Genomic DNA, 51,988 nt, shown 5'->3' on the forward strand with positions numbered 1-51,988 from the left:
GATGGGGGTGCCATCGGCGATCATGCCCAGACCCAGTTTGGCGAAGCTGTCACCAATCAGGTAAGCGAAGGTGCCCTTGACGCCATCGGCCACGCTGATGCCCTGCTTGGGGACGAAGCCCACGGCGGCGACGCCGATCAGCAGTTGCGGACCAAACACCAGGAAGCCCAGGGTGAACAGGGAGCCCAGGAACATAAACTGGGTAGTCGCATGCTGGTAGAGACCCAGGGTGGCGATGATCAGCGCCAGCGCCACGCAAGCCACCAGACCACGACGGCCATTGGCCAGATCGGAGAGGTAACCCCACATCAGGGTGCCGACCAGAGCGCCCACTTCGAAGAAGGTAAAGCCCTGAATAGCCACGTCTTTGGAGAAGCCCAGCTCCTGGTGGGCATAGACGGTAGACCATTGGTCGATACCGATACGCACTACGTAGAGGAAGATGTTGGCAAAGCAGAGCAGCCAGATCACCTTGTTGAGCAGCACGTACTTCACGAAGATCTGCCACTTGGTCAGCTGCTGCTCCTCGGTAGCGATATCCTCTTCGCTCGCCACTTCGTCAAACAGCTCTTCCACCTTGCCCAGGCCATAGGCTTCCGGCGAATCGCTACCAAAGCGCAGGCCGATAAAACCGACGATCAGCGCGATGATGGAGGGGAAGATAAACATGCCGAGCACGTTGCCATCGAACAGGTAGTTGGCACCGAACAGCGCCACACCGGCCGCACCAGCACCGCCCACGTTGTGGGAGAGGTTCCACATGCCCAGATAGGTGCCGCGCTTGTTGCGAGGGGTCCACTTGGTGATGGTGGAGTAGCTGCACGAGCCACCACAGCTCTGGAAGAAACCGCTCAGGGCATAGAAGAAGATCATGAAGTAGAGGCTGAAACCGGTGCCGCCCATGCTGGCACTGAAGCCCAGCATGCAGAGCGCGGAGAGGATCAGCATCAGCGGCAGGAACTGCTTGGTGTTCTTGCCGTCGGCATAGTAGGAGACGATGGTCTTGCCCACCCCGTAGGTGATGGAGAAGCCAAGGCCGATCATGCCAAGCTCGGTCATGGAGAGACCGTACTCCTGGATCATGTCATTCTGCGCAATGTTGAAGTTCTTGCGGATCAGATACATGGTCAAATAGCCAATAAATACAACCAGATAAGATTGCATAAACGGCTTGAACCAGAGCTTGCGCCGGGCTTCGACCGGCAGGTCCAGGGTGGGGACCCGGACCTGTTGGAGCAATTTCAACATCTTCGTTCATCCTCTGCGAGATAGACGGTATTTCCGCCGCGCCCCTCATTTGTAGATAGGTTGTTCGAGGTCACGCCACGGAAGGGGGAACGGAACATCGGGGCTGTCAGCCGTTGCAGCGCTCGACGCTCCATCCATATAAACCCGGGCCCGGCACGGGATGACGGGGCACATTGCCCGTCGCGGTGCGGGTCACGACATCAGGTGAGGTGACTCTAATAAGAGGGGCAAAAAATGGCTTGAGAGCCATCCCTAGTGGGGCTAGGAAATTTTCCTAGTTTTTGCGCTTTCGCGGACAAAGCGTGAGAAACATCACACCGCTGATGCCGGATTGCTGCCATTTCAGCCAGTTTGGCGCTTTGTGCGAGTGCTGGGCTGGGCTGGGCTGGGCTGGGCTGGGCTGGGCTTGGCTTGGCTGGGATGGGGAGGTGGGATGGATTGGCCAGAAGGTAGCCAGGGAAAGGTAAGGGGAGAAGTTAAGGGAAAAGTGAAGGGAGAGGGCTGATTGACCACCAATTCTCAGGTGGCGATATTGGGGAAAGGCCCGTCAGCCATCCCAAAAACAAGAGGCCACCCCGTGGGGTGGCCTCTTGTCATGTTTTACGAGCCGCGATGGCGAGGGGGCACTCAGGCCGCCTTGGCCAGAGTTACCTCATCACTCTTTTTGACCCGCAGTTTTTTCAGGGCAACCGCCACCACGCCGGTGACGATGGCACCGCAGATCATGCAGAGCAGGGCCAGCAGCGGCTTGTTGACGGCACCCAGCAGGGCCACGATGGGGCCACCGTGGGCAACGCTGTTGGTGATGCCAAACAGGAAGGCCATCACAGCGGCGGTCATGCTGCCCAGAATGTTGGCCGGGATAACGGCCAGCGGGTCACGGGCGGCGAACGGAATCGCCCCTTCGGAGATACCCACCAGACCCATGGCGCCGGCAGCTTTGCCCGCTTCGATTTCAGAAGCATCGAAGATACCGAGCTTGCGACCGAGCACGGTCGCCAGCGACATGCCAAGGGGCGCAGCCGGGATGGCGCAAGCCATGGCGCCCATAAACTGGGTCTGGCCGGAGGCGATCATGCCGACGGAGAAGAGGAACGCCACCTTGTTGACCGGGCCACCCATATCAAAACCAGCCATACCACCGAGCACGATACCCAGCAGCACCAGACTGCCACCGCTCATGGAGAGCAGCATGGCGTTGAGGCCGGTCATCATGTCGGCAATCGGGGCGCCGATGATGAAGATGAATACCGCAGCGATAAACAGGGAGCCGACGATGGGAGCGATCAGGATCGGCACCAGCGGTTGCACCATCTTGTGGTACTGGCGAGTGGCAATCCAGCGCACCAGATAACCGACCAGGAGGCCCGCAATGATGGCACCGATAAAGCCGGTACCGGCATCCGCGCCGTAGAAGCTGCCGTTGTTGGCGATCCAGCCGCCGATAAAGCCCGGTGCCAGCGCCGGACGATCACCGATGGCGTAGGCGATATAGCCCGCCAGAATGGGGATCATCAGGGTGAAGGCGGCCACGCCCACGTTGAGGATCTGGTTCCACATGCTCCCTTCCGGGATCTGCATGCCGCTCGGGGTCGGGTTGCCGCCGATGGCCAGTGCCAGCGCAATCAACAGACCGCCGGTCACCACGAACGGGATCATGTGCGATACGCCGTTCATCAGGTAGCGATAGAGATCAGAACTGCCACCCGCGCTCTTCTCTTCACCTTTTGTATCTTCTTTGCCAGCCACATAGGCGGGGGCTTTCAGGGCTTGCTCGATCAGACCCTTGCCATCCTTGATGGGGGCTTTCACGCCGGTCTTGATGAGCGGCTTGCCAGCGAAGCGGGCCATGTCCACCTGCTTGTCACAGGCCACCACGATGGCGGTGGCGCGGGCAATCTCGTCTGCGGTCGGGCTGTTCTTGACGCCGATGGAGCCGTTGGTCTCCACCTTCACCTCATAACCCAGCTCCTTGGCGGCGCGCTCCAGCGACTCGGCCGCCAGATAGGTGTGGGCGATACCAGCCGGGCAGCCGGTGACACCGATGATAAAGCCCTTGCTGGTGGTCGGGGCCGCGCTCTGCTCCTCTTTCTTGGTCAGCAGCAGCGCCAGCGCATCGGCCGGGGTTTTTGCCGCCAGCAGTTTGGCGATAAAGCCCTCTTCGATCAGCTTGCCGGAGAGCTCGGCCAGCACTTCGATATGGTGGTTGGCGCCGCCATCGGGGGAGGCGATCATAAAGAAAATGTGGGACGGCTTGCCATCTTCGGCGCCGTACTCGATGCCGTTGCGACTGATGCCGATGGCGACCGCCGGATTGCACACCGCCGCACTCTTGGCGTGGGGCAGGGCCACGCCCTCTTCAAAGCCGGTGTTACCCAGATCTTCGCGGGCCCACAGATCCTTGATAAAGGCCTGCTCGTTGCTGACCTTGCCTTGCGACGCCAGCAGGCGGGCCATCTCGGTGAAGACCTCTTCCTTACGCGTCGCTTTCAAATCGAGGTTGATCAGATGTTCATTGATCAAGGTGGTGATCATGGCGCTCTCCCCGCTTCCGGTGACGGAAGCTATGCGTGAGTACGTATCGACGTACTGGATAAAAATGACCTGATCATTATCGCGGCTCACCCGCACCCTCCCTATCGGACAAATGTGCTAATCACTGGATTTTTGTGCGCAGCAAAACGCGATGTGATGAAGATCCCGTTTTCAGGCAGGACTCACCATTTTCAGGTTATTGCTAATTTTGTCTTTAAAAACAAATAAATGGATTTTGACTGGTCTCGTAACCAGGTTTGTAATGCATCATGTCAATAAATTAATCACCAGCGGGGTCTGGATTTATATGTGGTTTTAAGGCGTTATAAGATGTGACCTTTCTCACAAAAAGTCGCAGTTTCGTCGGGCGGATTAGGATTTTTATGCGCCTGATGGCGGAGGCCAATCGCATTGGCTGGGCGAGCGCAGAGGGGCGTTGTTTGGGAAGAAAGTGTGGTGGCAAGAGAGGGATGGCTGAAAAGAGATAGGTTATAACGCGAACGTCCGAATACGCTCCGCTATTCGAACCTACGGACTACACAATATGCGCCACCGACTCCAGCCAGTTGGGAACTTGTTGCCGATACCACTCCAGATATTGCTGTGCCTGCGGCTTCTCCCTTCTGGTCAGCAGATTGGTGACTTCAATAATCAGCCAGCACTTGGCCATGACGAGATGGCGCAGCAACCGGTCGCCAGAGAGCAGCGAACTGTGGCACAGATAGCGTTCAATGATGGTTTCATATTCAGCCAGCGAACCCATCCGCGGCACCAGCGGGGCCAGATCGATGGCCGGACTGCCATAACCAAATCGCTCCCAGTCAAACAACACCAGCTCACCATTGTTGCGGGTGCCCCAGTTGCCCTCATTGCTATCTCCCGAAATCAGGCATGACTCCTCGAATAGTTCGTGACCAAGTTGCTGGATATGGCGGATCTTCTCGTTTACCGCTTCCGGCAGGCAGAGTACAGAGAGCGCCTCGTTGGTGTCGGCGAGCGACCAGCCGTGAGTTTTAACCGCAAAGTCGGGCTGATAGTTGGCGCTATGCAGGCTGGCCAGCTGAGCAAAGGTCTGTTCGTTGCGGTGCAGTTGCGTGAGTGTGACCGGATGAGGGATCTGCTCAAGGAACAGGATCTCTCCTTCGGCCCTGAGCAGGGCAGGTGTGTTGAGCCCGCTCAAATGCGGGGCTGCACGTTGGTAGAAATGGCGCTCGACCGGTGATGCGCCGCTTTTTCTGATACAGGGCTTGCCATCCAGCAGCTGGATATTGACCGAAGCGCCCCCCATTTTCGCCAGCTCCTGTTGCGTCATCCTCTACCCCGTTAGCAATGAGTTGTCAGGTGCGTGAGATAGCTATTTACTTCTGCCCGAGTCGTGAAACGGTGCTTGTCGTTTGGGAATCGATCAAACAGCTCGTGATGGAATTGGCGGGAGCTTTTACTGGCTCGCTGCCCATATTCCGATGCCCACATCAGCAGTTGTTGAAAGCTCTCTTCGGCTGCCACTGCATCCCGTTGCCTGGCACTTTGTGATCCACGCGATAGCAGTGAATCACGGCATACTGACCAGTCGAGATCCAGAAAGAGCAGGGTATCAGCGGCATCAAGCAGTTGCTCGGCCAGGGCGCCAAATATCCCTTCGACCACCCATGATGGCTCTTGAGCAAGTGTTTGAATGGCATGATCAATCTCATGCTGGGGCCGTTTTTGGTTAAAGCCGCCCGGTTGCCAGACGATGGTATCGAGATTGACCTCGCGGATAGTTAACTGTTCAGCCAATCGAGCCGCCAACCAGCTCTTGCCCGATCCCGAGTTGCCAATAATCAGAATTCGTTGCATCTATGAGCTCTCTTTTTTGGAACAGATATCTGGAGGCTGGAAAGTAGAGATGATGACGTGAATGTCCGAATACGCTTCGCTATTCGAACCTACGGGCCATCAGGATTTATGGTCAAATTAGGTATCACCGCACATCTGCGTTATAGATAATTTTATTTTACTCATCAGCCATTAGATGGATTTCTATTTCGCCGATTAGATTTGATTTTTTGCGTCTGTACTCGTCGATAGCATAAATTTTATTTTCTTTATCTTTGGGTGGTACAGGTGTTTCTGGTAGCTCCTTAACCAAAGCAATGCATTCTTTTGCGACTAAATCCTTATCAGCTAAATCACAGATATTATCCATTAACTTTAGTATTTCATTTTGCGCATCATCAATTTTATCCACAATATCAGTGGCGAGCATAGCTCCTTTTGCTCCACGTTTAATGTTTTCCAATTTATTAAAAACTTTATGAATGGAGCCAATGATTCCAGTTCTAGCCTCCACTCTGATTACATCATGATGTTTTGCCTTAGTTTGATATAAAGATTCCGATATGATGGCATCCGATAGCCATTTTGCATCAGAGTACAGAAGTTGAAGGCCCTCTCTGAAGTCTTTATAAGAACTAATACCTTGAAGTAGAAGCATTAGTGTGCCAATTACAGTTACACGAGCTTTTATTGAACCATCTTCAAACTCAACATTGATCTCAAGACCTTCAGATAAAAAGAACTCAGTACGAGTCAAGGAAAACATTCTTAAATTTTCCTTGAATGACTCTAACTGTTCATCGGTTTCCATACCTCTCGGCTCAACATGAATATAAGCCTGACTAAGGATGTTTTTGTTTATATAATCTGCCACTATGTGATCTCAATTTCTGTTGATGGTTTAATTTAAAAAATCTATATATAGATTTTTACATCGACTTCAATCGCCCTTGGAAATGGCGGTAAACATCATCGTTATTAAAGCCATCCACATTCTGGCTGGAGAAAATAAGCGGGGTGACGCCTTGTGCCAGTGCCAGTTTCTGCGCTTCGACTACCAGCGTATTGATCAGAACCATGCCGGAGATGGAGGAGAAGGCGCCGGTGACCCGATCATTGACTTCGCACAGGCCATCGCCCGGCGGCACGCAGTTATCCAGTACCAGATCGGCCAGCTCCATCAGTTTTTGGCCAGAAGGGTGACGACTCGGGTTTTGCGCCGATTGCGCCACTGAGGTAATAGCGATCACCTTGTGGCCGCGCGCTCTGGCAAGCTGGGCCCACTCGATGGGCAGGGCGTTGCGACCCGAATTGGAGATGACCACCATCAGGTTCCCCGGTGCAATCGGCTGCTCCTCCCACAGGATGGCGGCAAGCCCCGGCAGCTTCTCCAGCGCCGAGCTGCGCAGGGCTCCATCGGCGGTGGTGACGGTTGAGTCGAGCACGGCGTTGATATTGCCAAGGCCACCGGCACGGATAAACCCCTCCAGCCCGACCATATGGGAGTGCCCGGTGCCTAGCATATGGATCATCTTGTTGTGTACGATGGCCTCGCTAAACCAGTGGGCCGCCTGCCGGATCCCGGCTTCGTTCTGGCTGACCATGGTAGCGATGCGCGCTTGCAGTTTTTCGACGTACTCAAACATAACGGCGGGATCCTTGTCTATTATCGTTATGGTCAGCTGGTTCTCTTAAATTAATATTTCAGTGAGACGATTTAAGCCTGATGGGAGAGAATCATATTTTATGTACCCATTTTTACTCATTTCTCTGACTAAATTCATGAATACTTTATATTCTGTTTTAGAAATATCGAAACTTGGATCTATAGTTTTCATACTAGAATTTGCGATGGAAACATTTGTAGGTAATTTATCTCTATTAATGTTTTTGATCGCAGCGACAAACAATCGCTCAATTTTATTTTCAATCTTAATAGTGTTTTTAGTTGAAAAATCCTCTAGAAAAATTAGGTTGTCAAAAGATTTAGCAAGAATTGCTCTATCTTTATCCTTACGCTTGCAAATTAACCAAACCTCTTTTCCAAATTTCCTTAGCCTATCACCAATGACAGTGAAATCAGAATCGCTAGTAAGAAAACAATAGCGATCAATTTGTGGGTTTCCTAAATATAATGTTTCAAAAGCATCTAAGCTGATAAAAAGGTCAGCTCTATTTTTCTCTGTTCCTATTTTTGGTGTATCCAAAATCGTAAAGTTATGGTTTATGATTTGTTCTTTTAGCGTCTTTTTTGACGTAGACTGGTTACCATATGCTGATTTTATTGCAAAAATACTATTTAATCCTTCATCTGAACTTAATAAAGAATTCATTAAATCTTCAAGGATAAAGTCGAGAGATGAGACATTTTCCATGTCTATATATACGGCGATATTAAAGTTCTGTTTTTTCACAAAAACGGCCCTGTCTTTAATGAAAAGGAAGAATTAATTTAAACTTATTTAAAATATGTAAAAATGTTCATTGCGAACTAAGGTTTATATTCCATGAAGCTCAATAAAACCTTTTTCAATGTCATATTTTAAGTGTTTGGTTAAAGAGTATTGAGGATCACTCTTAGAGAAGTTTTCAATAATCATATTTTGATACTCGTCAACAGACATCCCATTGAATATATGTTTGTTGATGTTATAGCCAGAGCAATTATTTCTCCCACTACCTTTTCTATTTGAAGTCCCAACAATGACGATTTTAAAATGAAGATGATTTTTTAAATCAACATCTTTAATGTTGTTGGTATCTATTTTCATTATGAGCTACCCACCTTTTAATGAAGGTTATATCACTGCTAATTATTTAAATAATTATTTGGTATTTAGGTTTGAATTCATATTGTTTGCTGGAAGCAAAGCCCACGCTACCGCCCGTGGATTACAGCCTCCAGCCTGCTGCTGTTTTCCGGCGATGTGGTGGATGGCGAAACGGCTGCACAGGGTTATCTCTGCAAGAGTGGTTGCCAAGTGGAGCATATTAGTCGAGAGAGGAGCAGGGTAAAACCGCAGTCGGGCAAAAACCTGCCAAAGATCAACAAATTACTTATTAAGCGACTGCTATCTGACCGCTTGGCACAGCAGCCGCAGACAGAGCTTCATCTCTTGCCGGGTGCTACCGCCACTCAATACTCCAGAAACTTCTCCCCGCAGCGTTCGCAGATCAGATGTTTTACATGGGTGGCCTGATAGGCGAGGGTCTGGCCGAATACCGCATTGCTCAGGCTGCTGGAGCGAAAGGCTTGCCAGAAGGCTTTGCGCGAATCCTTGGGCATGATGTCTTGAGTGTGATCGCGGGCGACCAGCACCACGATATGGCGGGTACGTTCGCCGCATTTGTCACAGCGATGGATTTCAGTTGGCGGATTCTGGTCGTGCGGGTTGCTCATAAAGGGGCTCGTGAAGAGAGGCTGGCGCCCATCATATTCCTCTCCACTTGACTCTCAATCTCTCCTTGCCAGCGCAGTGAGCAGGTTCACATTTTGCGCCCCCTCTTTGTTATTTGCCCGCGCGCCGCAGCCGTGTGCCTCTGGTCGATGCCCGCTTCTGCGGTTTGCAGGTGAGCGGTGATGATATGGCGGGTTGGGACGAGATCGGGCTGTCCAGCCAGTTCAGGCCGACTCCCGCTTTTGTAGATTGGGGGTGATGATATGGCGATTGGGAGCGAGCTCGGGTTGCTGCATCCGGGTCAGCAGTCGTTTTGCCGCCTGACGGCCGATTTCGCGGGCCGGTGAGCTGACGAAAGTGAGGGCGGGGGAGGTGAGTTCGGCCTCCGCCACGTCATCAAAACCGAGCAGGGCCACCTGCTGGCCGATGTAGTTATCCTTGCCCACGGTGCGGCCGCTCGCCTCGACGCCATAGATGGCGCCGAGCGCCACCTCGGGGTAGTGGCAGAGCACGGCGGTCACCTTGGGGTGCTGGTGCAGCAGCTGGGCGATGGTGTCGGCGGCGCTGCGCTGGGTGCGCTCGCACTCCAGTACCCACTCCGGTTTGAAGGGCAGGCCATATTGCAGCAGGCTGGCGCAGTAGCCGCCGATGCGCTCGGCGCGGGTGAGGGAGTCGGCCCGCCCGCCGACATAGGCGATATGGCGGTGGCCCTGCTCGATAAGGTAGGTGGTGGCCTGCTTGGCGGCGTGGGTGTTGTCGGGGCCGATAAAGTCCACGTCATCCCGATAGTAGGAGCGGGCGGCGCACACCACCGGCAGCTCGGAGTCGATCAGGGTCTCCAGGGTTTTGGCCGCCGCGCCGCGCACCGGATTGAAGATGATGCCCGCCACCCCTTGGCGTGACAGGGAGTGGATGCTCTGCTGCAGCCGCTCCGGGCTGTGGCCGCACTGGGTCAGAAACAGCAGATAGCCCTGCTGCTCCAGCACCTCGCTCACCCCGGCGGTCACCTCGGTATAGAAGGGGTCGGTGATGTCGCGCAGGATCAGCCCCACCAGATTGGATTGCTGGCTGCGCAGATTGGCGGCGGCGCTGTTGGGCACGTAGTCGAGCTCTTTTATCGCCTGTTGCACCCGCTCGGCGGTGGCCGGGGAGATGCGCCCCTTGCCGTTGAGCACCATGGAGACGGTGGTGACCGACACTCCCGCCCGCTGGGCGACATCGGTGATCTTGGTGGCTTTGGCAGAGAGGGATTTGGGCGACATAGGGCGAACGGACGACGGACAGTTGAGAGCGAGGCCCCAGCATACCTGCTCAGATGCTCAAGTGAAACGTTACATCACCATTGGGCCGATCCGGCTCACAAATTTGGATCCTGCCGTCAGCCAGCCCCCTTATTCTGTGATCCTGTCGGCACTTGTAAATTGATAAAACGTTTTATCATCCAGCAAAACCTGATGCTGACCCGCGCCTTTTGCTTCGAGATTGCTTCGAGATTGCCTCGAGCGGGGGAGGGCAGCCGCAGACATTGCTGTCTATTCACAAGGAGCCGTTTCATGGCCAAGCCTCAAGCCAAATCCACCATCTGGGAGTTCCTGCAGAGCCTCGGCAAGACCTTTATGTTGCCGGTCGCCCTGCTTGCCTTCTCGGGCATCCTGCTCGGTGTCGGCAGCTCGCTCACCAGCGATGCGGTCAAGCAGAGCATGCCTTTCCTCGACAATACCGTGCTGCAACTGCTGTTCCTCTGGATGACCAAGGTGGGGCTGGTGGCCTTTATCTATCTGCCGGTGATGTTTGCGGTGGCCATTCCGCTCGGGCTGGCGCGGGAAGAGAAGGGGGTCGCGGCCTTTGCCGGTTTCGTCGGCTATGCGGCGCTCAACCTCTCCATCAACTTCTACCTCACCGTGGCCAACGTCATCGGTGACGCGGCCGCGGAGAAGGCCTACGGGGTGAAATCCATCCTCGGCATCAGCTCCATCGATACCGGGATTCTGGGGGCCATCATCGTCGGGGTGATCGTCGCGAAGCTCCACGCCCGTTTCTACACCTACAAGATGCCCGATGCGCTCGCCTTCTTCGGCGGAGCCCGCTTCGTGCCCATCATCACCGCGCTGGTGCTGGGTGTGGTCGGCTTGGTCGTGCCGTTCGTCTGGCCCTGGTTTGCCGCTGGCATTAACGGTATCGGGGCGCTCATCTCCCACGCCGGTCCCTTCGGTCCCTTCCTGTTCGGTACCGGTGAGCGGCTGCTGCTGCCGCTCGGCCTGCACCACATTCTGGTGGCGCTGATCCGCTTTACCGAGGCGGGCGGCACCCAGCTGGTATGCGGTCACGAGGTGAGCGGCGCCCTCAATATCTTCTACGCCGAGCTCTCCTGCGCCGATACCACCGGCTTCTCTGTTTCTGCCACCTCCTTCCTCTCTCAGGGCAAGATGCCTGCCTTCCTCGGCGGCCTGCCGGGCGCGGCGCTCGCCATGTATCACTGCGCTCGCCCGGAAAATCGCGGCAAGATCAAGGCGCTGCTGGTCTCCGGCGTGGTGGCCTGCGTCATCGGCGGCATCACAGAGCCGCTCGAGTTCCTGTTCCTGTTCGTGGCGCCGGTGCTCTACGTTATTCACGCCATCCTGACCGGTCTGGGCTTTATGACCATGGGGCTGCTCGGCGTCACCATCGGCAACACCGATGGCAACCTCATCGATTTTCTGGTGTTCGGCGTGCTGCAAGGCACCGCCACCAAGTGGTATCTGGTGCCGGTCGCGGCCGCCATCTGGTTTGCCATCTACTACAGCGTGTTCCGATTCGCCATCGTGCGCTTTAACCTCAAAACCCCTGGCCGTGAAATCGAGACCAGCGAGGCTGCCCAGCCCGCAGGCAAGAAGGCCGGCAACAGCGGTTACAACGGTGAAATCATCCTCAACGCGCTGGGCGGCGCCGATAACATTCTGGCGCTCGATAACTGCATCACCCGCCTGCGGATGTCGGTGCAGGACATGAGCCGGGTCGATGACAAGGTATTGAAGGCAAACGGCGCCATCGGGGTGATCAAGCTCGACGAGCACAACCTGCAGGTGGTGATCGGCCCGCAGGTGCATCTGGTGAAAAACCAGCTGCAGAGCCTGATGGGGGCCTGAACCGGCCAATAAGAACCGAACGGGGGGCGCAAGCCCCCCTTGTTTGCCTCTCCCAATATGTCTCCTGTTTATGGAGGGAGAAACTTCATGCACGATATTTATGACTTCGACCGCGTGGTCGACCGCCACGGCACCTACTGCACCCAGTGGGACTATGTGGCCGACCGTTTTGGCCATGCCGATCTGCTCCCCTTTACCATCTCCGACATGGATTTCGAGACCGCCCCCTGCATTCGCCAGGCCCTGACAACCCGCCTTGAGCACGGGGTATTTGGCTACAGCCGCTGGAATCACGACGACTTCAAGGGGGCGGTGAGCCACTGGTTTGCCCACCGCTACGGGGCGAGCCTCGACCCCGAGACGCTGGTTTACGGCCCCTCGGTCATCTATGTGATTGCCCAGCTGGTGAGCCTCTGGTCGGCGCCGGGGGAGGGGGTGCTGGTGCATACCCCCGCCTACGATGCCTTCGGCAATATGCTGGCTGCCAACGATCGGGTGCTGCTGCCTTGCCCGCTCAAAAAATCAGAGGGGAGTTACCAGATCGACTGGGCCTGCTTCGAGCAGCAAGCCGCTCGTCCCGATTGCCGGATTTTGCTGCTCTGCAGCCCCCACAACCCCACCGGCCGGGTCTGGACGCGGGATGAACTCGGCCGGATGGCCGCCATCTGCCAGCGCCACGGGGTCAAGGTCATCTCGGACGACATCCATATGGATGTGAGCTTTGCTCGCTACCTGCCGTGGAGCGAGGTGGCGCCGGACGATGGCTGGGCGCTGGTGAGTTCGGGCTCCAAATCCTTCAATATCCCCGCCCTTGGCGGCGCCTATGCCTTTATCGCCAACGCCGAGGCGCGGGCCGCCTATCTGCAGCGACTCAAAGCGGCCCACGGCCTCTCATCGCCGCCCATTCTCGGCGTGCTGGCTCATATCAGCGCCTATCGGGACGGCGCTGCTTGGCTCGATGCGCTCAAATCTTATCTGCACGGCAACCTCGCCCATGTAGCGGCGCGGCTCAATGCCGCCTTCCCCGCCATTGACTATCGGGCGCCCGAAGGGACCTACCTTGCCTGGATTGATCTGCGCGGCCTCGGCATCGACTCCACCGAACGGATGGATGCGCTGCAAACCTTGTTGGTGGAGAAATACCGGGTCGCCATCATGCGCGGCGACACCTACGGCCCGGAAGGCACAGGCTATATCCGCCTCAACGTCGGCTGTCCGCGCTCGAAGGTTGACCAAGGGCTCGACGCCCTGATCGGTGCGCTGGGGGAGGTGGTGTAGGGCAAATCCATTCAACGTGAAAAACAAAACGGTGCCATCAGTGATGGCACCGTTATGTGGGGAAATATAAAAAACCGCCCCGGAGATCCGGGGCGGTTTTTTATTTAGTGATACCGAGATGAGTCGTGGACGACACAAGGGCTCAGCGATAGCGGCCACGTACCGAGCTGCTGGCGCGGCCGGCCATCTTGATCAGGCTCTGGCGGGTGTGCAGGTGGCAGAGCGCGACGCCGAGGGCATCTGCTGCATCCGCCTGCGGGGTGGCGGAGAGTTTCAGCAGATGGGTCACCATATGCTGCACCTGCTCCTTGGCGGCACCGCCGGTGCCGACTACCGCCTGCTTGATCTGGGTGGCGGAGTATTCGCTCACCGGCAGGTAGGCATTGACTGCTGCGACGATGGCGCTGCCCCGGGCCTGCCCCAGTTTCAGGGCCGAGTCGGCGTTGCGGGCCATAAAGACCCGCTCGATGGCAAACTCGGTGGGCTTGAACTGGGTGATGATCTCGCATACCCCGTCATAGACCTGCTTGAGGCGCTCCGGCAGCTCGCCGCAATCGGTGCGGATGCAGCCAGAGCCCAAGTATTCGGCCTTGCCGCCCACGACCCGGATAACCCCGTATCCGGTGATCCGCGATCCCGGATCGATGCCCAAAATAATGCTCATGGGTGTTGATTGCTCTAAACGCGAGTGATGGCCGCCAAGATAGCAAACTGTGGCCCGTTTGGCTGTATGTCCCGGGCCAAGCGGGTAAAGATTGGCCAGCCTGCGTCGGGCGTGGTTAGCCCTTGAACAGCGCTATGGTGTCGCCATCCTGCAGGCTGCCGGCACCGCGTACCACCACCCGGTCCCCCTGCTTGAGGGCGCCGCTCACCGCCACCTGCTGGCTGTCGCCAAACAGCACGGTGACCGGCACCCGATTCACCTTGAGCGCCTTGCCGCTCTGCGCCACTTGATAGACCACACTGCCATCGGTGCCGAGCACCAGGGCGTCCCGGGGCAGCAGCATGCTCTGCTGATCCCCCAGTGGCAGGGCAACCCGCACCGGCGAGCCGATGATGAAGGTGCCCGCTTCCGGTTTGAGGCGCAGCTCGATGAGGCGCGACTTGGGATCGGCGCTGGCGGCTCGCTGGTAATAGACGCCGTGACCGCTCAGCTGCTCCCCCTCCACCCGCAGCCGGGTTTGCGGCGCCAGCTGTTGGGCCCAGAGGATGGGGGCCTGCAGGCGGATATCCGGCTGATCCGGGTTGACCAGCTCCAGCGCCTGCTCGCCCGCGTCCACATGCTCGCCGGGCTGGATGAAGTGGTTGTTCACCACCCCATCGAACGGGGCATAGATGTGGCTGCGGCGCAGCTGTTCTTCAATCTGGTTCACCTGTATGGCGGCCAGCCGCTCGGCCAGCGCGGCCTGCTCCACATCGTAGCTGGCCTTGTCGTACTGGCTTTGGGAGGCGCTCTTTTGCTGGTGCAGCCGGGTGATCCGCTGGGATTCGGCGCGGGCGAAGCGCAAGTTGCTCTGCCATTTCGCCTGCTCGGCGCGAGCCTGCTCCAGCGAGAGGCGCAGCGCCGTACTGTCGAGGCGCAGCAGCTCGTCCCCTTTTTTGACCCGGCTGCCAAATTCGGCGATCCATTCCACCCGGCCGCTCACTTCGGCGCTGAGCGCCGCTTGCTGGCGACTCGCCACCGTGCCGCTGACCCAGATATTGGCGGCCGCATCCCCTTGGGTCACATCCGCCAGGGTCACCATCTTGCCCTGATCGGCCAATACCGGTAGCGCGCTGCCTGCAATCAGCACAGCGCCAGCCAACATTCGGGTAATCATATGTGTCATTGATGAGCTCCTTGCTCAGGCCCGCTGGCGTAGGGGTTGTGGGATCGCCACCTGCTCCCCGAGACGCAGGAAGGCAGGCAACAGGATCAGGGTAAACAGGGTACTGCAACTCATGCCGCCGACAATGACGGTGGCGAGCCCGCGGTAAATTTCGCTCCCTTCGCTCGGGCTCAGCATCAGCGGCAGCATGCCGAAGATGCTGGTGAGACTGGTCATGGCGATGGGGCGCATCCGGCTTTGCAGGGCATCGGCCACCGCCAGCTGGCGGCTCATGCCGTCCCGCTCGGCGGTGCGGGTCTGATGCACCAACAGGATGGCGTTGTTGACCACCAGTCCCAGCAGGATGACAAAGCCGATGATGGTGAGCAGATCCATCGGCAGCGGCACCAGCAGCCCGCTCAGTTGCAGCGCCAGCACGCCGCCAACCGAGGCAAGGGGCAGGGTGAGCAACACCAGCAGGGCATCCTTGAGGGAGGCAAACACCCCCCACAGCAGCACCAGCAGGATTACCACGGCGAACAGGAAGATGGTTCCCAGATTGTCGAGCGCCTGTTGCAGGCTGTCGGCGTTGCCGGCGATCTGCAGCTCGCCACCTGCGGGCAGCAGGGGCCGGATGGCGGCAAAACTGCGGTTTTTCAGGGTGTCGATCACCTGCTCCATGGTCATGCCCGCCGGGGGGGCTATCTGCAGGATGATGCTGCGCCGCCCATCGGCCCGGAAGATGCTGGCCGGGCCCATGTCATGCTCTACCCGCAGCAGCTCGCCAAGGGGAACGATGCGCCCGGAGGGGGTGGCCAGCGGCACTGCCTTCAGTTCGTCCGGATTGGCGGAGCTCTGCCCCATCAGCATGATGTCGAGCCGCTCCTCGCCATCGAAATACTCGCCAACCCGCAAGCCGTCGCCAAAGGTCTGGATGATGGTGGGCAGGGGCGTGCGATCCCAACCCACTTCGGCGAGACGCCGATCTTGCGGCACCAGTTTGAGCTCGGGGGCGGTGAAGTCGAGACTCGGCTCGGGCCGGATCTGTGCTCCCGGCAGGTCCTTGCTGAGGATCCCCATGCTGGCTCGGGCCGCCTGATAGAGCTCGGGCAGGTTACCCCCCTGCAGCAGCAGGGAGACGCCGTTTTCGCTGTCAAAGCCGCCAAACAGCGACCCCTGACCGCCGAACACCCGGGTGTCGGGAATACCCACCAGCAGCTGTTTCATCAACAGGCTCTCCAGCTCCTTGATGCGGTTTTCGTCCTTGGGGCGCACGCCAATCTGGGCGCCCCCCGGGTAGCGCAAGATGTAGTAGTTCTTGAGGGCAGGCTCTTTCTCCCCCTTCATGTAGGGGGCGAGGCGGGTGATCAGGGTATCGATCACCTCTTCGCGCTGGGCCTTGAGATTGACCCCGGGGGTGAAGTTCATCCAGACATCCACCGCGTCCCGTTTCACGTCCGGCAGATAGTCCATCTTGGGCAGCAGCGCCCAGGTGGCCAGTGCCGGCAGGCTCATCATCAGGGTGATGACCGTCCAGCGCTGGCGTGAGGTCGAGGTCCAGCGGATCACATGACGAGTGGTGCGCTGCCACAGCGACTCATAGGGATCGGTCAGCGTTTCATGTCCCATCCAGCGCGCCGCCACCGCAGGCAGCACGGTGACGGCGACCAGCATGGAGACTGTCACGGCGCAGGCGATGGTGAGCGCCAGATCGGCAAACAGCTGACCCTCCACATCGTTGAGCAGCAGCACCGGCAGGAAGATGGCGACCGTGGTGAGGGTGGAGGCGACCAGCGCCGTCCACACCTGACGGGTGCCTTCAAGCGCTGCCTCCGCCTTGCTCAAATCCCCCCGCTCGTGGCGCCGGTAGATACTCTCCAGCACCACGATGGCGGCATCGAGCACCATGCCGACGGCAAAGGCGATGCCTGCCAGCGAGATGATGTTGAGGGTGCGATCCATCACCTTGAGCAGGCAGAAGGTGAGCATGATGCTGATGGGGATGGCGAGGGCAATCATCAGGGTCGCCTTGAGCTGGCGCAGGAAGAGCCAGAGGATGGCACAGGAGAGCAGCACCCCGAGCCCCAGGTTGGCGGTGACCATGCTGACGGCGCGATTGATGTAGAGGGAGGCATCGAATGACTGCTCCATGTGCAGCCCGACCGGCTCCAGCACCTCGCGGTTGAGCTCGTTCACCCGAGCCTTGATCGCCTCAAGGGATGCCAGGGCATTGGCACCGCTCTCCTTGAAGATCTGGGCGGCGATGGCGGTATTGCCGTTCTGGATCCGCAGCACCGGGTTCTCTTCCCTGGCCACCCTTACTTCTGCTACATCCCGCAGATAGATGGGCAAGCCATCGCGCCAGTCCACCACCTTGTCCCCCAGCGTCTCGACATCATAGCGACCGGCGAAGCGCAGCTTGTACTCCCAGCGCCCGATGTCGAGGGTACCGGCCGACACGTCCCAGCCGGTGGTGGCCCGGCTGGCCAGCACCGGGATCTCCACTCCCAGCTCGGCGGCGCGATAGGGGTCGAAACGGATCTGGATCTGGCGCTCGTTGATCCCCTCGATCGAGACTGTCGAGACCCCTTCGATGCGCTCCAGCTCGGGTTTGACCCGCGCCTCGATCAACGCCTGATGATCATCGATCACCCCTTTGGCGCCGGGCAGTTGCTGGATGAAGAAGAAGGTGAGGGTGTCGTTGCTGCTGTAGTTGTTGACGTAGGGGCCGCCGATCTTGTCCGGCAATCCCGAGACCCGGTTCAGTCGCGAAATCACATCGAGTTGGGCCCGCTGCATGTCGGTGCCGAGGGCAAACTCCATGTCGATTTCGGTAAAGCCGGGATAGCTGTTGCTGACAAGGCTCTTGAGCCCTTGCACCCCCTGCATCTCCTGCTCGATGGGATCGGTGATCTCCGACTCCATCTCCTGGGGAGAGGCTGAACGCCAGCTCACCGAGATGTTGAGGTGTGGACGGTCGATGTCGGGGAATAGCTGGATCGGCAGTCCCCGGATGCTGAGCAGGCCCAGCAGGAAAATCAGCACGATCGAGACCGCCACCCAGATGGGGCGTTCGATCGCCGTTTTGGCGAGGTTCATTCACTCTTCCTGAGTTGTTGTTATCGGCCATTCCGCTGGCCTTGCTTCCAAAGACCCTGCAACAGGGACTCAAGCATTTAACTGGAATTCTCCCGGCTTGTAAATGCATGGTTAACAAACAAAAAACCGGCCACGAGGGCCGGTTTGGTACTGGTTTGCCAAGGGATCAGGCGGCGTGCTCGACCTTGTTTGGCTGCTTGCTTGGTTGCTGGGAGAAGCCTTCCAGCTCGCCCGGGGCGAAGTTGTCTACCTGGATCGCTTCGTAGCGGAGGGCATCGGCGGCCAGCAGTTTGTCCGCTTCGTCCTTGCTCAGGATGGAAACGGCCAGTGCGGCGGCAACCAGCTCCGGCAGCGCCAGTTTGCGGGGCAGTTTGCCCTCTTTCTGGGCCTGCACCAGCTTCTTCTCGTAGGGCTGCACAGCGACCATGGCCTGGAAGGCGCGCTCCATCAGGCCGACCGGATCTGCCTCGTCTTTGCCCACATAGCAGAGGGCGGTCAGACGGTCGCGGAACTCGCCCGGCTTCATCATGGCCAGGCAGATGGCGTGGCAGCGATCGTCTGCCGGCATCTTGTAACCGACACCGAACGGGAATACCACCCGCTTGAGCACAGCACCCACCACCTTGTTCGGGAAGTTCTGGAAGAAGCCCTCGAACGCCTTGCCAATCAGGTAGAGGTTGCGCTCCACCGCGTACTGCACGAACGGCAGATCGGATACCATGCGGCCCTGATCCTCGTAGTGCTTGAGGGTGGCGGAGGCCAGGTAGAGGTGGCTCAGCACATCACCCAGACGGGCGGAGATCATCTCCTTGCGCTTGAGATCGCCACCCAGCATCAGCATGGAGACGTCGGCGCACAGCGCCAGCCCTTTACTCATGCGAGACAACTGCTTGTAGTAGCGGGCGGTTTCACCGGCTACCGGCGCGCTGTTGAACTGACCCAGAGTCAGCCCCTGGAACAGGGAACCGAAGAAGTTGCCGGCGCCGAAGGCGATGTGCTTCATCAGCAGGGCGTCAAACTTCTCGAGACCGCGTTCCACGTCGGTATCGGCCGCCGCTTCCAGCTCGGCAAAGACGTACGGGTGGCAGCGGGTGGCACCCTGCCCGAAGATCATCAAGTTGCGGGTCAGGATGTTGGCCCCTTCCACCGTGATGGCCACCGGAATCCCCATGTAGGCGTAGCCGGTGTAGTTTTTCGGGCCGAGCTGGATGGCACGACCGGCGTGGATGTCCATGGAGTCATCCATGATCTGACGCGCCATTTCGGTCATGTGGTACTTGGAAATCGCGGTGACGATGGCCGGTGCCTGACCCAAGTCCAGGGAACCGGCGGTCATGCGACGGGCCCCTTCCAGCTGATAGGTGAGGCCGCCGATGCGAGCCAGCGCCTCTTGCACCCCTTCAAACTTGCCGATGGACATGCCGAACTGCTTGCGCACATAGGAGTAGGCGCCCACGGTGCGGCTCGCCATGTGACCACAGGCGGTGCCAAGGGCTGGCAGTGAGATGCCTCGACCGGCGGAGAGGCATTCGACCAGCATGCGCCAGCCGCGACCGGCGTAATCCGGGCCGCCGATGATCCAGTCGAGCGGAATGAACACATCCTTGCCGAAAGTCGGGCCGTTCAGGAACGCCAGACCCATGGGGTAGTGGCGATCGCCGACGCGCACGCCGGGGTGGCTGGTGGGAATGAGGGCACAGGTGATGCCGAGCTCTTCCTTGTCACCCAGCAGTTTTTCCGGGTCATAGAGTTTGAATGCCAGCCCCAGCACGGTGGCGCGCGGCGCCAGGGTGATGTAGCGCTTGTTCCAGTTGAGGCGAATACCCAGCACCTCTTCACCCTTGTGCATCCCTTTGCAGACGATCCCCTTGTCAGGAATGGCACCTGCATCGGAGCCCGCTTCCGGCCCGGTCAGGGCGAAGCAGGGCACCTCTTTGCCATTGGCCAGCCCCGGCAGCCAGAAATCTTTCTGGGCCTGGGTGCCGTAGTGCATCAGCAGCTCGCCCGGGCCAAGGGAGTTTGGCACCATGACGGTGACCGCCACGCTCAGGCTCTTGGTGGCAATGCGGGTGACGATGGTGGAGTTGGCAATCGCCGAGAACTCGCGGCCGCCATAGGATTTCGGGATGATCAGGGAGAAGAAGCCTTCCTTCTTCAGATAGTCCCACACCGGTTCCGGCAGGTCTTTGGTTTCGTTAACGATCTTGAAGTCATCAACCATGGCGAGCAGGGTTTCGACCTGATTGTCGATAAAGGCCTGCTCCTCTGCGGTCAGCTCGGCCTTGCCGTAGCCGTGCAGTTTTTTCCAGTCGGGGTTGCCGCGAAACAACTCGCCATCCCACCAGACGGAGCCGGCTTCCATGGCCTCCCGCTCGGTAGCTGACAAGGGCGGCAATATCTTTTTGAAGATGCCGAACACCGGACGGGTTACCACCTTTTTACGGATGGAGGGTACGCCGAGCACAACGGCTATCGCCAGCACCAGCAGGACAAGCAATGTGATCATACCGAAGTTCCTTCTATTTCACTGTTTCCGTTGATTTATTGTTGGTTGTTACACGGCCAGGGAGAGCCTGGTCGACTCCACGGGCGCCCCGACTCCGGACGCCAGATAAGGAATAACGTTGCGCACCAGCCCTTCCACATCGAGCTGCTGGCCAAAGTCGGCCAGGGCGATGTCGCGCAGGGCATCGGCGGAGGCCATGGTGAATACGACGGTGCCCAGGGTGAAGTGCAGGCGCCAGAAGAGATCCGCGGGCGACAGGGCCGGATTGGCCTTGGAGATGGCCTGGGTGATCCGCTGCAAAATGGGGCCATAGTGGGCGGTGATAAAGCGGCGCAGGTGGCCCTGGCTGTCGATATAGCCGCGCCCCAGCAGCTGCATAAAGATGGCCGGGCCGTTGGCTCGCACCGCCGAGAGTTTCATCAGTGGCTCTACAAAACTTTCAAACAGTTGCAGCAGGGTCAGCTGCTCCTGCTCCATCAGTACCCGCAGGCGAGCATCAAGATCGGGCATAAACAGGCTCAGATAGCGGTCGAGCACCGCCTGGATCAGCTCCTTCTTGGAGCCGAAGTGATAGTTCACCGACGCCAGATTAACGTCGGCCTCGCTGGTGATCAGACGCAAAGAGGTATCGGCGAATCCCCGCTCGGCAAACAGCACTTCAGCGGCGTCGAGAATACGGTTTTTGGTATCGATTTTACTCACTGGACACCTCACTTAAACGAATGTTTAAAAAGTACGTTTCATAACGTGAAGTGTCAAGAGAATGTGAATGAGTGTTAGCGGAATGTTTTTCGATGAAAAAAGCAAAGTGGGCGGAACTTAGTCAAAAAGCAGGACTCTATATCTATGCCACTGCAATTAAACATTAAGTCTCGCCCAACCTGCACCATGCTAGTTGGGCCTTTTTTTGCGCGTCTGTTACCGGTTTGCGGTTTGCAGGCAAAAAAAACCGCCGCAGGGCGCGACGGTGGGGAAAGTGAGTTCGCGTCATCCTGACGGCAAACTGTCGATGCGAGTTCAGGCATGTATCGACGGGGGCAGTATGCCAGCCAGAGCCCCTCAGACTATGTCAGCTTCGCGGTATTTTGTGACAAAGTGTGGCAAGCACTGGCGTGGCCCAAGCTGCGGCTCTTTGCTATGCTGCCCTTTCAAAATATGAGGGGAGAGAAGATGAAGTACCCGGTCGATACCCACACTCACACCATTGCCAGCACCCATGCCTACAGCACCATCCACGACTATCTGCCCATCGCCAGAGCCAAAGGGATCAAGCTGTTCGCCACCACGGATCATGGCCCCGAGATGGCCGATGCCCCTCATGTCTGGCATTTTGCCAACTTGCCGACCTTGCCAAGAGTGGTGGAAGGGGTAGGGATCTTGCGGGGTATCGAGGCCAACATCAAAAACCTCGACGGGGAGATCGATTTCCCAGAGCGCTATGAGTCGCGTCTCGACATGATCATGGCGGGTTTTCATGAGCAGGTATTCCCTCCCTGCGATCAGGCAACCCACACCCAGGCGATGATCAACGCCATCAAGAGCGGCCGAGTCGATATGATCAGCCACCCGGGCAACCCCGCATTTCCCATCGACATTCAGGCGGTGGTCAAGGCGGCTGCGGACTATCGGGTGGCGCTGGAGATCAACAACTCCTCCTTCATTCACTCGCGCCCGGGGAGCGAAGGCAACTGCCGCGCAATCGTTGAAGCCGCGCGAGATCTGGGGGCCTACCTCACCTTCGGCTCCGATTCCCATGTCGCTTTCAGCCTCGGCGATTTTGACCATTGCCACCGTCTGGTGACCGAAGCGGGCTTCCCGCAAGAGCGGATCCTGGTGCGCTCCCCCCGCGCCCTGCTCGAATTTCTCGAAAGCCGCGGCCGTGCCCATATCCCCGAGTTTGCCGATCTGTAAATCGGGCTCTAACACCATGAGCCAACTCATAAAATCGAGTTGGCTCAATTGACTTGCCGGTCATTTTTTATGAATGTGGAGAGCAACAAGCCGGTATAGCTCAGTTGGTAGAGCAGCGCATTCGTAATGCGAAGGTCAGGAGTTCGATTCCCCTTATCGGCACCATATAAAACAAAGGGTTGGCTTCTTGGTAAAGCTAGCTCTTTAGCGCATTTGCCCAACACCATGCCCAACACTTCACAGTGTATAGGCTGCCCATGACGGGCGGCTAACTTGTCTTGTACGCAAGAGAGAACACCAGAGGAAAATAAAAGAATCGAGGGGGGATAGGATAGGTCTGTTCGATTATGGGGGAAAATTGCATGGAGGGGAGCAGGGGGTAAGGGAGGTCTTCTTATATATGCAATGAGGCTTGAAAAAATCTCACAGAAAATATGACAAATGGCCCCCTCTGCAAGAGTCAATACAACCCCATGAGCATACTGGCTATAGGGGATAGTAATCAGATGGGGGCTGCATGTCTTGAGAGGCGTGAGGGGTAAAGTACCTCTTCTCTATCACCGGATTACTTCATCTTTCACGGCTTCATAGTAGGAATAGTGGGAGTATCGAGCGCATAAGGGTGTAGTGGTCTAATCATCCCGGACACCATTTTAGGTGGTACAGTCGCCACCATGACCTGAGGTGTTCAATGACAAGATTACGTCGCTCATTTACTGCCGCATTCAAACTCGAAGCCGCATCCCTGGTGCTCGACCAGGAATATTCAGTCCCCGAAGCCAGCCGTTCACTGGACGTCGGTGAAACCGTGCTCCGTCGCTGGGTTCAGCAGCTTCAATCCGAACGCAGTGGCACAACCCCAATCAGCAAAGCGCTAACTCCTGAGCAGCAGAAAATCCAGGAGCTGGAAGCCCGTATCAACCGACTCGAACGTGAAAAGGTCATTCTAAAAAAGGCTACTGCTCTCTTGATGTCGGACGAGTTCACACGTACGCGCTGATAGACCGATTAAGGGAGCAAGCCCCCATCACCCTGGTCTGCTGCGCTTTCGATGTTCCAACATCCTGTTTTTACGACTATCTGGCTCGCAGGCGGACGATTAACCGTGAGCGCATGCAGCATCGCTGTGAGTTGCGCCGTTTGTTCAAAGTGAGCCGGAACTCGGCAGGCAGCCGTGCCTTGATGTCGATGATGCGGGAGTTGGGGTATCAGATTGGTCGATTCAAAGTACGTAACCTGATGAAGGAAGCCGGTCTGGTATCCAAGCAACCGGGCGCTCATCGCTATCAGGTCGCTCGGTCTGAACGACCGGGCATTCCCAATCTGCTGGCCCGCGAATTTGATGTCCAGCAACCCAATCAGGTGTGGTGATATCACCTACGTCTGGGCAGGTGGTCGTTGGTATTACCTGGCAGCGGTGCTTGACCTGTACACCCGGCGGGTCGTGGGCTGGGCGATGTCTGATAAACCTGATGCAGAATTGGCAATCAAAGCACTGGAGATGGCCTATCAGCAGCGGGGTTGCCCATCCGGTGTGCTATTTCACTCCGACCAGGGCAGCCAATATGGCAGCCGGGCATTTCGGCAACGACTGTGGCGTTATCGCATAACCCAGAGCATGAGTCGTCGTGGAAACTGCTGGGATAACGCCCCGATGGAGCGACTGTTCAGAAGCCTGAAGTCAGAGTGGCTCCCGGCTATGGGATATATGAGCTTGCGAGAGGCGAAACGAGATATCAGTTATTACCTGATGGATTACTACAACTGGCGGCGTCCACATCACCACAATGACGGGATACCGCCAGCAAAAGCCGAAGAATGGCCTAACCAAGTGTCCGGATTTAGTTGACCACTACATCCTGATGCTTTACCAGCCCGATGAGGGGAGTTGCTTCGTCTGTCTGAAGCCCCAGAGCCAAGTCGCAAATGGCCATCACCTAGCCGGCTATCCCGGTTTACGGTTACTCGCCAGAGGTGACCGTATGAGTATCGGTATGACCCTGACCGTGGTGTTTGGAGGCTAAAGTAATGCTGCTTTGATCAGTGGGGATCCGCCGGTACCAGCAGAACCTCGATCCCGGCATCATGCAAACCTGTTAGTAGTTCTGGTGGCAGGGCATCATCGGTGATTAGAGTATGAATTCGCTGAATATTAATGATCCTGTGTAGGCTGGAGCGGAAAAATTTGCTGGAGTCGGTGACTACAATGATTTTTTTTGCAACCTGGCACATGCAACGGTTAAGGCGCGCCTCATCCTCGTGATGGGTACTAACACCGCGTTCTAGGTCGATGCCATCCACCCCGAGAAACAGCAGGTCAAAATGATAGTTTTGCAGGGATTGCTCGGCCTGTGCCCCATAGAACGAGAGTGATTTGCGGCGCAGGTGGCCGCCGGTCATCAGCAGCTCGATCCCATCCGCCTCTAGCAGTTCATTGGCCACGTTCATGCCGTTGGTCATCACCAGGATCTCCTGATGTTCGCGCAGATGACGAGCTACCTCCAGTGTCGTAGTGCCTGAGTCGAGTATAAGGCGACTCCCGGGTTGCACCAGTGTGGCTGCCAGCGCGCCGATCCGCTGTTTGACTGGCGTATTGAGCACACTTTTGTCGGCAATGGTTCGCTCGGGTGCGGCCTGATTGGGTTCACACAACAGAGCGCCCCCATAGGCGCGTACAGCTATCCCTTGTTTTTCCAAGAATGCCAGATCGTTGCGAATGGTGACAGTAGACACCTGAAACTGTGCTGATAAGTCATTGACTTGTACGCTGCCATGGCTACGCAGTTGTTGGATGATACGCTCACGGCGTTCACTGGTGCCGATAGTACTTTTCTCGGTAATTTGCATTATTCCGCTCTGTCCGCATTGTTTGTCCGGTTTGCACATGGACTTTCACTTTATTGCATTTTGTGTATTAACGCTTAGAGGAGAATGCAAATCAAGCCTTCACCTTATGCTTTGTGACAGAAAAGTCACTTTAGCCAAATGCCTTTCCTTTCCTTTCCTTTTGTTTTTCGTGATCTATCTCATAAAACACATGGTCTTTCGTTTCGTTTTGCATTCAATGGGTTTACCTTTATGAAAAGAAATGAAATTTAGCTGCGGTTTTATTTGGTGGTATTGGAGGGTAAGTGAAAGGTATCGCTCAGATAATAGAAAGAAACAAGAATGGGGAAACAGCTGGCATCACCTCTGTGTGTTCTGCTCACCCGTTAGTGTTAGAAGCGGCACTAATGCTGGCCAAGAAAGAAGGAAGTGTCCTGCTTGTGGAGGCCACCTCTAATCAAGTGGATCAATTTGGTGGCTATACCGGTATGACACCTGCAGATTTTCGCGAACGTTTATACCAGTTGGCAGATCGCTGTGGTGTTGAGCGTGAGATGGTGATCCTTGGTGGCGATCACTTGGGTCCAAATCGATGGCAGGGACTTTCTGCTTCCGAAGCCATGGCACATGCAGAAACGCTTATTGCCACATATGTGGCGGCAGGTTTCAAAAAAATCCATCTTGACTGCAGTATGGCTTGTTCCGATGACCCTTTATCACTCAGTGATGAAGTGGTTGCCGAACGTGCAGCTAGGCTTGCGGTAGTTGCTGAGCGTACTTGTTACGAGAAGTTTGGGCGCTGCGACCTGATTTATGTAATTGGCACCGAAGTCCCCGTTCCTGGTGGGGCGCATGAAGATCTCTCAGAACTTGCGGTAACAACACCTCAGGCTGCGCGTTATACATTGGAAGCACATCGAGCGGCCTTTACTCGTCAAGGTTTGGGGGATGTATGGTCACGGGTCATTGCGTTGGTAGTACAGCCGGGCGTTGAATTTGATCATACGAGAGTGGTTGATTACCAAAGTGGCAAGGCTATTGGCTTGAGTCTGATGATCAAGGAATACCCCCACATGGTGTTTGAAGCCCACTCGACGGATTATCAAACACCGCAGGCTTACCAGCAGTTAGTACGTGATCACTTTGCGATTCTTAAAGTCGGCCCTGCGCTCACGTTTGCCCTGCGTGAAGCATTGTTCTCATTGGCTGCTATTGAATCTGAGTTGGTGACTGCCAGTGCCTGTTCCGGACTGCGCAATGTGCTCGAACAGACCATGTTGGAGCGGCCTGGATATTGGCAAAGCCACTATCAGGGAAGTCCTAATGACAGACGTTTGGCTCGAGGTTACAGCTATTCGGATCGGATCCGTTACTACTGGCCTGAGCAGCGGGTAGATGAAGCGTATGCATGTCTGTTGGCCAATCTGGAACAAGAGCAAATTCCGTTGCCACTGCTGAGCCAGTATCTACCAATCCAATATCAAAAAGTGCGTGAGGGGCTGCTTTCTGCAGATCCCCACAGTCTGATTCTTGATCAGGTTCAGGAAGTGCTGCGGCACTATTCTCGGGCTTGTTGTCCCCAGCCTGAAATGGCTATGTGAGGTATTACAGTCATGATTCTTGGTTATGAAAAAGAAACATTAATCGCAGCCAAAGGAATTGCTACTGCGAGTGAAATTCAACAACAGCCTGCGACATGGTTAGAAACATTAGGCATGGTCGATAAGGAAAGAAACGCCATAGATCAGTTTATTACTCCCTTACTAATGCAAGGTAATCTGCGAATTATTCTGACCGGCGCAGGGACATCTGCTTTTGCGGGGCGTGCGTTGGCCCCTTATTTATCGGCACGTCTTAACGGTAGAGTGGAGTCGATCCCCAGCACAGATATTGTTACTGATCCAAAAGAGTATCTGGACCAAGATACCCCGACGTTACTTGTTTCGTTTGCCCGTTCGGGAAACAGTCCTGAAAGTGTGGCAGCTGTTGATTTGGCTAGCAGTTTGGTAAGCAAATGTTACCACTTGGTTCTCACTTGCAATGCTGAAGGGAAACTATATCAGCGTTGTCAGAAGGAGGGTCGATCACTGGCACTGTTGATGCCGCCTCAGACCAATGATCGTAGTTTTGCCATGACAAGTAGTCTCACCAGCATGATGTTGACCTGCTTGACTGTATTTTTGCCGAAACGGTTCAACCAGCATGCTTGCACTTCACTGGCAGGCGTCAGTGAGGCCATCCTGAAACAGGTCGTTCAAACGGTGCCTGCATGGAATGAACCACTCCCACAACGAGTTATCTATCTTGGTAGTGGCAGTCTGCAGGGTGTTGCACAAGAAGCAGCGCTTAAGTTGCTGGAGCTGACCAGTGGGCGGTTAATTGCCATGTTCGATTCTCCTACCGGATTTCGTCACGGACCAAAATCAGTGGTCGATAGCAATACTTTAATCGTGCAGATGATCTCCAATGATCCCTATACACGACAATATGACCTTGATTTGTTAAATGAGCTGCGTCGTGATGGTGTTGCTGCACGAGTTGTTGCCCTGGCCGATATTCCTGACAATCGGATTGAGGCTGGTGAATATATTTACCTTCCACAGACTCAGCGCGGCGATGATGCAGAGCTGGCATTTTGTTACCTGCTTTATGCCCAGTTCTACGCATTCCATACATCCATGATGCTTGGTATCAATCCGGATAATCCATGTCCGAGCGGTCGTGTTAATCGAGTCGTGCAGGGGGTCACAATCTATCCGTATCCCGAGCAGAACTTGAGTAAACCGTCATGTGCAACAGTTTACTGAAGCAAAGTTATCCATCTGTGAACTGGTTCCAATTCACAGGAGCATGGACCCACTCTATGCGTTCAGAGTTGGGAAAGCTTTATTCAGGCGGTGTCAGGAATGATGGCATTAATTACCCGACAGGGGAGGATCTTTAATGGTCGAGCGGATCAGGGCGCGCCATCTGTTAACCGAAACAGGTTGGCGAGAGGCCTGCTGGCTAGAGCATGAGAATGGCTGGATAACGGCGATAGGCTCTCTCTCTCAAGAAAATATGGGGTTTGATGTCGAGCTGCTGGTGCCCGCGCTGATCGATGGTCATGTCCACGGCGGTGCCGGTGTCGATGTCATGGATAGCGATAGCAATGCCTTGGCTACCTTGTCGATGGCCAAGGCGGCAGAAGGGGTTGGCGCTTTTCTTGCCACCACGGTCACCGCACCACTCCCCGAGATAGAGCAAGCCCTTGATCGGATTGCCGATGGCGTTGCCCGCGGCATGCCGGGCGCCGAGCTGCTCGGCTGCTATCTGGAAGGCCCCTACTTCACGCCGGACAACAAGGGCGCCCACGATCAGGCGCTGTTTCGGGAGCTGGATATTGCCGAACTGACCCACCTGCAACAGCTGGCGCGCGGCAGCCTGAAGGTGGTCGCGCTGGCACCGGAAAAGCCCAACGCCATCGCGGCCATTCACCATCTTGCCGCAAACGGCGTGCGGGTGATGCTGGGCCACTCGGCGGCGGATCACGACACCACCATGGCGGCGCTGGCAGCGGGTGCCTCCGGGCTGGTGCACTGCTTCAACGGCATGCGCGGCCTGCACCACCGCGAACCCGGCATGGTCGGTGCAGGTCTTGTCCATCCCGCTGCCTGGCTGGAGCTGATCGCCGATGGCCATCATCTCCACCCGAGCGTGCTCAAGCTCTGTCACTGCTGCGCCGGTGAGCGCCTGCTCCTGGTCACGGATGCGATGCGTGCTGCAGGTATGCCCGACGGTCACTACCTGCTCGGCAACTATCGGGTCGAGATGAAAAACGGCGTGGTACGCACCGAAACCGGCGGTCTGGCGGGCAGCACCCTCACCCTGCTTGGCGCAGTACGCAACATGGTGCAGCTGGCGAACGTACCGCTCGATGAAGCCATCGCAATGGCCTCGCTGGCACCAGCAAAGATGCTCGGCATTGCCGATCGCCTCGGTTCACTGGCAGTTGGCAAACAGGCCAACCTGCTCGCTCTCACCACTGAACTCAATCAACAACACATCTGGGTGGCTGGCCGGGAGATAAACCCGACTCAGCTCTCCTCCCTTTTCTCAGGATCTCGCGTCAATCAGGACGCTCAGGAGTCACTATGTATCTGATCTCTTCCCATGAAATGCTCAAAGATGCCCAGCGCCGCGGCTACGCCGTACCGGCTTTCAACATCCACAACCTGGAAACTGTGCAGGTGGTGGCTCGCACCGCCGCTCGCATGCGCTCTCCGGTGATTTTGGCTGGCACCCCGGGCACCTATCGCCATGCCGGGGTCGAGTATCTGGTCTCCATCTGTCAGGCCGCGGCCCATGAGTACCGTATCCCGCTGGTGCTGCATCTGGATCACCACGAAGACGAGCAGGACATCCACAACAAGGTCGAAGCGGGTATTCGCTCCGCCATGATCGATGCCTCGCACTTTCCGTTTGAAGAGAACATCGAGAAGGTGCGCAGCGTGGTGACCTTCTGCCACCGCATGGGCGCCAGCGTCGAAGCGGAGCTTGGTCAGCTGGGCGGTCAGGAGGATGACCTCATCGTCGATGCCGCTCACGCCAAATTTACCGACCCGCTCAAGGCGGCAGAGTTTGTCCGCCGCACCGATATCGACTCGCTGGCCGTGGCCATCGGTACCGCTCACGGCCTCTACAAGGAGGAGCCCCGCCTCGACTTCGCCCGCCTCGCCGCCATTCGCGAGCAGGTGGATATTCCGCTGGTGCTGCACGGCGCCTCCGGCGTACCGGAGGCCGATGTGCGCCGCTGCATCGAACTCGGGATCTGCAAGGTCAACGTTGCGACCGAACTGAAGATCGCCTTCGCCGATGCGATGAAAGCCTTCCTTGGATCTCATCCGGATGCCAGCGACCCGCGCCAGTATCTGGTGCCCGCCATGGCCGCCATGGAGGAAGTTGTCGAGGCGAAAATCCGTATGTGTATGAGTGAGAACCGTATTTGATTTGGATAGGTTATCTATTGCCTGCGATGTATATCCGTTTGTTGACGTCTATTAACGTGCTGCAATGAGCTGGATTCATCTGTTTACTAGCCGCAAGTGAGATGCATTCTTATAGAAGAAATTAACCAGTTAGAAAAAGCATTGGGGAGGCTTCCTTCTTTCGATGTCTTTTTATTAACTTCGTGAAAGCGATCTCATTTTCGTTTTCTTTCAATTTATTAATGTCTGGACTGGCGTTAAGCTAAGTAAAACACAGTTAGTGCGGCGGGGACGAATAACGACATCAGGTATGTGCCTGCAAGCATAATGATGTTGCTAGTTAATTTAATCAGATGGCTTAGTGTGTTGCCTGCATATATGCCGGTATGCCTATAACATAGGAATGAAATATATGACAACTCCAAATATTGTATGGACTAGGATTGATGAACGTTTGTTACACGGACAAATTCGTATCACATGGGGTAAACACACAGAGGCGAATCTGATTCTTGTTGCTAATGATGATGCAGCAGAAGGCCCCAATGCTGCCTTTATGCAAGCTGGTATGAAAGCTTCCGCAGGTGGAGAATATGCAGTTAGATTTTTTACTATTAAAAAGACAATTGATGTGATTCATAATGCATCAGATAAACAGCGAATATTTATTCTTTGTAATAACCCGACAGATGTTGCTCGTTTGGTAGAGGGAGGGGTTCCGATCACCCACTGCAATATCGGGAATATGCATTATCATGAAGGCAAGAAGCAAATCGCAAAAACAGTGTCTGTTGATGATAATGATATTAAAGCATTTGAGAGCATGACCCAAAAGGGGGTATGTTGCACGGTTCAAAATACACCTGATCAAAACGCATTGGATATCTTTGAACTGGTTAACGGCGCCGCCTGACATTAAAAAATAAGATATATTTACATTTACTTTCAAAAAGGAATTAAGCATGTTTTTCGAAGCTATGCTTGTCGCAATATGGGCATTTTTTTGTGGTATCGATAAATATGATGTCGCACTAAATATCCACCGCCCGATTATAACCGGTCCGGTAGTTGGATTGATTATGGGGGATATGCAAATTGGCTTGGTTGCGGGGGCTACTCTGGAGTTAGCTTGGTTAGGATTGGTACCTAACGCAGGTGCTCAGCCACCTGATGTCACAATGGGCACCATCGCAGCAGTCGCATTTGCTGTGATGACTGGTCAATCCGCAGAAGTGGCTATGGGTGTCGGGATGCCCATCGCGGTCCTGATGCAGATGTTAGTGATTGGTTTCTTTGCATTGACTTCTTTCACTATGGGTAAGGCGGATCGTTACGCTGAACAAGGTGATGCATCTGGTATCGATCGATTACTGATAGCGACTATTTCACTTCGCTCAATGCTATACGCTGTTGTCGCATTTGCTACAGTCTATTTTGGTGAACATGGTGCAACCTGGATTGATGAAAATGCACCAACGGTATTGTTAGAAGGGCTAGGGATTGGTGCCAAGATGGTACCAGCGATTGGTTTCGCCATGCTGCTAAAAATCATGTGGTCCAAAGAAGTTGCAGGGGTGTTTTTTATCGGTTTTGTAATGACAACCTACTTGAAGTTGCCAATCATGGCTGTTGCAATCTTGGGCGCATCTGCCGCAGCACTTTATTACTTCTTTAGTGGAAATACCAACTCAAACAAGCAAGCAGAGGAATTTGAAGATGGCATCTGATATTACAATGTCTCCACTGAGGAACAATGTCGAGGCATCTCAAGTAAAAAATCATTCATTGGTAGATAATATCGATGCTTATGAAGATACCGCTGTACGTAAAGTCATCACCAAGAAAGATTTGTGGATCTGTTCTTTACGTGGCTTGTTTATGGAGGGCAACTTCAACTTTGAACGAATGCAGGGTGGTGGTTTTGCGTACTCCATTATTCCTGCTTTAAAAAAGATTCATGGTAATAATAGAAATGATCTAGCCAAAGCATTGAAAAATCATCTGCAGTTCTTCAATGCAAGTCCGAAATTATTTACCTTCCTGCTAGGTACAGCTATCGCAATGGAAGAGAATAAAGAAAAACCGTCTACTGTCAACGTAATGAAAGTGGCTGGTATGGGCCCTACCGGTGGTATTGGCGATGCGATCGACCACATGACGTTGATGCCATTGACATTAGCACTGGGGGCGTCGATTGCCATTGAAGGATCGATTGCTGGTCCGTTTGTTTTCTTCCTGCTGTATCAGATTGTGCACTTTTTTGTTTATTTTGGTTTGATGTTCATGGGATACCGTGCTGGTACTGCAGCGATGGTAAACATGAGTGATGCAACAGAAAAGTTGGCAAAAGCTGCCAATATCATGGGTATTTTCGTAATCGGCGCACTATCGGCAACATTTATCAAGTTACAGACGACAGCATCCTTAGAGCTCGGTGGTAAAACGGTAGAGCTTCAAGCTTCGTTGTTTGACAAAATCATGCCTAATCTATTGCCGTTAGCATTGGTATTTTTTATGTTCAAGATGGTTAAGGGGACCGGGTTCTGGGCGAAGCCACCAGTGCTTATTTTCTCAACCTTGGCCGCTGGGGTAGTCGGGCATTACCTTGGGATTATTTAAATACGCTGATAAATACTAATGGGGTGGGATATCCCCCACCTATTTAAGAGGGATAAATTACATGATCGGTATTGTAGTGTCTGGACATATCAACTTTGCATCCGGAATGCAGTCTGCAATGAAAGCGATTGTGGGGGAGCCGGAGCAGATGCGCTTCGTCGACTTTGTCGAGTCCATGTCGACGGATGATTTGGAGACTGCTCTGAGAAATGCAGCTCAGGAAGTTAACTCTGACGATGGCGTACTGTTTTTAACAGATATTCCTGGCGGTTCACCAGCAAATCGAGCATCCGTCATTTTAATGGATTCTGATCAGGTAGAGGTATTGTCTGGGGTTAACTTACCAATGATTGCAAATGCCGCATTTGAACGTGACGGTGCATCATTGCATGAGCTGGTCGATATTCTTCAAGATATTGGTAAAAGTACAATTCAGGATATGAGAAAGGCACTGGAGGCTGCCATTGTTGAGGAGTGCATTAGTGAGGAAGAGGGTCTTTAATAATGCTCTTCATTCATTATTACGTGGGAGTCTTATAAGGTGTTTGCCCCTGCATTATAAGGAATTAGTTTTCACGACTTCTTTGTCATGAATGAACAGTCAGTAATGCACTGATGGCTAGTTATTTTCATCGATGTCAGTGGCTGTGGTTATAACTTGAGGTTTTAAAATGGAAATTCGTCACCCCATACACAGTGAACATGCGAAACACTTAGATACAAGTGGCCTGCGTCGCCATTTTCTGATCGAAGAGATGTTCCAGCAGAATAAAATCAATCTTACCTATAGTCACATAGACCGTATCATCGTTGGTGCCGCTGTACCGCTTGGTGAGCCTCTTTCCCTGGAAGGTGGGAAGGAGATCGGGGTTGAGTTCTTTCTACAACGTCGTGAGTTGGGTGTGATCAACATCGGTGAGCCAGGTTTGGTGACTGTTGATGGTAAGACTTTTGAGATTGGTGCTCGTGAGGCTCTCTATGTTGGCATGGGGGCGCGTGAAATTGTATTTTCTAGCGTAAAACCGGAGCATCCTGCACGTTTTTATCTTAATTGTGCTCCGGCTCATCATGCTTATCCGACACGCAAAATTTCTCGTGAAGAGGCTGCTCCGGAATCTTTGGGAAGTCAGGGAAATTGTAACGTTCGTACCATCTATAAATACTTGCATCCTTCGGTACTGCCGACTTGCCAGTTGCTGATGGGAATGACAGAACTCGCTCCAGGCAATCTGTGGAATACCATGCCTTGTCATACCCACGAACGCCGCATGGAGGTTTATCTCTATTTTGATATGAGTGAGAACAACCTGGTTTTCCACTACATGGGGGAACCTCAGGAGACTCGGCATCTGGTGGTACGTAATGAACAGGCGGTAATCAGTCCGAGTTGGTCTATCCACTCTGGTGTCGGTACTTCGGCTTACACCTTCATTTGGGGCATGGTCGGTGAAAACCAGACTTTCCACGATATGGATCATGTTGCCATGAGTGATTTGAAGTAAACCCTACCAATTAATTTATGCGGGTTGCTTGACGCAAGCCAATCCGCCTTGTCGCAGGAAGAAATATGAACATGTTTGATCTCATGGGTAAAGTCGCTATGGTGACCGGCTGTAATACCGGTCTTGGACAGGGCATGGCATTGGGTCTTGCGCAGGCTGGGGCTGATATCGTTGGTGTCGGTTACGAACCTGCTGCTGAGACACAGGCAGCCATTGAAGCAATGGGCCGGAAATTTCACTACATCACAGCAAATTTGATGCAACAGGACTTGCTGGGTGCAATTGTCTCAGAAGCTGTCGAAGTAATGGGTGGTGTAGATATTCTAGTGAATAATGCTGGTATTATTCGCCGTCAGGATATTCTCGAGTTTACAAATAAGGATTGGGATGACGTGATTAATATCAACCAAAAGACGGTATTTTTCTTGTCACAGGCGGTAGCCAAGCAATTTGTTAAACAAGGTCGGGGTGGCAAGATCATCAATATTGCCTCAATGCTCTCGTTCCAGGGCGGTGTGAGAGTTCCTTCCTATACAGCCAGTAAGTCTGCGGTAATGGGTCTGACGAGAGCTCTGGCCACTGAACTTGCTCATCACGGCATTAATGTTAATGCCATTGCGCCAGGCTATATGGCAACAGATAACACAGCTGCTTTACGTGCAGACGAGGCTCGTAACAACGCAATATTGGAACGGATCCCAGCGAATCGTTGGGGTGCACCATCTGATCTGGCTGGCCCTGCGGTATTCTTGGCATCTGCTGCCAGTGACTATGTGAACGGCTACACATTGGCCGTTGATGGCGGCTGGCTGGCTCGTTGATAAGGAGAGCTGACTATGTCATCAGTAGCTAGAGCTGAGGTGCTGGCAGCGATGAAGCGTGTATATCGCTATCAAGCGGCCCATCAGACCCGTAGTGTGATTCGTCGTAGTGGCAAGGTTCGATTTATTAAAGATACAGATTGGGAGCGGGGGGTATTTTGGTCTTGTGTTGCGAATGCATGGCAAGCAACGGATGACACGGAGTACCTGGACGGGGTGATGAACTACACCCTGCATACCGGCTTTCGGGCCGGCCCCAACCCACGATTTGCTGATGATCACGTGTGCTGCCAGGCCTACCTGGATGTCTATCCATTGGTCAACCAGATTGAAGCGCTGGAGCCGACCATCAAGGCCCTCGATTTGATGCTGGAGTCACCTGCTCCTGGCCGTCAGGATTGGTGGTGGTGTGACTCTTTATTTATGGCCCCCCCCGTGTTTGCTGGGCTCTCCCAACTGACAGGTGATCACAAGTATCTGGATTATATGGAGCCTGCATTTTGGGATGCGGTGGATCATTTATTTGATCCACAAACCGGCCTTTTCTTTCGTGATCATCGCTATATCCCTGATGGAAAAGGGGGGGAGTTGCGTGAAGCAAATGGAGAGCTGGTTTTCTGGAGTCGAGGGGTGGGTTGGGTACTGGCCAGTATCCCTCGCTTGCTAGCACGAATGCCTGATGACCATCCCTCACGGAAACGTTACTTGACACTGTTTTGCGGCTTGGCCAAGACAATATGTCGTTATCAACAGCCGGATGGATTTTGGCGTACCAGTTTGCTTGATCCGGAGCATTTCCCCGCTCCAGAAAGCAGTGCAACGTCATTGTTTTGTTATGGTTTGGCCTGGGGGATCAATCAGGGGATTCTGGCTCGTGATGAGTACCTCCCATCTGTACTTTCATCCTGGCAAGCATTACTCGGTTGCATTCATGAAAATGGCATGATGGGTTGGGTGCAGTTGCCTGCATTTAATCCCCGTGATGTTCAGCGAGACCATAATATTGACTATGGTGCCGGCGTATTTTTGCTTGCTGCCACAGAGGTGATGCAACTCGTATAGTGTCGTGGCGTACATAAGTCGCAATGATATGAAAACCCAGTTCAGTTGGCTGGGTTTTTTCTTTTATGTGTTTTCATTTTCTTTTTGCCCGTTGTGTTAATTGTGAGTCGACACAACAAATACTTTCATATGGTTTCGTATACTACGGTTACAGCTTCAATTTTTAAAGTATCGGTATCAATGAGCATTATTCAAAAGAGTCAAACAGCATTTCATATGATGGCGAAGCCAACAGGCTATCGCTGTAATCTCAAGTGTGAGTACTGTTTTTATCTGGAGAAAGAACACACCATTCATCAGGATAGTCCCACTGCATCACAGACTATGTCAGATGCGACCCTGAAGCGTTACATCCGGGAATATATCCGCTCTCAACATAGCCAGCAGATAGACTTCTCATGGCAGGGGGGAGAACCGACTCTCGCAGGCTTGGATTTTTATCGCAATGTGGTTGCGTATCAACAGCAATATGCGGATGGAAAGCATATTACCAACAGCTTTCAAACCAATGCGATCGGGATTAATCGCCAATGGGCCGATTTTTTTGCCAAGCATAATTTCTTGGTTGGTGTGTCAGTAGATGGACTACAAAGTGTGCACGACGCATATCGTGTTTCAGTGAATGGTAACCCAACATTTGAGCGGGTACAGCATGCGATAGAATTACTGACGGAGTTTGGCGTAGAGTTTAACACCCTGACTGTAATTAATGATAAAAATTGGGATAAGGGGCGTGACACCTATCTTGCGCTGAAAAAACTGGGGGCAAATTTCATGCAATTTATTCCTTTGGTTGAGTTGTCACCTGCTAGTCAGGCTGATAATAATGGCCATTATACACCTATGCCAAATCCAAAATTAATGGATTTCTCTGTGCCTGCACATGGATATGGTCGCTTTATGAATGATGTATTTGATGAGTGGTGTAGGGCTGATATTGGTAAAGTTTTTATTCGCATATTTGACAGTATATTAGCTGTATGGATGGGATATCCCGCTTCTCTATGCATTCACTCAAAAGAGTGTGGGCAGGCAATCGTCATTGAGGCCAATGGTGATCTTTATTCTTGTGATCATTATGTATATCCGGCCAACAAACTGGGCAATATCCATCTACATTCACTTGTCAGTATGGCTACGGGCAAGATGCAAAAAAGATTTGGTACCGCAAAGTCACAGAAATTGACCGAGCAATGCAAGCGATGTGAGGTCTATTCACTTTGTTATGGTGGATGTCCAAAACATCGAGTGTTATCGATATCCGGAGAGCGGTATCGTCATAATTATCTCTGCACATCATATCGCCAAATATTTTATCATACTGCTCCCAAAATGCAGATGATGGCTGAGGAGATACAACGTGGTGGAATTTCAGCGAATGTTATGCATAGGCTTGGGTAATGCTAGAGACATAATTAAAGCATTGCTTTACCTCAGCATTGATAATATGAGTATACATAATATTTTATCTGTTAGATAGCCATGTAATTATTTGAATATGAGAAGGTTTAAATGAGTGACATTAAAATAACTAAACGACCAATTGTCCCGTATGAAAATCCGGACTGGGCCATGTATTTTCATCTTTTTCAAGAAAACTTACTAAGATTTTTTCACAAAAAACGTTCATATACACACAATGATAATCATATAGCAAAGGTTTTCTCGATACCTCAGGCTGGATTAAAATATCAGTGTAATGAGTTAGTAAAATATGTGGCTGAGGCGTTTGATCATTATGCTGTTTGGGATTATACCCATGCTTATTATCCCGGACGACCAAGCCAGCAGAGTGCTCGAACTGATGCCATGGAGGGGGCTAGCCGGTTGTTACCTACTTTGGCTGCCTGGTTATATTCAAAGGGGCCAAATGAAAGCAATTTAGCCTTGGCAGATGGTCGGCAGTTATCGCCGGCAGATATCATTCATGCAGCTTTTCTTGCTGGAACAGACCCCAATCACCCAGGCTTTTGGGGAGTGATGCATGACTGCGATCAACGTATCTGTGAAAGTGCGGATTTAGCATTGACTCTATGGTTGAGCAGGGAACATGTTTGGATAAGATTTAATCATGATGAACAAGCTAGAATAGTAGCTTGGTTTAGTCAGGTAAATACATTAATTACTGTTGATAATAATTGGCATTTATTTCCACTGACCGTTCAGTTTGTCCTGAAATCGTTAGCTGGTGTGGATCATGTAGACCATGATAAATACGAAAGGATTAAAGAGTTTCATGTTGGCGCTGGGTGGTTTCGCGATGGTGCATTAGGTAACTATGACTATTATAATGCGTGGGGTTTTCATTACTCATTTTATTGGCTAGACCAAATCCTTCCTGATTTTGACCCTGAGTTTATTCGTGGCACTCTAGCTGAATTTGTTGCTTCCTATCGTTATTTTTTCACTACGCAGGGATTACCCTTTTTTGGCCGTAGTGCTTGCTATCGACTAGCTGCAGCAGCCCCTCTGATTGCAGCTGCAGATCACGGCATCTTGCCACCAGGTGAAGTGAAGCATGCTTTTAGTTCTTCGCTTTCTTATTTTATTTCGAATGGGGCATTGAAAGCAGGCCTTCCAACCCAAGGAGTATTTGGGTGTGATGATAGGTTAATAGATAACTACAGTGGCCCAGCAAGTAGCCTCTGGTCTTTGCGGGCCTTGAATATGGCTCTCTATTGCGGGGATCGAAGTGGTCTCTGGGAGGCGAAACCATTACCACTACCGGTCGAGCAAGGTGATTTTACTCTTGCGATACCTGCTATTGGACTCCAGCTGCAGGGTGTAAGGGAAACAAATGAAGTGGTTGCGCTGTTTCGTTTTGATTATACCGCGCAGCAGAGTCCTTTGACGCGACGTTTGGAGCAGCAACGCTGGTGGAATCGTTGTAAAGAATGGGTCATAGGAAGGGCAGAAAGACCGAAAAACAATCTGCTTCGAAAGGGAGTTACCTGTTACACCTCAAAAATGTTTCATTTTTTCTAGTGTAACTTACGATTCTTTTTTATTTTATGTGATCAAGATCTTTGCGATTGTCATTTCGTTTCGTTATTCTTCCATTGTAGTTTAAATCGAAACTATTGGGGCATGATGTGTTCCAGTGCCAGTAAGATACTTGCAACATGGAACGTGTTTGCTCGTTGCAAACTTATGAACTGGGTATGCGGGAATGCGTCAACTCTTTCACTGATAGTGAATGGTGACTCATATGTACCTTACGATTAAGGTGAATAACTCAAATGGATAAACAACCTGATGGTATCGCGCTTCTCGGTGAGTGCATGGTTGAATTGAGCGGACCTGCATTCGGCATTCAGCAGCAAGCGTTTGGGGGCGATACCCTGAATACCGCTATTTATCTCTCTAGATTATTACCAGATCTATTTCCTCGTTATGTTACTGTACTGGGCCATGATCATTACAGCAATGGTATGTTGGAACGTTGGAAAGAAGAGCAGATAGATTGCTCTATGATATTGCGAGATCAGAAGCGGCTTCCTGGCCTGTATGCCATCGAGATAGATAAGCAGGGGGAGCGTTGTTTCCATTATTGGCGTAATGAATCCGCAGCACGTTTTCTCTGTCAGCATGAGAAATTTACATCATGTATGGATAAACTACATAGTTTAGAGTTGCTTTACCTCTCTGGGATCAGTATCGCTATTTTACCTGAAGAGGATAAGGAGATATTGATTTTGGCTTTACAGTCACTTAAAGCAGCTGGTGTCACGATTGTATTTGACTCAAATTATCGTCCTCGTCTCTGGAATAATCATGCTCATGCGGCAATGTGGATTAATCGGTTATATCAACTGTGTGATATTGCGTTGGTAACTGCAGATGATGAAAGTTTGCTGCTGGATGAACCTCAGAGTTCAGAGATGATTATTGAGCGTTTGCACCATCTTGGTGTTAGCCAAGTTATTATCAAATTGGGTAAAGAAGGTGCTATGTGGTCCGTACTGAATGTTGGCTGTGGATTGAGTCGAGGTGAACAGGTCCAGAATGTGATCGATACGACAGCTGCTGGTGATTCGTTTAACGCGGGGTTTTTGGCTGCTCGACATCATAAGCTATCGGTAGCGGAGTGTTGCCGATGGGGTAACAAGGTCGCTGCAGAAGTTATACAGCATCGAGGCGCCATCATTGGCCGCCACTATATTGAGACGTTAACGAAGGAGTTGAAATCATGATGAGCAGGTGGCAAGAGCGGTTGGGGAAATTAAAAGTAGCCCCAGTGATTCAGATCGACAATGCCATGGATGCAGCCATGTTGGGTTCAACTTTGGTTGAAAATGGTTTGCCTGCTGCCGAGATCACCTTTCGCACTCCAGCAGCAGCAGAAGCTATTCGTCAAATAAAGGCAACAATCCCTGATATTATTCTTTGCGCTGGAACAGTATTGACACGGGAGCAAGCGGATCAAGCTATTAGTGCCGGTGCTGACTTTGTGATCAGTCCCGGATTGAATCCAAATATTATTAAATACTGTCAGGATGCAGAGGTCGGGATTATTCCAGGTGTAAATAATCCTAGCCAAATAGAACAGGGGTTGGAGCTGGGACTTCAACTATTGAAATTCTTTCCCGCAGAAGCCTCTGGTGGTGTAGCTATGCTGAAGTCGCTGGCAGGACCATATCCCCAAGTTAGATTTATGCCTACCGGAGGAATTAACTTGAGTAATTTGCTGAGCTATCTGGCATTGCCGCAAGTATTAGCCTGCGGTGGTACTTGGATTGCCACTCCGTCAGCTATTAATGGTCATGATTGGGACTCTATTGGTCTTAATGTGAAAAATACTATCAGTTTGATTTCTAAGGGTTCCGTATGAATGGTTTTAAACATGTGGCGGTGCTATTGGCTGATGGATTCGAAGAGGCTGAAGCGGTCGTATTTATCGATATAATGCGAAGGCTGGATATTAAAGTAGATGTACTCTCATGCATGGCAATAACAAAAATATCAACATATTTCGGTACCAGAATTGAGGCTGATGCTCTTCTGGATGAAAGGGTAGATTTTCTGTATGACGCCATTATGATGCCTGGTGGCCCCAAAGGAACCGACAATCTTTTTGGTTCTTTATATGTTCACAAGTTCATTACAAATCATATTGCTAACAATAAATTAATTTGTGCGCTTTGTTCTTCAGGTGCAAAGGTTCTTGCTGCACATAACTTGTTACAACATCATCAATATACCTGTGGCAGCGGATTGGAGAAGAAGTTTTCTGATGGTGCATATGTTGATAAAAAAGTTGTTGTGGATGGGCAGTTCATCACAGGCAAGGGCCTCGGTGTCAGTTTTGAATTTGCATTTACTGTTGCCCATCACTTATTAAGTGACAATCAAGCTAAGGTAGATTGGCAAGCACAACATATCTATTTTGAACATTGGCCGCTGTCTGAATTGGATAATGGTTAGTTTTGGCAAGGTGCTGATGGTTTATTGGGAATGTAAAAGTCATCTCTTCGGGGATGATTTTTTACATCTATTCTCACTTCACTTCACTTCACTTCACTTCACTTCACTTCACCTGATCTGCCACTGTCTTTTTTTGAAATAAAAAGCACACACCCGCGCTTTCATTTTGTTTGTGTGATCTTGGGCACTATGCATTTTCTTTCTTTTAGTTATCATTCAACTGTTGGCAAGAGTTGAAAACAAAGGTATCGAAATTCTCTATCATTTCTGGAGTGAAACATGTCCATCTCTCGGCGTGATTTGCTGAAGGGACTAGCGGCAACCGGCGCGGTCGCTATGACTTCATCAATTTCAGGGTGTCAAACATCACTAAGTGGAGGCGCATCCACTGGGCGTATCAATGGAAAAACAAATCTATTAGTTGTATTTCCAGATGAGATGAGAGCTCATGCTCTTGGATTTATGGGGCAAGACCCATCATATACCCCTAATATAAATAGATTTGCGAAAGAGAGTGTTGTTCTTCGGCAAGCTGTATCCAATTTTCCGCTTTGTACCCCATTTCGTGGTATGTTGATGACGGGGCAATATCCATATCGTAATGGTATACAAGGTAACAGCCATACTGGTATGCCTGGCCAGTTTGGCGGAAAAGACTTTGGTATTGAGTTGAAAAAAGGCTCGGTGACTTGGTCAGATATTCTGAGCCAGCAAGGCTACTCAATGGGGTATATTGGTAAATGGCACCTCGATGCCCCCAGTGCGCCTTTTATTCCAAGTTATAATAACCCAATGGAGGGGCGTTATTGGAATGATTGGACGGCACCGGATCGTCGACATGGTTTTGATTTTTGGTATTCATATGGTACGTATGATAAGCATATGTCACCTATGTATTGGGCCAATAATACTCCTCGTGATAATCCGATAAAAGTAAATCAGTGGAGTCCTGAACATGAGGCCGATATTGCGATAAAATATCTCCGTAATGAAAATGGGTCTTATCGCGATAAAGATAAGCCATTTGCACTTGTAGTATCAATGAATCCCCCCCACTCCCCATACGATGAGATACCCAAAAAATATCTAGATAAGTTTGATGGGAAGACATCGAAAGAATTGAATAGTAGGCCAAATGTTCAATGGAATAAAGAGTATCTAGAAGGATATGGTCCCCAGTATTTCAAAGAATACATGGCTATGGTTCATGGTGTTGATGAACAATTCGGAAGAATATTGGATGAGTTGGATAGCCTAGGGTTGAAAAATGATACATTAGTTGTATTTTTTTCAGATCACGGTAGTTGTATGGGTTCAAATGGTGAACCGACAAAAAATGTTCATTATGAGGAATCGATGAGGATTCCAATGATTTTTAGGTTGCCAGGGAAACTAAAACCAAAACAAGATGACTTACTTTTTTCTGCTCCTGACATATATCCAACAATATTCGGGTTACTCGATTTTGAAGCATTAATACCCGATACGGTAGAAGGGAATAATTATGTTAAAACCCTGAGGGGGGAAGCTGGTGATGTTGTGCCGACATCACAGTTTTATACTTTCATGCCATATGGTGCGCAATCATATGGCCGACGTGGAATTAGAACTGAACGCTATACGATGGTTATCGATCGGAAGATAGGTAAGTCGTTGACATATATTTTGCATGATAATCATAACGATCCTTATCAATTGCATAATATTGCTAGTAATAACATGGATTTGATTAATCAATTAACAGAAAACGAACTAATCCCATGGTTAGAGCATACTGGTGATCCATGGCGTCCAACAGAGGTGCCTGTTGGCGTATTGAAAACATATTCATAACATATTGTAAAAATAATAATTGGAAACAGGAGTTATTTAAATGAAAGGCTATGTCAAATTTTTACCTATTGCTTTGCTTTCTCTTTCGATTAGTCAGGCATGGGCAAATGATTATAAGACAACGGTGGAATATCGTCATGGTTATGCTGATGGCTCGAAAAAACATGACGATAGGTTTAAGGTTTATGTTGATACGGGGAAAAATATAGGATTTGAGCTTGATGCTCGATATGGTAACAGTAATCCATCCCAAGTTTTTGATTCTACATATCTTGACGGCTCTGAGTTATGTGCATTTTATTATAAAGCCTTAAATAAAAATTTGACGGGCTTGGTTGGCTCTTCATTCGATGTATCATCAAATGGTGCTGTTCATATTCCATTTGTAAGGTTGAATTATAGCTTCGATAATGGTTTTAGAGTTCAAGGTCGTTATAAATGGAAGTTTTGGGATTATGAAACGATAAATCCAGTCACAAATTATGGGTATCGTTCTAAAATACAAGAATTTGATGCATGGGTTGGTTATAAATATAATGATTTTGACTTTGAATATCAGCTCGATTTGTTTAAGCAAATGGCGAGTGGTGCAATGCCAGAATTTAATGGGAAGGAGTATGATACTCAGCATAATATTAAAGTTAGTTATGCAATAGATAAAAATTGGAAACCATTTTTTGAGGTTGGCAATCTTAGAGAAGATCGTTATTCAGATAACCGGCAAACTCGCTATCGTATTGGTATAAAATATACATGGTAAGGTGATTAATATGCATAAATAAAGCTGGTGGTTAATTTCTTCAGCTTTATTTTTAATTGAAAGGAGTAAGATGATGGGTTCTATAAAAAAAATTGCACTGCTTACATTTTTTATGAGTAATCTAACCGCAGCTCATGAGTTGGCACCGGATTATAAGGTTTTGGCTGATAAATGGACTGAGGCCATTATTGGTGTGTCAGGTCAAGAGTATGATAGCTATCAACTTGGCATGATCAATAAAGTTAATCAGGATGCGGTAAAGTACCTCAATTCCTTGATTGTAACTGATACTAGGAATTCGCTTTGGAGCGATCTTCCATTCGATTATGCTAATGGTGGCAAGGTTGTTGGCCCGAATATTAGAGCATCAATGCTCAGATTGCTCACTATGGCAAAGGCATATCACTTCCCAGGTGAATTACAAGGAAATAGTATTTTGCTATCAAGCATTATCAGTTCCTTGGATTATTTGGTTAAGGAACACTATAAAGTTGGAGCGTTGGAATATGGCAACTGGTGGGATTGGGAGATTGGTATACCAAAAACGACAAATGATATATTGACCTTGATTTATCCTGATCTTACATCTGAACAAATTAAAAATTATACAGAGGCCAGTAGATATTTTTCGCCATTGCCAGACCGGAATGGTGTTAGTGAAGGGGCTAGCGCTTCCAGCAATCCTGTTAATCGTGAAGCTACAGGTGGCAACCGTACTGATATGGTACAAATTGTACTTGTGCGTGGAATAATTTCGGAGAGAGAAGACGAGATTAAAAACGCACTAAATGTATTACCTCAAGTTCTGGATCCTGTAACAACGGATGATGGATTTTATCATGATGGATCCTTTATCCAGCATGGTGATATTCCATACACTGGTACTTATGGTAATGTTTTACTTGAAGGTGTTGGTAAGGTGATGAATCTAATGGCTAATTCAAAATGGCCTGCAGACGATCCAAAGCTATTAAGAGTGTATAATATTCTGTATAAAAGTTTTTTCCCTTTTATGTATTCTGGACAAATGCTGGATATGCAAAATGGTCGAGCTATTGCCAGAGGTGAGCGGCAAAATCATGTAGAAGGTCATGCAGTTTTGGCATCTATGTTTAGATTCATTGATGCAGCAACCATAAATGATAGAAATAAAATATCAGAATTTATAAAAGGGCAAATCATTTCAGATAATACAAAGGGTTTTTTGCAAGGGCAGCAAGATTTCGTTATTTATAATAAAGCAAAAAAATTAATTGAAGATACAAGCATACATCCTGTAGTTCAATCTCCTCAGGCATCTTATTTTCCAGACATGGACCGATTTGTTTATCAAGGAAACGGTTATACTTTTGCCCTGGCATTGCATTCTGCCAGAGTCGGAAATTTTGAGTGTATGAATAATGAGAATAGAAAAGGTTGGTTTACTGGTGATGGTGCGACCTATCTATATAATGCAGATCTTCTGCAATATACTGACTATTGGCCTTTGATTAACCCATACCGGGTTTCTGGTACTACCATTGATTTAACCGAATCGTTGGGTGATTGCACAAATAATAATAAAGTCGCATCGAGAGTTGGTAAAAACAAGCAGGTTAATATGCAGAGAGTTGGTGGTGCTGCATACAAAACATTAGCTGCTATTGGTGCTGACTTCCATAATCATAATGATAGTATCAGTGCATTGAAGTCTTGGTTTGTTCTTAATAACAAAATTATAGCTGTTGGCTCAGATATTCGCAGCAATGAGAATGTCGAGATGGGAACGATAATTGACAGTAGGAAATTAAATGCAAATGGAACTAATAAAGTAGAGGTAAATGGTGTTTCTATTTCGCCTGATGTAAAGGAAGAGTATAACAATGTAACTTCATTTCTTGTTGAAGGGAATGTTCATGGGGCTAATGTAGGTTATTGGTTCCCGAAAGGGACAGACATTGTAATGGAGAAAAAACGCGTCTCTGCTAATTGGTCGGATATAGGTACAACAAAAAAAGCGGTCAATGGGTATACGTTAGCGTCATTTATTCCACAGGACGAGCATGTGTCTGGCTACCAGTATGTTATTTTAAATGGAGTCAATAGCCATGAGTTAAATGAGTATGCCAATAATCCAGATATTAGAGTGACTCGCTCAGATAATAAAGCACATATTGTAGAGGATACCAATGGGGAAAACATATTAGCCAATTTGTGGGGTAATGATGAGGTTTCTGTTGGAGGTATTAAAATATCATCTCCAGTATCTATTATATTAAATAAAGACTTTGATACATTGACACTAAGCCTTAGTGATCCAACAAGAACATTAACACAAGTTGAATTAATCACAGATGCTAACTTTAATGTTAAAGTTGATCCGGAAGGACGAATTAGTGTTAAAGGTGATACTGTGACTGTTAATCTTGAGTCGTTAAGCGGAAGCACTTACCATTTTGCACTTGAGCGTGATAATAGTACCTATATTGACAGCTATCGAAGTGATGATAAGAGTGGTGGTGCAACCGTCGATGCTCTCACCAAGTAGTTCCTTGGCATATTTGGATTATGGAGTATGCACTAGGAACAATTAGTTATGTGAGTGTAAATGGATCTTGATTTATGTAGAGAGCCACCCTTTGGGTGGCTCTTTTTATTGTGATTTATCCAGCTGATTGCGTAGTTTATTCCGGTCAGATGGTCTCCATCTCATGTTTGTCTGCTGAGGACAGGTGGCACTTTACCTTGTCGATGCGCACCGCTGCGACCTTGAACTCGGGGATCTTGGCGTGGGGGTCGGTGGCATTGATGGTGAGCCGGTTGGCCGGGGCTTCGGCGAAGTGGAACGGGATAAAGACTACACCCGGTTGCATCCGCTTGGTGACGAAGGCGGGCAGTTCGATATGGCCGCGGCGGCTGGTGACCTTCACCCGCTCACTGTTGCTGATCCCCATCCGCTCGGCGTCCGCCACGCTCATCATCACCCGCGGGCCAGCCAGCTTGTCGAGCCCCTTGGTCTTGCGGGTCATGGTGCCGGTGTGGAACTGCTCCAGCAGGCGGCCGGTGGTGAGCACGATGGGATAGGTCTCATCGGGCAGTTCGGCGGCATAGCGGAACGGGGTGGCGACCATCTCCCCCTTGCCACGGGTGAACTGCTTGCCGTGGAGCAGGCGAGTGCCTTCGGGCGCCGTGTCGTTGCAGGGCCACTGTAGCCCTTGTACACCCACCTTATCCCACTGGATGCTGGCGTATTGCGGCGTGACTTGGCAGATCTCGGCGGTGATCTCCTGGGCGTTCTGATAGCGCCAGTCGCCGCCCATTGCATTGGCAATCTGCTGGATGATCCACCAATCCTCCCGTGCTTCCCCCGGCGCCTTGAGGGCGGGGGAGATGCGTTGTACCCGTCGCTCGGTGTTGGTGAAGTGGCCGCTCTTCTCGGCAAAGGAGCAGGAGGGGAGCACCACATCGGCGAGCTGTGCGGTTTCCGAGAGGAAGATATCCTGCACCACCAGAAACTCCAGCTGCTTGAGCCCCTCGATGACGTGGTGCTGATCCGGATCGCTCAGCACCGGGTTTTCCCCCATCACATAGAGCCCCTTGATGCTGCCCGCACAGGCGGCATCTATGGTCTCGGTAAGGGTGAGGCCGGGCGTGCGCGGCAAGTCCGGTTGCTGCCAGGCGGTGGCGAAGCGGGCATGCACCTCGGGGTTGGCCACCTTCTGATAGCCGGGCAGGCAATTGGGCAGTGCCCCCATGTCACAGGCTCCCTGTACGTTGGATTGGCCGCGCAGCGGGTTGATGCCGCCCCCTTCTATGCCGATGTTGCCGCACAGCAGTTGCAGGTTGGCGATGGCGCGCACGTTGTCGTGACCGGTGGTGTGCTGGGTGATCCCCATGGAGTAGTAGATGGCGGTGCGCTCGGCGGTGCCGATAAGGCGCGCGAGCTCGATCACCTGCTCGGCAGGTACCCCGGTGACCAGAGCCACCTTGTCAGGTGCATAGGCGGGGGAGAGCACCTCCGCTTGCAGCGCTTCGAACCCTTCCACCCGATCGGCAATATAGGCCTTGTCGTGCCAGTCGTGCTGGATGATCTGCTGCATCAGGCCGTTGAGCAGCATCACGTCGGTGCCGGGGCGGTGGGCCAGATAGAGGCTGGCATGGTCCGCCATCTCGATCCGCTTGGGATCGGCCACTACCAGCCGCGCCTTGCCCATGATGACGGCCCGCTTGATATGGGAGCCGATGATGGGGTGGGCCGCCGATGTGTCGGAGCCGATGATGAAGATAAGATCCGAGTGATCAATGCTCGGGATGTCGTTGGTCATGGCGCCGCTGCCGAGCGACGCCTCCAGCCCGGTGACGGTGGAGGCGTGGCAGAGCCGCGCGCAGTGATCCACGTTGTTGGTGCCCAGTTCCCGGCGCATGAACTTCTGGAACAGGTAGTTCTCTTCATTGGTGGTTTTGGCCGACGAAAAACCCGCCAGCGCATCGCTGCCATAGCGTTTGCGCAGTGCGGTGAAGCGCTCGGCCACCAGAGCGATGGCCTCCTGCCAGCTGGCGGTCACCAGCTTGCCATCCTTGCGGACAAGCGGTGTGGTGAGGCGCTCCTTGCTCTGGATAAAGTCAAAGCCGAAGCGTCCCTTGACGCAGAGCAGCCCCTGGTTGACCGGCGAGTTGCGATTTCCCTCCACATAGCGGATGCGGTTGCGCGCCTCATCGACATAGAGGGTGACGCCGCAGCCGACCCCACAGTAGGTGCAGATGGTATTGACCGGCGTGAGCAGTTCGGTGCGCCCCTGTGATTTGTCGCGGGCATCCACCAGGGCGCCGGTGGGGCAGACCTGTACGCAGGCGCCGCACTGCACGCAGTGGGAGTCGCCCATCGAGAGTCCCGTGTCGAACTGCGGCCGGTTCGAGAGGGTGCCATCGCTGTGCTTGGCAAAGCGCAGCACCCCTTGTACCGCTTGCTCACCACAGGTCTGCACGCACTGGCCGCAGCCGATGCAGCGGTTGGCATCGAACACGATAAATTCGCTGCTGTTATCCACTGCAAACTTCTGGCACTGGCTGGTATCGAGAGCGCTCTGCTCGACCTTGTATTCGGTGGCGTAGTCGCGCAGTGCACAATCGGTGTTGGCCTGACAGCCGCACTCGAGGCAGCGGCTGGCTTCGCTGCGGGCATCGGCATCACTCAAACCACGCTCCACCTCGGCAAAGCTGCCCTCGCGATCCTGCTCTGCCAGATGGGGCATGATGGTGCGGGCGACTCTTTTCAGGTGAGCAAACTGGGCGGGATCGACCTGCTTGAGTTTGGGGGCCTTGCAGGCGTTGAAAGGGCGAACCGGGTCGATCATGTCACCGTGGAGGAACTGATCGATGGCCAGCGCCGCCTTGCGGCCATCGGCAACCGCCTCGATGGCGGTGGCGGGCCCGCGGCGCAGATCGCCGATGGCGAACAGGTTGCCGTGGCCGCTGTGCATGGTCTCGGGATGGGACTCCAGCGTCTGCCAGCGGGTGAAGGGGAGGGTGAGGGGCTCCCCTTCCATAAAGCTGAGATCAGGCTGCTGCGACACTGCCGCAATCACGGTATCAAACTCTTCAATGAGGTACTCGCCGGTGGGCTCCGGGCGGCGGCGACCGGAGGCATCCGGCTCGCCGACGGCCATCTTCTCGAGGCGCACCTGACAGACGCGGCCACGGCTGTCCGGCAGATTCTCCACCGGATTGGTCAGCATCATGAAGCGCACCCCTTCGTGCTCCGCCTCGTCAATCTCATATGCCTCGGCGGGCATCTCGGCGCGGGTGCGGCGATAGATGAGGGTGGTTTCGGCGCCGAGGCGTACCGCTGTGCGGGCGCAGTCGATGGCCGTGTTGCCGCCGCCGATCACCGCGACTTTCTTGCCGGTGGTGAGCCGCTTGGCCAGCATCCGATCCTTGAGGTAATCGACCCCGAGATAACAACCTGCCAGGGTGCTGCCCGGGTAATCCATCGGTACCGCCTTGGAAGCGCCGACTGCCAGACAGACCGCATCATAGTCGCGGCACAGCGCCGAGAGGGTGATCTGGTGGCCCAGTCGTTGCCTTGTGTGGATCCGCATGCCGCTTTGGCACATCAGGTCGATCTCCTGATCGAGGATCGCCTTGGGCAGCCGGTATTCGGGGATCCCGTAGCGCAGCCAGCCACCCGCTTCGGGCATCGCCTCGAACAGGTCGACCTCGAACCCCTCGTAACCCAGATAGTAACCGCAGGTGAGGCCGCCCGGGCCGCTGCCGATAATGGCCACCCGCTTGCCCTTGGCGGGCTTCTTTGCCGGTTGATAGGGGGCAACCTCGGCCAGATCGAGATCGGCGGCATGGCGCTTGAGCTGACGAATGGCCAGCGGCTCATCCACCAGCGCGCGGCGGCACTCCGCTTCACAAAAAGCGGGGCAGACCCGGCCGATGGAAAGAGGCATTGGCAGGGTCTGTTTGATGACGGCCATGGCCGCCTCGTGCTCCCCCATGGCGATGTGATGCAGATAGGATTGAATGTCCACCCCGGCCGGACAGGCGCGCTGGCAGGGGGCTTCGCAATCGGCGTAGTGATCTGCGAGGATGCGGCCGAGCGCCTGCTGGCGGTGTGCGCGCAGGGCATCGCTTTGCGTCGTGATCACCATCCCTGCCTTGGGGCGCGTCTCGCAGGCGCGCCGGATGCCGAGCCCGGCAATCTCCACCACGCAGAGGTCGCAGGGGGTCTTGGGGCCGCTGGTGTTGTCACCGCACAGGGAGGGGATATCAGTCTGGTGCTGTTTGGCTATCTGGAGCAGGGTTCTGGTCGGGTCAACCGTCAACTGAGCCCCATCGAGGGTGATGGTGATCATGGCGTCATAAACTCGCTTTCAAGGCGCAGAAAATGCTGCATCTGGCGGAGCCAGCAGGGGAAGCGACAGGGAGGATCGCTTGGTATCTTCTCACCATACCAAAGACAGTATGCAACTTTATTTGATTTAACTCAGGTTCTTTGCCTAAAAAGAAAACGATTTCAATGGTGGTGATATCCGTGGAGGACGCTCTGGACTTTGACTACCTATGTTGAGTTAAAACATCGAATTTCCTGCACTTTTATGGCCATTAAAGCAACCGTAAGCTGTATGTGATATGGAGATTACTCATGATGGCACGATGAGGGATATCCTAAAATATGCAACTTTTGTTTCGGTTTGTGGCGCAGAGCAAGCGACATTGGAAATAGCCGAACTGGCTGCACCTTGCGATCGGCAAAATGAATACAGATATGGCTCTGGATGGGCCATCTGATGAAAATTGCCGCTGGTCACCGTTTTGCTGTACTGAGACCTGATGTTACAACTCCAACTCAATGATTGGGATCTCCCAGCGCTCGATGCATATCTGGGGTTGATACTCTTCTTTCTCCTGTTCTTTACGTCGTTCCACCAGAGCAATCACTCGGGCTTCACGGATGCTATTCA

39 protein-coding genes, 1 tRNA gene and 1 pseudogene (1 of these 41 running past the window's edge) are annotated in these 51,988 nt (G+C 52.5%); 24 read left to right on the forward strand and 17 right to left on the reverse strand.

The window, feature by feature from the left end; translation table 11 throughout:
• From uhpT to G5179_RS05175, 10 genes are all read right to left on the reverse strand, one after another.
• On the reverse strand, positions 1-1,248 hold the 5' portion of the coding sequence (gene uhpT / locus G5179_RS05130; RefSeq protein ID WP_005353611.1) for a hexose-6-phosphate:phosphate antiporter. Its footprint begins 159 nt before the window's first position; only the first 1,248 of its 1,407 coding nucleotides appear in the window; the start codon lies at positions 1,246-1,248; its stop codon lies beyond the left edge, outside the window.
• 627 nt (positions 1,249-1,875) lie between these two features.
• On the reverse strand, positions 1,876-3,783 hold the full coding sequence (locus G5179_RS05135) for a PTS fructose transporter subunit IIABC (RefSeq protein WP_421206234.1): 1,908 nt from the start codon (positions 3,781-3,783) through the stop codon (positions 1,876-1,878).
• Between the two features lie 535 nt (positions 3,784-4,318).
• The gene (locus tag G5179_RS05140) at positions 4,319-5,095 is read right to left on the reverse strand and encodes a phosphotransferase family protein (protein ID WP_421257993.1); all 777 of its coding nucleotides are present in this window, start codon (positions 5,093-5,095) and stop codon (positions 4,319-4,321) included.
• An 11-nt stretch (positions 5,096-5,106) separates the two neighbouring features.
• On the reverse strand, positions 5,107-5,622 hold the full coding sequence (locus G5179_RS05145; protein ID WP_421257994.1) for an AAA family ATPase: 516 nt from the start codon (positions 5,620-5,622) through the stop codon (positions 5,107-5,109).
• Positions 5,623-5,779: 157 nt separating this feature from the next.
• On the reverse strand, positions 5,780-6,475 hold the full coding sequence (locus G5179_RS05150) for a hypothetical protein (RefSeq protein ID WP_236327085.1): 696 nt from the start codon (positions 6,473-6,475) through the stop codon (positions 5,780-5,782).
• 55 nt (positions 6,476-6,530) lie between these two features.
• Positions 6,531-7,247 (reverse strand): sugar isomerase domain-containing protein, encoded by a 717-nt coding sequence (locus G5179_RS05155; protein ID WP_421257995.1) that lies wholly within the window; start codon positions 7,245-7,247, stop codon positions 6,531-6,533.
• Positions 7,248-7,292: 45 nt separating this feature from the next.
• On the reverse strand, positions 7,293-8,015 hold the full coding sequence (locus G5179_RS05160; protein WP_139407916.1) for an NYN domain-containing protein: 723 nt from the start codon (positions 8,013-8,015) through the stop codon (positions 7,293-7,295).
• Positions 8,016-8,099: 84 nt separating this feature from the next.
• Positions 8,100-8,372 carry a hypothetical protein gene (locus G5179_RS05165; protein WP_058060093.1) on the reverse strand — a complete coding sequence of 91 codons (273 nt, stop codon included), beginning with the start codon at positions 8,370-8,372 and terminating at the stop codon, positions 8,100-8,102.
• A 365-nt stretch (positions 8,373-8,737) separates the two neighbouring features.
• Positions 8,738-9,001, reverse strand: a complete 264-nt coding sequence (locus G5179_RS05170; protein WP_421257996.1) for a hypothetical protein — start codon at positions 8,999-9,001, stop codon at positions 8,738-8,740.
• A gap of 222 nt (positions 9,002-9,223) precedes the next feature.
• Positions 9,224-10,261 carry a Mal regulon transcriptional regulator MalI gene (locus tag G5179_RS05175; protein WP_005353573.1) on the reverse strand — a complete coding sequence of 346 codons (1,038 nt, stop codon included), beginning with the start codon at positions 10,259-10,261 and terminating at the stop codon, positions 9,224-9,226.
• Between the two features lie 291 nt (positions 10,262-10,552).
• On the opposite strand from G5179_RS05175, the gene malX reads away from it, so the two are divergent.
• On the forward strand, positions 10,553-12,124 hold the full coding sequence (malX, locus tag G5179_RS05180) for a maltose/glucose-specific PTS transporter subunit IIBC (RefSeq protein ID WP_065017917.1): 1,572 nt from the start codon (positions 10,553-10,555) through the stop codon (positions 12,122-12,124).
• Positions 12,125-12,211: 87 nt separating this feature from the next.
• Positions 12,212-13,402: a MalY/PatB family protein gene (locus tag G5179_RS05185; protein WP_421257997.1), complete on the forward strand. Its 1,191-nt coding sequence runs from the start codon at positions 12,212-12,214 to the stop codon at positions 13,400-13,402.
• 142 nt (positions 13,403-13,544) lie between these two features.
• Here G5179_RS05185 and ruvC read toward each other — a convergent pair whose 3' ends face one another.
• The 5 genes from ruvC to G5179_RS05210 all read right to left on the reverse strand — a co-directional run bounded on the left by ruvC (position 13,545) and on the right by G5179_RS05210 (position 21,517).
• Positions 13,545-14,066: a crossover junction endodeoxyribonuclease RuvC gene (ruvC, locus tag G5179_RS05190; RefSeq protein ID WP_005334512.1), complete on the reverse strand. Its 522-nt coding sequence runs from the start codon at positions 14,064-14,066 to the stop codon at positions 13,545-13,547.
• Positions 14,067-14,181: 115 nt separating this feature from the next.
• Positions 14,182-15,231: an efflux RND transporter periplasmic adaptor subunit gene (locus G5179_RS05195; protein ID WP_227341045.1), complete on the reverse strand. Its 1,050-nt coding sequence runs from the start codon at positions 15,229-15,231 to the stop codon at positions 14,182-14,184.
• 15 nt (positions 15,232-15,246) lie between these two features.
• On the reverse strand, positions 15,247-18,309 hold the full coding sequence (locus G5179_RS05200) for an efflux RND transporter permease subunit (RefSeq protein WP_421257998.1): 3,063 nt from the start codon (positions 18,307-18,309) through the stop codon (positions 15,247-15,249).
• A 166-nt stretch (positions 18,310-18,475) separates the two neighbouring features.
• Positions 18,476-20,815 (reverse strand): acyl-CoA dehydrogenase, encoded by a 2,340-nt coding sequence (locus G5179_RS05205; RefSeq protein ID WP_421257999.1) that lies wholly within the window; start codon positions 20,813-20,815, stop codon positions 18,476-18,478.
• A gap of 48 nt (positions 20,816-20,863) precedes the next feature.
• Positions 20,864-21,517 (reverse strand): TetR/AcrR family transcriptional regulator, encoded by a 654-nt coding sequence (locus G5179_RS05210; RefSeq protein ID WP_005334507.1) that lies wholly within the window; start codon positions 21,515-21,517, stop codon positions 20,864-20,866.
• A gap of 468 nt (positions 21,518-21,985) precedes the next feature.
• On the opposite strand from G5179_RS05210, the gene G5179_RS05215 reads away from it, so the two are divergent.
• The 3 genes and pseudogenes from G5179_RS05215 (at position 21,986) to G5179_RS05225 (ending at position 24,575) form a co-directional block, all read left to right on the forward strand.
• Positions 21,986-22,726: a phosphatase gene (locus G5179_RS05215; RefSeq protein ID WP_421258000.1), complete on the forward strand. Its 741-nt coding sequence runs from the start codon at positions 21,986-21,988 to the stop codon at positions 22,724-22,726.
• Positions 22,727-22,815: 89 nt separating this feature from the next.
• A tRNA-Thr gene (locus G5179_RS05220) sits at positions 22,816-22,891 on the forward strand.
• A gap of 526 nt (positions 22,892-23,417) precedes the next feature.
• Positions 23,418-24,575: pseudogene (locus G5179_RS05225) on the forward strand (IS3 family transposase).
• A gap of 191 nt (positions 24,576-24,766) precedes the next feature.
• Here the strand turns inward: G5179_RS05225 and G5179_RS05230 are convergent.
• Positions 24,767-25,573, reverse strand: a complete 807-nt coding sequence (locus G5179_RS05230) for a DeoR family transcriptional regulator (protein ID WP_421230738.1) — start codon at positions 25,571-25,573, stop codon at positions 24,767-24,769.
• Between the two features lie 284 nt (positions 25,574-25,857).
• On the opposite strand from G5179_RS05230, the gene kbaZ reads away from it, so the two are divergent.
• From kbaZ to G5179_RS05325, 19 genes are all read left to right on the forward strand, one after another.
• Positions 25,858-27,153 (forward strand): tagatose-bisphosphate aldolase subunit KbaZ, encoded by a 1,296-nt coding sequence (kbaZ, locus tag G5179_RS05235; protein WP_421258001.1) that lies wholly within the window; start codon positions 25,858-25,860, stop codon positions 27,151-27,153.
• Positions 27,154-27,165: 12 nt separating this feature from the next.
• Positions 27,166-28,359: an SIS domain-containing protein gene (locus G5179_RS05240; protein ID WP_216951767.1), complete on the forward strand. Its 1,194-nt coding sequence runs from the start codon at positions 27,166-27,168 to the stop codon at positions 28,357-28,359.
• A gap of 136 nt (positions 28,360-28,495) precedes the next feature.
• Positions 28,496-29,695: an N-acetylglucosamine-6-phosphate deacetylase gene (gene nagA / locus G5179_RS05245; protein ID WP_421258002.1), complete on the forward strand. Its 1,200-nt coding sequence runs from the start codon at positions 28,496-28,498 to the stop codon at positions 29,693-29,695.
• A complete protein-coding gene (locus G5179_RS05250; protein ID WP_421230734.1) occupies positions 29,686-30,540 on the forward strand; it encodes a tagatose bisphosphate family class II aldolase in 855 nt (284 codons plus the stop codon). Before nagA ends, G5179_RS05250 begins: the two co-directional genes overlap by 10 nt.
• Before the next feature lie 391 nt (positions 30,541-30,931).
• Positions 30,932-31,432: a PTS N-acetylgalactosamine transporter subunit IIB gene (gene agaV, locus G5179_RS05255; protein ID WP_216951764.1), complete on the forward strand. Its 501-nt coding sequence runs from the start codon at positions 30,932-30,934 to the stop codon at positions 31,430-31,432.
• 49 nt (positions 31,433-31,481) lie between these two features.
• Positions 31,482-32,246: a PTS N-acetylgalactosamine transporter subunit IIC gene (gene agaW, locus G5179_RS05260; protein WP_421230733.1), complete on the forward strand. Its 765-nt coding sequence runs from the start codon at positions 31,482-31,484 to the stop codon at positions 32,244-32,246.
• Entirely contained in the window at positions 32,236-33,138 is a 903-nt protein-coding gene (locus G5179_RS05265) for a PTS system mannose/fructose/sorbose family transporter subunit IID (RefSeq protein ID WP_216951762.1), read from the forward strand. The genes agaW and G5179_RS05265 overlap by 11 nt, the downstream gene beginning before the upstream one ends.
• A 61-nt stretch (positions 33,139-33,199) precedes the next feature.
• Positions 33,200-33,640, forward strand: a complete 441-nt coding sequence (gene agaF, locus G5179_RS05270; RefSeq protein WP_167566946.1) for a PTS galactosamine/N-acetylgalactosamine transporter subunit IIA — start codon at positions 33,200-33,202, stop codon at positions 33,638-33,640.
• A 169-nt stretch (positions 33,641-33,809) separates the two neighbouring features.
• Complete coding sequence (gene kduI, locus G5179_RS05275) at positions 33,810-34,640, forward strand: 5-dehydro-4-deoxy-D-glucuronate isomerase (protein WP_421258003.1); 831 nt, start codon at positions 33,810-33,812, stop codon at positions 34,638-34,640.
• Between the two features lie 65 nt (positions 34,641-34,705).
• A complete protein-coding gene (gene kduD, locus G5179_RS05280) occupies positions 34,706-35,461 on the forward strand; it encodes a 2-dehydro-3-deoxy-D-gluconate 5-dehydrogenase KduD (protein ID WP_213393752.1) in 756 nt (251 codons plus the stop codon).
• A gap of 15 nt (positions 35,462-35,476) precedes the next feature.
• Positions 35,477-36,523 (forward strand): glycoside hydrolase family 88/105 protein, encoded by a 1,047-nt coding sequence (locus G5179_RS05285; protein ID WP_421258004.1) that lies wholly within the window; start codon positions 35,477-35,479, stop codon positions 36,521-36,523.
• Positions 36,524-36,703: 180 nt separating this feature from the next.
• The gene (locus tag G5179_RS05290) at positions 36,704-37,924 is read left to right on the forward strand and encodes an anaerobic sulfatase maturase (RefSeq protein ID WP_421258005.1); all 1,221 of its coding nucleotides are present in this window, start codon (positions 36,704-36,706) and stop codon (positions 37,922-37,924) included.
• A gap of 111 nt (positions 37,925-38,035) precedes the next feature.
• Entirely contained in the window at positions 38,036-39,508 is a 1,473-nt protein-coding gene (locus G5179_RS05295; protein ID WP_421258006.1) for a DUF2264 domain-containing protein, read from the forward strand.
• A gap of 254 nt (positions 39,509-39,762) precedes the next feature.
• Positions 39,763-40,716 (forward strand): sugar kinase, encoded by a 954-nt coding sequence (locus G5179_RS05300; protein WP_216951757.1) that lies wholly within the window; start codon positions 39,763-39,765, stop codon positions 40,714-40,716.
• On the forward strand, positions 40,713-41,354 hold the full coding sequence (locus G5179_RS05305) for a bifunctional 4-hydroxy-2-oxoglutarate aldolase/2-dehydro-3-deoxy-phosphogluconate aldolase (RefSeq protein WP_421258007.1): 642 nt from the start codon (positions 40,713-40,715) through the stop codon (positions 41,352-41,354). Before G5179_RS05300 ends, G5179_RS05305 begins: the two co-directional genes overlap by 4 nt.
• Positions 41,351-41,947, forward strand: coding sequence for a DJ-1/PfpI family protein (locus G5179_RS05310; protein ID WP_216951756.1), 597 nt, complete (start codon positions 41,351-41,353; stop codon positions 41,945-41,947). The genes G5179_RS05305 and G5179_RS05310 overlap by 4 nt, the downstream gene beginning before the upstream one ends.
• 279 nt (positions 41,948-42,226) lie before the next feature.
• Positions 42,227-43,780 (forward strand): sulfatase-like hydrolase/transferase, encoded by a 1,554-nt coding sequence (locus G5179_RS05315; protein WP_216954427.1) that lies wholly within the window; start codon positions 42,227-42,229, stop codon positions 43,778-43,780.
• Positions 43,781-43,820: 40 nt separating this feature from the next.
• A complete protein-coding gene (locus G5179_RS05320) occupies positions 43,821-44,540 on the forward strand; it encodes an oligogalacturonate-specific porin KdgM family protein (protein WP_101150273.1) in 720 nt (239 codons plus the stop codon).
• Between the two features lie 70 nt (positions 44,541-44,610).
• Positions 44,611-47,067: a polysaccharide lyase 8 family protein gene (locus G5179_RS05325; RefSeq protein WP_421254181.1), complete on the forward strand. Its 2,457-nt coding sequence runs from the start codon at positions 44,611-44,613 to the stop codon at positions 47,065-47,067.
• Between the two features lie 145 nt (positions 47,068-47,212).
• Here the strand turns inward: G5179_RS05325 and fdhF are convergent, their stop codons facing one another.
• Entirely contained in the window at positions 47,213-51,379 is a 4,167-nt protein-coding gene (fdhF, locus tag G5179_RS05330; RefSeq protein ID WP_421258008.1) for a formate dehydrogenase subunit alpha, read from the reverse strand.
• Positions 51,380-51,988 lie beyond the last annotated feature (609 nt).

The organism is Aeromonas sp. 600886, assembly GCF_049174935.1.
GTDB lineage: Bacteria > Pseudomonadota > Gammaproteobacteria > Enterobacterales > Aeromonadaceae > Aeromonas > Aeromonas veronii_A.

Coding starts and splice junctions, on each gene's coding strand:
- G5179_RS05135 (WP_421206234.1), bottom strand. CDS start 3,783: ATGATCACCACCTTGATCAATGAACATCTGATCAACCTCGATTTGAAA.
- G5179_RS05140 (WP_421257993.1), bottom strand. CDS start 5,095: ATGACGCAACAGGAGCTGGCGAAAATGGGGGGCGCTTCGGTCAATATC.
- G5179_RS05145 (WP_421257994.1), bottom strand. CDS start 5,622: ATGCAACGAATTCTGATTATTGGCAACTCGGGATCGGGCAAGAGCTGG.
- G5179_RS05155 (WP_421257995.1), bottom strand. CDS start 7,247: ATGTTTGAGTACGTCGAAAAACTGCAAGCGCGCATCGCTACCATGGTC.
- G5179_RS05165 (WP_058060093.1), bottom strand. CDS start 8,372: ATGAAAATAGATACCAACAACATTAAAGATGTTGATTTAAAAAATCAT.
- G5179_RS05170 (WP_421257996.1), bottom strand. CDS start 9,001: ATGAGCAACCCGCACGACCAGAATCCGCCAACTGAAATCCATCGCTGT.
- G5179_RS05175 (WP_005353573.1), bottom strand. CDS start 10,261: ATGTCGCCCAAATCCCTCTCTGCCAAAGCCACCAAGATCACCGATGTC.
- malX (WP_065017917.1), top strand. CDS start 10,553: ATGGCCAAGCCTCAAGCCAAATCCACCATCTGGGAGTTCCTGCAGAGC.
- G5179_RS05185 (WP_421257997.1), top strand. CDS start 12,212: ATGCACGATATTTATGACTTCGACCGCGTGGTCGACCGCCACGGCACC.
- ruvC (WP_005334512.1), bottom strand. CDS start 14,066: ATGAGCATTATTTTGGGCATCGATCCGGGATCGCGGATCACCGGATAC.
- G5179_RS05195 (WP_227341045.1), bottom strand. CDS start 15,231: ATGACACATATGATTACCCGAATGTTGGCTGGCGCTGTGCTGATTGCA.
- G5179_RS05200 (WP_421257998.1), bottom strand. CDS start 18,309: ATGAACCTCGCCAAAACGGCGATCGAACGCCCCATCTGGGTGGCGGTC.
- G5179_RS05205 (WP_421257999.1), bottom strand. CDS start 20,815: ATGATCACATTGCTTGTCCTGCTGGTGCTGGCGATAGCCGTTGTGCTC.
- G5179_RS05215 (WP_421258000.1), top strand. CDS start 21,986: ATGAAGTACCCGGTCGATACCCACACTCACACCATTGCCAGCACCCAT.
- G5179_RS05230 (WP_421230738.1), bottom strand. CDS start 25,573: ATGCAAATTACCGAGAAAAGTACTATCGGCACCAGTGAACGCCGTGAG.
- G5179_RS05240 (WP_216951767.1), top strand. CDS start 27,166: ATGATTCTTGGTTATGAAAAAGAAACATTAATCGCAGCCAAAGGAATT.
- nagA (WP_421258002.1), top strand. CDS start 28,496: ATGGTCGAGCGGATCAGGGCGCGCCATCTGTTAACCGAAACAGGTTGG.
- G5179_RS05250 (WP_421230734.1), top strand. CDS start 29,686: ATGTATCTGATCTCTTCCCATGAAATGCTCAAAGATGCCCAGCGCCGC.
- agaV (WP_216951764.1), top strand. CDS start 30,932: ATGACAACTCCAAATATTGTATGGACTAGGATTGATGAACGTTTGTTA.
- agaW (WP_421230733.1), top strand. CDS start 31,482: ATGTTTTTCGAAGCTATGCTTGTCGCAATATGGGCATTTTTTTGTGGT.
- G5179_RS05265 (WP_216951762.1), top strand. CDS start 32,236: ATGGCATCTGATATTACAATGTCTCCACTGAGGAACAATGTCGAGGCA.
- agaF (WP_167566946.1), top strand. CDS start 33,200: ATGATCGGTATTGTAGTGTCTGGACATATCAACTTTGCATCCGGAATG.
- kduI (WP_421258003.1), top strand. CDS start 33,810: ATGGAAATTCGTCACCCCATACACAGTGAACATGCGAAACACTTAGAT.
- kduD (WP_213393752.1), top strand. CDS start 34,706: ATGAACATGTTTGATCTCATGGGTAAAGTCGCTATGGTGACCGGCTGT.
- G5179_RS05285 (WP_421258004.1), top strand. CDS start 35,477: ATGTCATCAGTAGCTAGAGCTGAGGTGCTGGCAGCGATGAAGCGTGTA.
- G5179_RS05290 (WP_421258005.1), top strand. CDS start 36,704: ATGAGCATTATTCAAAAGAGTCAAACAGCATTTCATATGATGGCGAAG.
- G5179_RS05295 (WP_421258006.1), top strand. CDS start 38,036: ATGAGTGACATTAAAATAACTAAACGACCAATTGTCCCGTATGAAAAT.
- G5179_RS05300 (WP_216951757.1), top strand. CDS start 39,763: ATGGATAAACAACCTGATGGTATCGCGCTTCTCGGTGAGTGCATGGTT.
- G5179_RS05305 (WP_421258007.1), top strand. CDS start 40,713: ATGATGAGCAGGTGGCAAGAGCGGTTGGGGAAATTAAAAGTAGCCCCA.
- G5179_RS05310 (WP_216951756.1), top strand. CDS start 41,351: ATGAATGGTTTTAAACATGTGGCGGTGCTATTGGCTGATGGATTCGAA.
- G5179_RS05315 (WP_216954427.1), top strand. CDS start 42,227: ATGTCCATCTCTCGGCGTGATTTGCTGAAGGGACTAGCGGCAACCGGC.
- G5179_RS05320 (WP_101150273.1), top strand. CDS start 43,821: ATGAAAGGCTATGTCAAATTTTTACCTATTGCTTTGCTTTCTCTTTCG.
- G5179_RS05325 (WP_421254181.1), top strand. CDS start 44,611: ATGATGGGTTCTATAAAAAAAATTGCACTGCTTACATTTTTTATGAGT.
- fdhF (WP_421258008.1), bottom strand. CDS start 51,379: ATGATCACCATCACCCTCGATGGGGCTCAGTTGACGGTTGACCCGACC.